Raw genomic sequence first — 57,671 nt, forward strand, 5'->3', positions numbered from 1 at the left:
TAGTTTAGGGGTAGCCCTACGCAAAAATAGCTCGATGCCAGGTTTTATAATTCATAACCAAAAGCCCCACGCCCCACAGCCTGGGGCTTTTGGTTATGGTTGTGTGACAAAAAACTATGCAATTAATTGGCATTACATACTTCCCTCATCTCAGTTGTGGGTTCGCGGAGCGTCTCCCCTTGGGAGAGGATGCCCACCAGATTTAGCTGGTGGAATCAAATGGAATCAAAGGTGCCAAAATTTCCCATTCTAAGTCACTAAGGTCGCTAGAATAAGCTTTTTGAACCATCGCTTTATAAGTAGATACACTGTCTTTAAAGTATCCTACCTTTGCAATTATACTTGGCTATCCATCTTTAGATTTACTTTATAAATAGCCTCTAACTACACAACTGGTGAGGTGAGAGGTGTCGAAACTACATTCCGTCCTTGGAAGAAAGGTGATCCGATTATCGAACCTACTGGTGTATATCGGCTAAGTAATGGGCAGTTGCTATTAAGTCGAGAATGTTCTTAATTTTTGATCAAGTCGAGTTAAAATCATGACGATAAGAAGCCCATAACTCCTAAATATGCGTCTCCATACAAGATGCATACATGGTTCACACAAATGAGAAAAATTATAAGTTTTAACAGTGCCGGTAAACTGACCGCTCTTTTGTTTTTGATAACTCTCTTCCTCACGCCTTGTGTGATTGTAAATGCAGGAGAACGTGGTGTATTAATGAAATTTGGCGAAGTGCAAAACCAGATATTAGGAGAAGGACTTCACTTAATTATTCCTGTAGTTAATACTGTAAAAAAGTTGAGTATTAGAGTCCAAAAGCAGGAAATTTCTGCTGAGGCTTCTTCCAAAGATTTACAAAATGTTTTTGTCGATGTAGCTCTCAATTGGCATATTATTTCCCAGGAAGTAAATGTCATTTTTCAGAAAATTGGAGATGAACAAAATGTAGTTATTCGGATTCTTAACCCAGCAGTTGAAGAAGTGCTAAAAGCAGTAATGGCAAAGTATACTGCTGAAGAAATTATTACTAAACGAGGAGAAGTCAAAAGTGGAGTAGATGATGCCTTGTCAGCACGACTGAGTAGCTATCACGTTGCAGTTGATGATATTTCTCTAGTTCATGTCCATTTTTCAGAACGATTTGGTGAGGCGGTGGAGGCGAAGCAGATTGCTGAACAAGAAGCAAAACGAGCAGAATTTATCGCATTGAAAGCAACAAAAGAGGCTGAAGCAAAAGTGAATTTAGCCAAAGGAGAGGCTGAGACGCACAGATTATTACGTGATGGTTTAACTCCAGAAATTCTGCAAAGGCAAGCAATAGAAAAATGGAATGGTAAGCTGCCATTAATTGTAAGTAAGGAGGCTCCAAAATTGTTGAATTTAAGTGAACTCTTAAAATTTGACGAAAATTGATCTTTTAGTTTGTAATTTTTACATAGATTGCTATATCTGTATCTGTCAAATTATAATATGGGCGCATATATGTGCGCCCAGACTTCATAAAGGTGATAAACTAAATTAACTGTTGGAGAATAGAATGGGAAAATCGAGAATCTTCAACTGGATCAATAGCATAATCAACAGGGTATAAACTGTTGAAGAAATTAGACCTGTGAACAATTCTTTTTTAAGGTTATGCTCTTGAGGTTCTTTTTGAAAAATGTCCTTAGAACCGAATTGCATCAAGAGAATTCCCACAATATTAGAGAGCCAGTATCCGATAATTGAGCAAGGTAGAAGTAATTTTGGGGAAAGTAAACTACATGCATACCCAAAACCATAAGCTATGGGCAAATTGAATAGTAGGTCATTCCACCAACATAGTGGTGACAACAAATATCCCAATACCAGAAAAAATCCACCTCTGAGTTTTTTGAAAATGTCTTTTTTGAATTCTACGGGAGTAGACTGTTGTAACTGATCTATTGCTGTGTCTCCTGTTACATTCAACTCTTGACTAACGTTTTGGACGCTTTCCATAAAAAACCACTATTCCTATCGTCTTAGTGTAGTTTAATATATAAACTAAATTAACGTCTAGTACACGAGTGATAACATTTTGGCTTTTTGATGCTGAAAGTTCACCACAGAATAGTTTCACCAAAATTGAGGTTTAAATCAACTGCAACTTAACAATATCTGATTTCTATCCAGAGACATATCAGTTAGTTGGCTTCTTGCAGAATCTAGGTTTTATTTCGGTATCTGAGCAAAACAGAACAATTTATACACACTTGAGACAATTAATGTTATTTGTCGCTTAATAAGTTTTAAAATCAAAATACCTCTTCCTATATCATAGCACACAATGAGTTCCAACACCGATACTGCAATAGCCAGAGCTTCATTAAGTTAGGGTGGGTGGATGTTGAGTTGCAAAATTTTTATGTTTTTGCATCTAGCAAGGGCAGAAATTTTAACTAATAATAGCTACAATAAAAATCCTGAGGCATATTAATCGAAAAATGACAGATTTAACTTCAAATAGCACCTTTTTAATAGCAGGAATTGTTTTTATAACGATTGCTGTGATCGGGCAATCTAAATTAGCTTTTATTGAAATCAATCCCGGTTGTTTTGGGAGATTTCTAGCTTTACTTATTGGAATTTCGAGCCTATTATATGCTTTGGGATTATTCAATGTTTCTGCCGTAAACCTTGACTTATTAAGAACTTCTCTGACAGAGCAAATAAAACAAAGCATAAGTTCAATTAATGAGCTTTTGCAAGGTTCGTAATTGGCTTCAAAAATAAATTTTTGGCTCCATCTCAATACTTTTTTGTTAAGGGTAAAAGGTAGAATTCACCCCTTAACCTTTGAAAATACTACTAATAATATGCTCCGACAAGACTGTAAGTCAGGCTAGCCATGACTAATAAAGTAACAATCACATAAATAAATTCTCGCTGTAGTAAAAAAGTCAATAGGGAAATAAAAACGCGCACAATGGGAGTGGCGACTAGTAGCAACAGTCCCGCTACCTGATAAAACTGCTTTTACTACACCTACTGGTGAGCGAAATTCTGATGGTTCTCCCCGAAAAATTCATATCCCGCAGCTTGATTACCCTGATGAATTAAGTAGAGTATACCCCCCAGCAAAACCACAGCACTAGCTATCAAAACACCATATTTCATCAGGTTACTGAGCAAATATTCTAATTGCTGCTCATTTGGTGTTTTTGTCACATTCTTGTTAGCATCAATCTCAAGACATCACTCCATCAGGAGTTGGATAACTGCTATTCAGAAGCCAGAAGCCGGGAGGAATTCTAACTCATAACTTCTCACTAAAAAGTTTCATTAAGTTTTCTGAAAGTGCAAAGATTAAATCAATGCTAGATGCTGGTATTGTCATAGGTTCAATTACAGTAAAAGATTGCGCCATTACTTCCGAGAAAGAAAGACAATGTGGTTTTCAACCATAAATATTTTGATGAGATGATTTTTATTTTTTCCTTGAGCAAGTTTTCTGGTATACCTATAGAGATATAGGGGGAGATAAAGTACAGCTTTATAGAGGTTAGGTTAAGCTGTACCTCCTCCTTCCCTTTGCCAAAACTGCCGTAAAATCTCCCTTGGCTTTCTATCCCAGGTGTCGATATGCTCATATATCAAATTATCTTGATTGAGTTTATATGTTGAATAGCCATTAAAAAGCAACCCTGCTTTCCAGGGAACGCGCAACACTCCCCGCACCGTCCACTTTGCTAAAATCGTGTCTTCGGCTGACTGATAAACCTCATGTACATCAAAGTGAATTTGGGTAAAAAATAGTCGAGCGTGAAATCGTAAAGTCCAAAATATAATACGATAGTTAAATTTGTATTTGAATGTATTCACCGGGTCTTTAAAATAGATATCCCGTGTATAAATGTCATAAAAAATATCTTTTTCAAAAAGTGTCGGTAAATCTTTTTTTAAAGTATTAATTACCTTTTCCACTGGCAATTTATATTCCACTCGCCTTTTCCCTTAAAAAATCTTTTTTAACAAATTTTCCACTCCTGACCAAATAGAAGATGTCGTCTTGTGACTCACAACACCTGCACTCAAATCTGACAGAGTGGGAAATGATGCAGACTTAGCATAAGGCCCATTGCGCAAAACTTTAGCAAGGGTATTGTTATTCTCGCGCAAACCTTCGTAAAAAAAGAATACCTCTCCTTGAATGCCAAGTTGACGATTGTATTCAATTGCCTGCACCAGATATTCTGGACTAATACAGTAAGAGCCAAGCTTCATCAGTATTCCTGGTGCTAACTTGGGCAGTGTCGCATCTGTGAACTGCTGGTTTACCAGTTTATCAGCGATCGCCTGATAACTCCTAAAGTCACGGCGATAAATCTGCGGCTGAATCATATCAACTATCCCCCGCTTCAGCCATGCGGGCGAGTCTTGCAGATATTCCTGGAATGCCCAATCATAGATATTGGGTGCGATCGCAACTAACAAATTAGGATTCACTCCTTTCACCTCCCCGTAGAGACGCGCCAAAAACTCAGTGAGAATATCTGCACGCCACTGTAACCATTGTCTATCCTTGGGGTTCTGTGGCGGATTGCGATCGAATTCCTGGCGATAGCGAATAGCGAGTGACAGTTCCCTCATCATAGCCACCTTCACATGGTAATGCTGGCAAGCGATCGTCACCTTGAACACCATCCACATCGTAGTTATTCGCAACTTCCAGCACCAAGTTCAATAAAAATTCTTGCACCTGTAGGTCGAGTCCATTCAACCACTCAAAGCCGTTTTTCTTCAGTAAGTTACCGTTATAATCACGCGCAGCCCATTCCGGTTTTTTCTGTAAAAGTACACCACCACTCAAATTGTATGAACTGGCAAAACCGTATTCAAACCAAGGAATAACTTTTAACCCAACTCGCCGCGCTTCAATCACCACTTCTTCTAAAGGGTCGCGACCTACAAATAGAGGGTCAATTTCGACTCCAAAAGTCTGCTGCATTGTTTGGCTAGGATACAAAGTTACCGCCTTATTCCAAACAACTGGAAACACCACGTTAAATCCCGTCTCGGCCAGGAAATCCATCGCCTCAGCAATGCGTTCCTTTGACCTGAGAACCTTACTATCAGTAGTGGTCAGCCAAATACCACGGGTTTCTATTATTGCCATTTCTATAAATTGAAATTCTCAGCACTGCACCATCTAAACATTGACTAGCCGACGATACCGCGCCTGTATTATTGTGTAAATTCCATAAGCAACCAAACCTAATGCCACAATACCCAAAAGCCATGCTCCATAGGGCTGTTGCGCTAGCGTCTGTAATACTTCATCCAAACCTTCTGCGGTAGCAGCGTTCGATTGCCTTGCAGCTTCGATTAAAAACCAACCGATAATACAAAACACTATACCCCGTGCCGCTAAACCAAATCTGGAAATCCTCATTACCCATTGGGCTTGTGTGTTGCTTAACTCTGTTAAATTGAGTTCTTTACGAAATTTGGCACTAAAAGCTTTATAAAACTGATAGAAGCCTAGAGCGATTACAAATACCCCCACAGTTCCAACTAACCATTGACCAAAGGGTTGAGAAAGCAAACGCGCTGTCCAATCTTCAGTAGAATCACTACTATTTTTACCGCCGCCTGTACCCATAACGATTTGCACAGCACTTAAGGCTAAACTTGCATAAATCAAGCCATTAGCTGCGTAACCAATTCGCACTGCTAAACCTTTGGCATCATTACTTTTATTTTCTGGGTCTTTAATTGCCTGTACAAAACGCCAGATTACGTATCCAATCAAGCCAATTGCAACTAAAGCCAGCAAAAATTTCCCAAATGGCTGGTTGACGATTGTTTGGAGAGCGCCTTGGGTATCAGTTGTTTTACCACCCCTGCCAAAAGCCGCCTGTGCCGCCAGTAGTCCAACTATACCGTAAACTACTCCCTTGGAAACATAGCCGAATCGTCCCAGTCGCTCAACCCACAATGAAGCATGGTTTGTCAACTGTTGTGTCATGGTAGTTGGAAATAATTATTATATCTAATGTCCTACCAAAATTTACCCACGCTTCACATCTATCTTAAGGCAAATTTTATAATTTTTTTGTCATAAATCACTATTGTAAGTACTGTCTTTTAATAGATGTGAGGATGCTCAAAATAACATTACATTTATTAAGTAGAGTATATTATTTAGTATTTTATAATGCTGAATTGGGATTAATTATGTCTCTAATAGAAACTTCTTGGAAACACGAATATATCACTACTAATGGGGTGAAGCTACACTATGTCACCCAAGGTGAAGGCCCGTTAATGTTGATGTTGCATGGTTTCCCTGAGTTTTGGTACTCTTGGCGGCATCAAATACCAGAATTTGCCCAATATTTTAAAGTTGTCGCCATTGACTTGCGTGGCTACAACGATAGTGATAAACCAAGTGAGCAATCAGCTTATGTAATGAATGAGTTTATCAAAGATATTGAGGGAGTAATTAAGGGATTAGGATACCAAAAATGTGTATTAGTTGGACATGATTGGGGAGGTGCGATCGCTTGGAATTTTGCATACACTCACCCCGAAATGTTAAAACAATTAATTATTCTTAACCTGCCTCATCCTGCCAAATTTGCCCAAGGGTTACGCACTCCCCAACAGTTGCTACGTAGCAATTACATATTCCTCTTTCAACTACCGTGGATACCAGAATTACTTTTACAATCTTCCGACTACCAAGCTATTGAAACAGCTTTTAAAGGTACAGCAGTTAACAAGAGTGCTTTCACACAAGCCGATATTGACGCTTATAAAAATGCTGCTGCAAAACGCGGTGCCCTAACAGCAATGTTGAACTATTACCGCAATATTTTTCAACAGAGAATGCTAAATCCAAGTTGGGGCGTTCTGGAAGTACCAACACTGATGATTTGGGGAGAAAATGACACCGCACTCGGCAAGGAACTAACCTACGACACCGCAGCTTATGTCAGAGATTTTCAAATCAAGTATATTCCTAATTGTGGTCATTGGGTGCAGCAAGAACAGCCGGAATTGGTTAATCAGTATATGCGAGAATTTCTAAGGACTTAAGCTAAAACATCAATTAATAAAGTATAAATACTTATCAAATTAGCTATGGCGAGTAGCGCCAGATTTGACTTTTGAAAAGATTTAACAGTGGGCATTTTTGAGGAATTATTGGGTAAAAATTGCTAAAAAATCGGAATTAATGGCATTTTCGACATTAGTTTTATCTGGGTTTCAGATCGTAACTAACCTGTCAGGAGATAGATTGTCACAAGATACATTGACCTCACAAAGTTTAGTGAGATAATAGAGTTGTGAGGGACAGAACGGACGCAACTCGATTATTAAGGGGGAAAATTATGAAACTCCAGCTATTAGCGGCCATGGCCTTAGCAACACCCCTATTTCTCGCTAGCTCAGTTAGAGCCGAGAATCCACAGGATTTACAAAAGCTGCTTTCAACTGGGGAATGTGTTAAGTGCGAACTATCAGGAGCTAACCTTAGTGGCGCTCATTTAATTGGTGCTGACTTGAGAGGCTCGAAGCTTCAAGGAGCTAACCTTGTAGGAGCTAACCTCGAAGGTGCTGACTTAACTGGTGCAAACTTGGCAGGTGCTAACCTAACATCTGCTTATGTAACCAATGTGAATTTAAAGCAAGTTAATCTCAACGGAGTAAATTTTACTCGTGCTACGATTCACGATTCTAATGTGTATCAAGCATCAATGAACGATTTAAATCTTACTGATGCGGAAATATTTAACACTGGAATCGGGATTGGGGGAGAAGACGCTGAAATTCCCGATTGGAAATAGGCCTAACTGAGTACACAGCTTAAAATCAATTCAACATAGGTTTTGGCGGGTTTTAAATCAAATAAACTAGTTTTTTGCCAGAATTATTCTTAAAACCTGCCTCCACAAAAATATTAAAATAAATGAAACCCCTCTGCGTTGTAATCACTTTACTATGGCAAAAGCAGAGGGGGTTTCTTTTTGCGATCGCACTGATATCCACACAAAAAAGTGCAATCAAAATCTAAAAATCTTTACTATTTCCCATTCAAGGACTTTACTGCCCCTAACTGAAAATCAGGGTTTTGGCTATTACTTGCGTAAGTTGTACGTTGCACAAAGAAGGTTTTTTCGCTAGATCAGCCAGATGCAATTGATTTGGCATGATTTTTGCATAAGAGTATTTTGACGCCTCCATAGCTGACAAAATATCATTAAAGACTTATGCAAAAACAGCGAAAACCCAGTGGGAAGAGTTTGCGATCGCTTGATTACTTGAATGTGTTTCTCGCAGATGTGCGCGATGGTGTTGGGCCATATTTGAGCATTTACCTGAAAGCTTCAGCAAATTGGAACCCAGCCCAGATTGGCATGGCGATGTCAGCTTCGGCAATTGCCACAGTTATTGCTCAAACCCCAGCTGGTGCATTGGTTGACAGGCTACGTCAAAAACGGATGTTGATTGTACTGGCGGCTGTGTTTGTTTCTATCGGTTGTATTGCTATGGGCTTGTTCCCCAATTTGCCTGTTGTCATCGGCTCTCAGATTATGATTGGGATTGCTGCTGCAATTTTCCCACCTGCGATTACTGCTATTACTCTGGGACTCGTAGGACATGAGAGATTAGATAGGCGAGTAGGTCGTAATGAAACATTTAACCATACAGGAAATCTGCTAGCTGCTACTCTCGCTGGTTTAGTAGGTTACTTTATTGCACGCAAGGCAATATTTTTCCTGGTTGCAGCTATGGCTGTGGGCAGTATTATTTCGGTGAGGATGATTCGTGAAAGAGAGATTGACCACGAATTAGCGCGTGGAGATGGTGAAGAGGGCGAAGAAGGCCAAGAGGAGGATAATGAAAAACATCAGCAGCCATCTGAAGGCATATTGCAATTATTAAGCGATCGCAAAATCTTATTCTTTACTATTGCAGTAGTTTTGTTTCACTTTGCCAATGCTGCTATGTTACCGCTAGTCGGTCAAGAATTGGCGGAGGGGAAAGGGACAAGTGACACAGTTTATATGTCTGCTTGTATTATTGTGGCTCAGTTAGTCATGATTCCAGTGTCTAACTTGGCTGGGCGTTTCGCACATACAGCCCGAAAACCCATATTTTTGCTTGGCTTTGCCGTCTTACCGATTCGAGGGGTGCTGTATACGCTTTCGGACAATCCCTATTTTCTCGTTTCTGTGCAAATTCTGGATGGTATTGCAGGCGGGATTTTTGGTGTGCTTTCCGTGTTGATGGTAGCTGATTTTACTAAAGGTACGGGACGCTTTAATGTTACCCAAGGGATGCTCAACACTGCCATTGGCGTTGGTGCGGGTTTGAGCAATGTGTTAGCTGGGTTTGTAGTTAAAAGTGCTGGTTACAATGTTGGTTTTTTGATTTTAGCAGCGATCGCAGTTGTGGCTTTGGCAGTTTTTTGGTTCTGTGTACCTGAAACAAAAACAGGAGTTAATAGAAATGCACCACATCAAAAGAATCTAGCGAAATCATGATTGTTTTCAGATACATCATCATTGGACTGACTTATATCGGTTTGGGTTTAGGATATATCCCTGGTTTGCGGATGAACCGAGCCAGTATTGCTTTAGTTGGTGCATCTTTGCTGATGGCATTCGGGGTATTAGACCTCAAAGAAGCATGGCAAGCGATAGACTATAAAACGCTGATTTTCCTGTTTGGCATGATGGTAATCAGCACAAACTTAGCTTACGCTGGTTTTTTCCAACTAACCCTTGATACAGTTACACACTTTACCCGTAGCCCTTTGGGTTTGCTGATTGTTTTAACTTTCGGCAGTGGAATTCTCTCGGCTTTTTTTCTGAATGATACCATCGCTCTAATTTTTACTCCTTTGGTTCTCGGTTTAACCCAAACTTTGAACCTCAATCCGATTCCTTACTTACTTGCCTTAGCGGGAGCAACTAATCTGGGTTCAGTGGCTACCTTAAGTGGTAATCCGCAAAATATTTTGATTGGTTCCTTCTCTGGTATCAGCTATCTCGATTTTGCGAAAGCATTGACTCCCATCGCATTAGTAAGTTTGTTGATCCAAATTGGGTTATTGTGGTGGCTTTATCCTGATGTCCGTTCTACTAAATCTTGTCCGAGTGTAACCCCCGTGCGTTACCGCATATTTAAACCGTTGCTTACTAAAAGCCTATTGATAACAGGAGGACTATTAATTGCATTCTTAATTGGGATACCCCCAGCCCAAGCAACACTTATAGCTGCTGGTTTACTGTTTATTACTAGGCGAATCAAACCGCAACGAGTTTTAAATAAAGTAGATTGGAATTTACTGGTGATGTTTTCTGGACTGTTTGTTGTGACTGCTGGAGTAGAAAAATTAGGAATATTGAATTTATTTAGCGGTTTAGTTTACAATCCCCTGAACATATTAGGAATTACTGCTCTGCTTTCAAATTTAGTTTCTAATGTTCCAGCAGTATTATTACTACAACATTTAATTCCCCATCCAGATACAAAAACCTGGTTACTATTAGCCGCAGGATCTACCTTAGCTGGTAATCTAACTTTGTTAGGTTCAGTTGCTAATTTAATTGTTGCGGAAGCTGTCGCAAAACTTGGTTATCAATTGTCATTCTGGGAACATCTGCGTTTTGGTCTACCGTTAACTGTTTTGACTCTCATCCTGGCTTATTTTTGGATTTAGTCATTGGTCACTGGTCACTTGTACTGAGCGAAGCCGAAGTATTGGTCATTTGTCATTTGTCAACAATCAAACTTAAAATTTCAGGCTCAAAGGTGCAACGTTCAAGCTCAAAGGTGCAACGTTCAGGTTCAAAGGTGCAACTTCCAGGTTCAAAGGTGCAACGTTCAGGTTCAAAGGTGCAACGTTCAAGCTCAAAGGTGCAACTTCGAGGCTAAAAGGTTCAACGTTCAGGTTCAAAGGCTCAACGTTCAGGTTCAAAGGTGCAACGTTCAAGCTCAAAGGTGCAACTTCGAGGCTAAAAGGCTCAACGTTCAGGTTCAAAAGCTCAACTTCCAGGTTAAAAGGCTCAATGTTCAGGCTTAAAGGCTCAACTTTGATATTTCAAGAGACTTCCTTGCTTCCTGCTCTTGCTTCCCATCTTTTTATCAGTCAACTTGCGCTGATGTGATGACTTTATCCCGGAAATTTTACGATATTTTGTAACTGTTCTGCGGGTGATTGGCAGACAAAATCGGATTTTCAAAAGCTGGGCTAATCGCTCATCAGTATAAGGATTGGCGGGTGATTCTTCTGCAATTAACTGTATTAGCATCTGTTGGATTTGTTGAGAAGTACGTCCGCCTACTCCTACAGGAACACATAGTGAATGCAACGGAATTATCCGACTGTGTTGATTGCAAACTAATATATGCCGTCCTCGCACAATCCGGCTGACTGTAGAGTTACTAAGTCCTACCGATTGAGCTACTAATTGCTGAGGGGTAGATACTAAGTCTAATTTATCCCGACTCTGCAAAAAAGCTTGCTGGCGCTCAACTAAAAATTGACCAACTTTGAGCAGATTTTCTTGCCATTGTTGCAAAGCTGTGAGTAAATTTCTAGCTTTTTGTAATAATGCTTCTAGCTGTTGGGTATCTCGCCTTGATTTTGGTGATTCCTGCAAAAGCTTAATGGCTTCGGAATTCAGACAAAAACGTTGTTTGACTTCATAGGCTAAAGAAATTTGCCAACTTCCAGCTATTAGCTTAACTTTTAAATCAGGGGTGACGATGGGAGCATCACTACCACCAAAGTTTCTGGCAGGACGGGGTTCTAATTCTTGAATTTCATGAATAGCATTGGTGATTTTCTCAATATCAACATCAATATTTTGGTGATTTTGGTGCAGCTTTTGTAATAGTACTTGATAATTGTGCTTTGAATTGGAAGAATTACCAATACAATTTGCTATCTCTTCTAAATAATTTTTAATTAGTAGAAAAGCTAAACTTTCAGGCTGGTCTTTGAGTTGTACTAATAGACATTCTTGCAGGGTTCGTGTACCAATTCCAGATGGATCTAAACTTTGGAGGATAGGCACAACAGCTTTTAGTTCTTTTGCACTCCAGATACTACCATCTGCCCAAATTTCTGGAGTTTCTTCTAAGTAACCGGAGTTGGATAACCACTGAGTTAGATGGATTAAGGCTTCACGTTGTTTTGATGGAATTGATAAAGCTGATATTTGTCCAAAAAGATGTTCGCTTAAGCTTAAGTTCTGGGCGATGGGATTGTACCAATTAGGTAGAATATCGTCTAAAAGTGCTTCGTTGCTATGGAAATCAGAATTTTCTATTATAAATGGATTGTGTTTAGATTCTTCTCGAAGATGGTCGAATACTCGTTTACCATCCCACGGCAAAAAGCGAACTAAGTACTGTAGGGTTGGGTAAATAACGGTTTGAGTTTCTAGGTGTGTTTCTAGTGCAGATGTTGAGTTTAAGGAATTCATGATACGAACCGCAGAGGCGCAGAGGACGCAAAGAGGAGGAAAAATGCTTAACCCAAGGATATTGTGCTATAAATTCCATTGTTTCTTTTTTTGCTCAAAGCTTTCGGCAGAAATTCCTAATGCTTTGTGGGGTTCTTGGGGATAAAGTGCTAAAGCATGGCGGATAAAGTTTATTTCTAACTGAGCGATCGCTTGTTCTAAATTTAAATTCATCTGATATTCTTGATTAAAAATGAGATGCTCTGAAAGAATCGTTCTTCCTCCAGAAAAAACTGCTGCTCTCTCTAAAGTATTTTGTAGTTCTCGCACATTTCCGGGCCAAGCGTAACCTTTCAATTTTTCTAGGGCGATTGAGGTAATTGCTAAATTTTTAATTCCATTTCTTAGGGCAATAGAACTTAGAAAATGTTGAGTAAGTTGTTCTAAATCTTCGGGGCGATCGCGCAAAGGTGGCAGTTCAATTCGTACTACATTAAAGCGATAGTAAAGGTCTTCTCGAAACTGATTCAGGCGTACCAATTGTTCTAAATTCCGATTGGTAGCAGCTAAAATGCGGACATCTACAGTTTTGGTTTGGTTACTACCCAAGCGCTCGAAGGATTTATCTTGTAATACTCGCAACAATTTTCCTTGAATTATCTGGCTCAATTCTCCAACTTCATCCAGAAAAATTGTACCGCCATTGGCTTGTTCAAAGCGACCAATTCGCAAGTTATTAGCTCCAGTGAAGGCTCCTTTTTCGTGACCAAATAATTCTGCTTCTAATAAATGTTCTGGAAGGGCTGCACAGTTAACTTTTACCAAAGGGCCGCGACTGCGAGGGCTAGCATTATGCAGGGTGGAGGCGACTAACTCTTTGCCCGTACCTGATTCCCCGACAATCAAAACTGTGGTGTTTCCTTGGGCAAGTCTACCAATGAGTTTAAAAACTTCTGCCATTTTAGGCGATCGCCCCAACAGTTCTTCTGGCTGTCCGAAATTTTGGGTATTTGCTTCACCAATTTGCTCGGCTGATGCTTGAGAATGAGCTAAGGCTTTTTGCGCCAAGTTGACTAAATCTTCTAAATCGAAGGGTTTAGTTAAGTAATCATAGGCTCCCAATTGCATGGCTTCAATTGCTGTACGACTTGTTCCATAAGCTGTCATCACAATTACTGGCAGTTCAAACAGAGTTTTGCTACCTAAAGCTTTTAGAACAGCATTACCCTGAGTTTTGGGCATTTTCAAATCTAGAAATACCAAGTCAGGACGAGATGTGGTATCTTGTTGAATCATCTTCAGTCCTTGTTCTCCGTCTCCCGCCTCTACTACGTCATGGCCTTCATCTTTTAAAATCTGCGCCATCGCTTGACGCAAGGCTTTTTCATCATCAATAATCAAAATCTTAGCCATCGTTGTGATTCTTCGGTAAGTAAACGCTAAAAACGGTGCAACCTGGTTGAGATTTCAAATCAATATGCCCTCCGTGTCGGGTGACAATCTCGTGGCTAATCGCTAAACCTAAACCTGTTCCTTGGGGTTTTGTGGAATAAAAAGGATCGAAAATGCGATCGCGTTCTTCTGGTGCTAAACCTGCGCCAGTGTCTTTTACCCAAGTCACTAAGTAGTCTTGCTCTTGGCTTACACCAACCTCTACTTCGCTTTCTGGTGGACTTGCTTGAATAGCATTTAAGATTAAGTTAACCATTACCTGTCCTAACTCCCGACGGCGTAGTGGTACTTGGGGCAAGGGTTCAGCAGCAGAGCGATAAAAAAGTGTTACTCCCTGTTCTTCGGCTTTGAGACGCAACAGAGAAACTGATTCAAAAGCGATCGCTTCTAGGGAAATAGTTACCATTTCTTCTTGCTGATTTTGGTCAAAATACAATAGCCGTCGCACCAGCATTTCTAAACGGTCTACTTGTTCTAGTAAACTAGCGATCGGTAAAGTCGTAATTCCCTGCTTTTTTAATTGCCGTTCTGTATATTGCAAATTGAGGCGCATACTAGCTAAGGGATTGCGGACTTCATGAGCTACCCCCGCTACCAGTTGTCCCAGAGAAGCCAAGCGTTCAACTCGGTGCAAGCGCTGCTCTAACTCTTGGCGGCGGTATTGCATACTATTAATTGCAGTTCCCAACAGTCCCATTTCTGCGGGTAGGGGAGGAATTAGCGAAGCTTTATCCTCTTCCATTGCTTTAATACTTTGCTGGAGTCGCTGCACTCCCCACTGAAGTTGTAAGGCAATATAAAAAGTCCAAACTCCCACGACTAAAATTCCTAAAACTAGGAAAACACTTAAAACGTTTTGATTGCTATCTTCTAGATGAGGCATACGTTTCATCGTCCACACCGCACCCCACAGGGGTAGGGGATCGGCACGCAGTAGCAAGACATCAAGACCGGGATGCAATACTAATTCTTGGGGTAAGCCTTGGCTTGTGGCTTTCCGAGTCAATTGCAAAATTGTGTCTCGTTCAGCAGGAGGAATATCTTTTTTGGGGACAGGGCCTCCGTGGGTAGGATAGGCATAGCCTAAAAGCTGGTCTTGTTGCAGCAGATAAAATCCCCCTTCTACCCTTGGAAAAGCAGTTAGGGCATCGTTTGAAAGTTCCGCTAACGGTTTGCTTGACTGCTCACTTGGCTTTGGTGCTTGCCCAAGATTTGATTCCCAAAACAGCTTAATTAGTCTGGTGTTGGCAAAAGCTAATTCTCTCTGATTTCTGGCAACAACAGCACCTTCCAGACTTTCAAATAGTTGTACCACTAACCACAAAGCAGCTGCACTTAAACCTAAAAAAAGGATGCTGAGGATTGTTAGCTGTCGCCGCAGTGTCCAACGTTGAGATAACACAATAGGTTGCATGGAATAAGGGTTAGAACTTCTAGAAGTGCAAAAACTATGCCAAATTCCAGTTGCTCATTTTTCATCCTGTCTTACTAACTAACGAGTGTCTTGTATCTATGGCACGAGTTTTGCACTATTAGAGTTCTAGTTAGCAATTAAATTTTAAAGCAGATGAATAACTCTAAAGTTCGCATTCCGAAAGAAATTGCTCCCGATGTTTTCGCTCTAGCGGCTCAGTTGTATGCCCAAGAAAATCAGGATTATTCTTTAGAAGAAATTATGCAGGCTGGAGCAGAAGTACAAATTCCTCCAGAGGTGATTCAACAAGCTATACAACAGATTCAAGCCAAGCAAATCCGAGATCGCGATCGCCAACGCAAGTTAAAGTTAATTTTAACTAGTGGCGGCATTGGAGCAGCGATCGCACTTTTCGGTTTTTGGACATACAATACTGTTGCTAGTAATGCTACACCAAGCGGGCGATCGCTAGAAGCTAATCTCCCAAGCGCCAATTTACCTAATCCTAATCCTCTAGAGATTCCCCCAGCACCCCCACCAGGATTACCCCCCGCAGCCGGAACCACTTTCACCGGAGAGGTAAAACAGTATCTGCTCAACCCTGAAGGTAAGGTGGATGGGCTATTACTCAATAACGGACTACAGGTGAAATTTCCTCCCCAGATGGCGGACAGTTTAGTGGCGATGATTACCCCAAACACCAAAGTGAGCATTTTTGGCAATCCTGGCTTTTCCACTCGCTTCGGACAGGAAGTGAGAGCCAAAAAAATCACCAATTCTCAAACTGGACAGACTTTAGTCGAACAACCTCCCACAACAGCCCCCCAACCCCCCAACTTAAACAACTACAGTACCTTATCTGCACAGGGAACTGCTCAGAATTGGTTGGTGGGACATCGAGGAGAAATTAACGGCGTTATTATCTCTAATGGCACAATTGTCAAATTCCCGCCCCATGTAGGCGAACAGCTAGCCAGTATCGCGAACATCAAAAACACAATTCAAGCCAAAGGATTCGGCACGCGCAATCGTTACGGACAGATTTTAGAAGCTACGGCATTGTCAGTTAATGGGCAATCTGTATCTTTGCAACCAAAAGCCATCACCGGCCCGTAATACCATTGACAAAAATCTTTGCAACAGATGAATCTGCTGTCGGGGCGTTTAGCTTGACAAAGTAGTAGTTTTACTTTTGGATATTCAGGTGGCTAATAAAAAATGAGGGTATTGCTAACTTGTTAAGTTGCCAATACCCTCACGTAGATAAACTAAGTTTTTTTAGTAGCCTATAAGTCTAAGTTACTGCCTGAGCAACTACTGTCGAAAGTGACTCATTCGCTGCTTGCTTCAACAATTCGGCTTTATCGGTCTGTTCCCAAGGCAAGTCTAAATCAGCCCGCCCAAAATGACCGTAAGCCGCGACGTCCTGATAAAAACGTCCGCCTCGTTCACTTGGTAAGTTCCGTAAGTTGAAGGTATGGATAATCCCTGCTGGACGCAGTTCAAAGTGTTTATTGATTAATTCCAGTAAGGTTTCTTCATCCACTTTGCCAGTGCCAAAAGTATCCACTAGAATACTTGTTGGTCTTGCTACGCCAATAGCATAAGATAACTGGATTTCAACTTTTTCTGCCAATCCGGCGGCGACAATATTTTTCGCTACATAGCGAGCCGCATAAGCAGCAGAACGGTCTACTTTCGTGGGGTCTTTGCCAGAAAAAGCGCCGCCACCATGCCGTGAATAGCCACCGTAGGTGTCAACAATTATTTTTCGTCCTGTCAGACCAGAGTCTCCTTGAGGACCACCAACGACAAATTTGCCAGTGGGGTTGACTAAAAAACGTGTTTCCTGATTAGGTTTAACGTCAATGTCGCCAAAAACAGGTTCGACCACTGCTGACCAGAGGTCTTGTTTAATTTTGGCTTGTACCGCCGCCTCATCCGTAATTTCCCCAATGCTGGCTGTATGCTGAGTGGAAATTAGAACCGTATCAATACCTACGGGGCGCCCATCTTCGTAGACTACAGTTACTTGGGTTTTACCGTCAGGACGCAGGTATGACAATTCACCTGTTTTACGGACTGCTGCCAATCGGCGAGCAATGCGGTGGGCGAGACTGATGGGTAAGGGCATCAGTTCTGGTGTTTCGTTGCTGGCAAAGCCAAACATTATACCTTGATCGCCCGCGCCAATTTTGTCGAATAGCTCATCACTATCTTGCTGGCGGGTTTCTTGGGCGGTGTTAACGCCTTGGGCAATATCGGGCGATTGTTCGTCTAAAGCCAGCAGAACGCTGGTGCTGTTAGCAGAAAAGCCATTGTCAGCATTGGTATAACCAATTTCGGCAATTTTTTTCCGGGCAAGATTGACGAAATTTACATTAGCTTTGGTGGTTATTTCACCAGTGATTAGCACCAAACCAGTATTAACTACGACTTCAGCGGCGACACGACTGCTAGGGTCTTGTGTCAATAGGGCATCCAGAATAGTATCAGAAATCTGATCGCAGATTTTATCTGGATGACCTTCGGTGACTGACTCAGAGGTAAATAGATATCGACGAGACAAAGGAAATTCCTCCATCGAGAGTTTTTTCGTTGGCTAAATGTGGATATTTAGTTCAACTACTAATTTATGAAATCATAACAATATTTATACTTCAGTCGTTAGTATCTTCTTGATATTGATAAAAACCACTAACTATAAGGTAAATATCCGTAAGTAAGATAAATGTATGCTAATTATTTCGTAGCTAAAATGTATTTAATAACACAAAAAAAAGGGGGTACCCGGAAGCGCCCCCATAAGCTTTGACACAAACACTGCTGCTTTAAACCTGAATCGCTAACTTTGCTTCCGTAGCTGTCAACCGCTCATAAGCAGCACGCATCTTCAAACCTGTAAGCACTTGGAAGAAACCAGTTCCATTATTGGAACCTGGATACTCGCGGTGCTGGAGTAACAAGTGAGTCAATTCACCTTGATATTTTGTGGATGTATTGCTGAGATGGGTTTCGATATAAATGACTTCTTCCAAGTTGTCAAATTGACCATCCACCTCTAGTACTGAGACATAGCGGCCATAGTAAACATCTGAACCGTAGTACAGTTGCATACCAGGATAAGAACAGGTCAACTTGCGTCCACAGGGAGTCCAATTAATTGTTGATCCTTCATCAAACAAGTAGGTTGGATCGAAGCCTTCCTTGCCTTCCCGCTGGAGCATACGTACCCTTAAGACTCTGCGCTCGGTGTCGTTTTTGATCAAGTTTGTGGGCAACACCTGGAGAACCACATCGGCAAATTCTCTTTGTGGTTCGATAAACTTATCAAAGTCAGGTTTGCGGGAATTGATTTGCGCTAATACATCTTCGTAGCGATGACCGCGTTCAGCCATATCTCGCTGGATTTTCCAGGCAATTTTGACCTCATCGCTAATGTCAAAATAAACACTGAAGTCGATTAGCGATCGCACCCGCTCATCATATAAAGGATGGAGTCCTTCAACAACTATAATGTGATTCGGCTCTACCCGCTCTGGCGGGTCAATCAAGCCGGTTTCGTGGTTGTAAATCGGCTTATCAATAGCTTGACCACTTTTGAGCGCTTTAATTTGCTCATACATCAAGTCAAAATTGTTCGCCCTGGGGTCTAGCGCCGTTATCCCCGTTTCTTTGCGCTGTTTGCGATCCAAGGAGTGATAGTCATCTAAGCAGATGACTGTCATTAAATCTTCACCAAACAAATCTATCAAACGACGCAAAAACGTAGATTTACCGCAACCAGAGTCTCCGGCTACTCCAATCAGTACCACGCGTTCCGGCTTACTTGTCATAAATCTCCTCTAAAATACTAAAGTTGTGTCAATAATTTTTCACACAGCAGATTCTGAAGCCAGGAGTTTACCCCTTTGGTTTATCCTGCGTTCTTGCTACCTAGCACATTTATAAGACACCAAGCGGGTAAGCAACAAAGTAATTAAGTTGCTACTCGTCGGACTAGCCTGAATGTTGGTGCCGGTAAGTATTTAATCCTAGTGATATATTTGATTTTAACAGAAGGGGGTATCCCATACAATATTGCTGTCAAGAAGAATTAGCGTGGTTCCTCAATCATTTTTTTGTTAATTTAGTTGTTAATTTAAAAATGGGGATCAGCACTGCTCATCAGCGTTGCACCTTTATCAGTCTGCTACTTGTGACTCTATAGAATCAATAGTATAAGGTATAATTTATTATTGCCGCAAAATTGCCGCAAATTTTCTAATGTTCCTAAATTGTAATTCGTGCTCGACAATACTTAATATATTCAAAGCAAAAATCTATCCAACGAATGAGGAAATAACTTGCATTACCCAAATTCTTGGCTGTAAATTTATGAATATGCTCATATAGAAGCGTTGACGTTATGGCAAAGTACTGATGCAAGGTTGACAGATTTTTCACATCAAGTGAAACTAGTTACAGTTGCTTAAATTATGATTGTCTATCTCGTGATATTTGTGGCTGGAGTTATCCTAGTTATGTAATTGTCCATAGATAGGTAATGAAGATAGCTAACAACATTCCAGAAGAGTAGTAGATTTGGAGAAGTAAAACCAATCGGAAGAAAACCTTCCTTTCTTGGCATTCTCCGATTTAAACCTCTGGAGTAAGCAAGCACAAGGGAAGCTTTTGGAGGTAAACTGAGCGGTAGCTTCCACCGATCAAAGTAGCCCTCCGAGAATATCTACTATTGTGATATTGTGAGTTGCTCATAGGGTCCTAAGGTAAAAAGCTATCTCCCTGATGGGGGTGCTAGTTAACGAAAAAAAGATTAAATTGATTCATTATTAACATTCTCCACAAGATTTATCCTTTACCTTAGAAGGTGAACAGGTGTGTTTTTTGCTATGCCTGCATGTCTTTGGTGAGTGTACTTAGCAAGGCATTAATTTAATGATGCCGTTTTTCCTTCTTTCTCCAGTTTTGTGAAACGAAAATCCGGTAAACTAAAGCTGGCATGGGATGGGAATAGTTTTTTTTGAAAAACGGTTAAGTAAATTATCGGAGTGGTAGAACGAATGTACAATCAAGGTGCTGTTGAGGGTGCTGCCAACACAGAATTAGGTAGCCGCATCTTCCTTTATGAAGTAGTGGGTTTGCGTCAGAGCGAAGAAACCGATCAAACTAACTACCCAATTCGGAAAAGTGGCAGTGTGTTCATCAGAGTGCCTTACAACCGCATGAATCAAGAAATGCGACGTATCACTCGTCTAGGCGGCACAATTGTTAGCATCCAGCCTGTAACTGCTCTAGAGCCAGTTAATGGTAAAGCCTCACTTGGGAGTGCTACAAGCGAAGTCAGCGAGTTAGCTACATCTGGGGAAGCTGCTAACAGTGAAGGAAATGGTAAAGCCACACCTGTAAATGCTCATAGTGAAACTAAAGGTTTCGCTAAACCACCAGCTGAAGAACAGCTCAAGAACAAGGACAAGAAAGGCAACACCATGACTCAAGCGAAAGCCAAAAAAGACCACGGTGACGTTCCTGTTAACACTTACCGTCCCAATGCTCCGTTCATTGGCAAGGTAGTATCTAATGAACCGCTAGTCAAAGAAGGTGGTATTGGTATTGTTCAACACCTCAAATTTGACATTTCCGCCGGGGATTTGAAGTATATAGAAGGTCAAAGTATTGGGATTATTCCACCAGGATTAGACAAGAACGGTAAGCCAGAAAAACTTAGACTCTATTCCATCGCCTCAACTCGTCATGGCGATGATGTGGATGATAAGACAGTATCACTGTGCGTCCGTCAGTTGGAGTACAAGCACCCAGAAACTAGCGAAACAGTCTACGGTGTTTGCTCTACGCACCTGTGTTTCCTCAAGCCAGGGGAAGAAGTAAAAATTACAGGGCCAGTGGGTAAGGAAATGTTGTTACCCGATGATCCCGAAGCTAACGTCATCATGATGGCAACCGGAACAGGTATTGCGCCGATGCGGGCTTATCTGTGGCGTCAGTTTAAAGATGCAGAAAGAGCAGCTAACCCAGAATACGAATTTAAAGGATTCTCTTGGCTAATATTTGGTGTGCCGACAACTCCAAACCTTTTATATAAGGAAGAACTGGAAGAAATTCAACAAAAATATCCTGAAAACTTCCGCCTCACTCCTGCCATCAGCCGCGAACAAAAAAATCCCCAAGGCGGTAGAATGTACATCCAAGACCGCGTAGCAGAACATGCTGATGAATTGTGGCAGTTGATTAAAAATGAAAAAACCCACACATACATCTGCGGTTTGCGAGGTATGGAAGAAGGTATTGATGCAGCCTTAACTACTGCTGCTGCTAAAGAAGGCGTAACCTGGAGTGATTACCAGAAGCAACTCAAGAAAGCTCATCGCTGGCACGTAGAAACCTATTAAGTTAGTCATTAGTCATTGGTCATTAGTCACTTGTACTGAGCGACTCGTGCCGAGCGGAGCCGAGGTAAGTCGAAGTATTAGTTTTAGACAAAGAACGAAGGACGAAGGACAAATGACAAAGGAAGCAGGATAATCAGTAGGTAGGGCAAACGCTCTACCTACAATTTTTATTGGTGAAATTGGGTGCAAAATGGGTGTGAAACTAGGAATACTGGGATTAGGCACCGTGGGAACGGGAACAGTGCAGTTGTTGCAAGATAGCGCTGGGCGTCACCCATTGTTGCAAGAGATAGAAATTTATCGGGTGGGAGTCCGATCGCTAGATAAACCCCGTACAGTAGAATTGTCTACGGAAGTCTTAACTACAGATTTAGAATCAATTGTCAACGATCCGGCGGTGGATATAGTTGTCGAAGTGATGGGTGGATTGGAGCCGGCGCGATCGCTAATTCTCAAAGCTTTAAGTAATGGTAAGCATGTAGTCACCGCCAATAAAGCAGCGATCGCCCGCTTTGGAGCGGAAATTTTCACAACTGCCAATCAAGCTGGTGTATACGTCATGCTAGAAGCCGCTGTGGGTGGTGGTATTCCAGTGATTCAACCCCTAAAGCAATCTTTAAGTGTTAACCGAATTCACACTGTAACTGGCATCGTTAACGGTACAACAAACTACATCCTGACGCGGATGCAAACAGAAGGCAGCAACTTTAATGATGTCTTAGCTGATGCTCAACGTTTGGGTTATGCTGAGGCTGACCCCACAGCCGATGTGGATGGCTTAGATGCAGCTGATAAAATTGCCATTCTTGCATCATTAGGCTTTGGGGGACGTATCAACCTACAAGATGTTTATACTGAGGGGATTCGGCAAGTGAGCAAAACAGATATTGCCTACGCCGAAAAATTGGGATTTGTGATTAAATTGTTAGCGATCGCTAAACGTGATACTCCCTCATCTCCCCTTTCCGTCAGAGTTCATCCTACCTTAGTGCCCAAAGCCCACCCTTTGGCTAGCATCAACGGCGTTTACAATGCCATTCTTGTGGAAGGAGAACCCATCGGTCAGGTAATGTTTTTTGGCCCCGGTGCTGGTGCTGGTGCAACCGCCAGTGCCGTAACATCAGATATTTTGAATTTAGTTGCTGTCCTCAAGACCAATACAGCAGTTGCCAATCCATTATTAACTTGTGGACACCAAGAATACTGCCAAATTGCACCAATGGCAGAATTGATAACTCGCTTTTACGCCCGTTTCCTCACCAACGATCAACCTGGAGTTATCGGGAAATTGGGGACTTGCTTTGGTAACTATGGCGTTAGCTTAGAGTCAATTGTCCAAACTGGCTTTCAAGGGGAACTTGCAGAGATTGTGGTAGTTACCCATGATGTACGGGAAGGTAATTTTCGGCAAGCTTTGGCAGAAATTCAGAATTTGTCAGCGATCGAAAGCATTCCCAGCTTACTACGTGTACTTTGAGATTAATGTTTTAGCGATCGCGTAACTGCTCAATTGCGTAGACGCAAAGCGGCTTGTCGTTAGACATCGCTCGGTGTTTAACTAGAGTTTTAAGTATTTGGTTTGAGGGTGCGATCGCGCCAATTTGAGATTTGGTTGGGGAAAGTAAACAAGTAATAGACTAGGTACATAGAGGCGCAAAAATTCGCGCCTCTATGATTTTTGGAGATAGTAGGATTGAAGTACGCCAGGTAAACAGCCCCATTTGCTGATGTAGTAGCAATAAACATCAACAATAACTGAATGGGTGTTAATAATAAGGAGTAGCGCTGTGGTCAATTTGAATAATTATAATGCAGAATTAGCTGATGAAGAAATTTTAGATGAAGAAGACAATGATGAAGAACAATATGAAAAAGTAACTTTTCAATACGATCCAGAAAAAATAAATATTGCTACAAGGGAGCCAACTATTGAGCAATTACTCAGAAGAATTGACGAAGAAGCCCTTGATTTAGCACCTGATTTTCAACGACAAGCTAATATATGGACTTTAGAAGCAAAAAGTAAATTAATTGAATCTATTTTGATTAGAATTCCATTACCTGCTTTTTATATTGATGCTACAAATGAAGAGACAGATGAAGATAAATGGGTAGTTGTAGATGGATTACAAAGATTGTCCGCCTTAAAGCAATTTGTAATTGATAAAAGTGATAATAGACTTAAATTAGTTGGGTTAGAATATCTAAAAGACTTAAATAACAAAAATTATGATGAATTAGAACGAAGATATCAACGTCGTATTTTAGAAACTCAAGTTACAGTATATTTAATTGAAAAAGGTACGCCTTTAGAAGTCAAATATAATATATTCAAACGTATTAATACGGGAGGTGTGCCTCTTTCCAATCAAGAATTGCGCCATGCTTTGAATCCTGGGCAAGCTATAAAATTGGTGGCAAAACTAGCTTCTTTCTCAGAGTTCAAACGTGTTGTTAATCTCAGTGACTCAAAGAAAAAGAGAATGGATGATAGAGAGTTTGTACTAGGATTTCTTGCTTTTTATCTAATTTCTTATAAAGAATATCAAGAGGAAACTCGAGATTCTTTCCTCAGTAAAGCTTTATCGAAAATAAATAGTCTTTCCAATGAGGAAATAATCAAGATAGAAGAAAATTTCAAAAAAGCGATGATTGCAGCTTTTGATGTTTTTAATAATAACGCTTTTCGCAAGATTTCTAATAAAAATAAAAGAAAGTTCCCCCTTAATAAATCTTTGTTTGAAGTTTGGTCTGTAAATCTTGGAAGACTAAATATAGAAAATATTCAAATTTTAAAAGATAGAAAACGAAAGCTCATTGATACTTTTATTAGATATGTAGATAACGATGCAGACTTTCTAGTATCAATATCTCAAGTAAAAAATAAAATTGAGCATAGATTTGAAACGGTAGAGAAAATTATCCAAGAAGTATTATTATGATTAATTTCATTAATTCTCTGAAATTGACCAATTACAAAGCCTTTGAAAATCAGTTAATCGAATTTAAGCCACTAACTTTACTTTCTGGTCTAAATAGTACGGGAAAATCTTCTGTCTTACAATCGCTACTTTTGCTGCGTCAATCTTATCAACAAGAATTATTGCCAAATGTCGGTTTAGCATTGAATGGTGAATTAGTACACATTGGTACTGCTCAAGATGCATTTTGTGAAAGAGCCAAAGAGGATTATCTTGGTTTCGAGATTATTTGGAATGATAGAAAAAAAGGGATTTGGCGTTTTAGCTATGACCAAATTAAGACAGGTGCAGATGTTTTAAATAATTTAGATTCTAAATTACCAATTGAGAATGTTTATAAATTAAGTCCTTTCAATAGAAGATTTCACTATTTACAGGCTGAACGTCTCGGGCCACGAACATCTTATGATATGTCAGATTATCAAGCAAGGCGACTAGGACAGTTAGGTAGTAAGGGTGAATATACTGCACATTTTTTAGCAATTAATCAAGATAAAGATGTTCTTCAAACTAAACTAAGACATCCGATGGCAAAATCTAACACTCTTAGCAGCCAGGTTGAAGGATGGATGAGAGAAGTTAGTCCTGGTACAAGGATTAAAATCAACTCTAATTCAGATATAGGTTTGATGAGTTTACAATATTTTTATGGGGATAGTAACCCCTATCGTACTACTAATGTCGGATTTGGGATTAGTTACACATTACCGATTATCGTAGCAGTTTTATCATCTTCTCCGGGTACACTAATTATAATTGAAAATCCAGAGGCACATCTACATCCTAAAGGACAAGTCAAGATGGGTGAATTATTATCGCTTGCAGCTAATTGTGGGATTCAAATACTAATAGAAACCCATAGCGATCATGTTTTAAATGGTATTCGTCTTGCCGTTCATGGAGGAAAAATTAAGCCCTATGATGTTCAGTTACATTATTTTCAGCGACAAGAAAAAGAAGGGCAGACTGTTACAGAAGTAGTATCTCCACATATTGATCGGAATGGCAGAATTGATCGATGGCCTGATGGATTCTTCGATGAGTGGGAAAAAAGCTTGGATATTTTGTTAGAACCTGCTGGAGAGTAGATTGTGGAGATTGACCTAGTTTTAAATGAACTTTCTCTGCAAAATCCTACCTCTGATAAGCAAACAGCGCGACAATGGATGTCGAACTTCATTAACACTATAAAAGCAGTTAAAGCTCAGGGTGTGAAAGTCTATCTTCGCACTAAAGATAACTTTCATACAACTATACTTGCACCTGACTATCCTTTACGTCGTTGGCTTAACGATAGGGAAGTAGATCAAGTTGAACAAGGTTTTATTAGAAATTTAGCAACAGGAAGTCCTTTCTCAACTAATATTGCAAATTCAGATATTCAAGAAATTGAAAATAATGCTGGCTTGTCTGAATTTTGGCATCAGGGAGAAGCCGCAATTGGGCTTGGTATTGCTTATATGCTTGATGCGATCGCAGTCAGCTTGCTTTTTGAGGAATGCTGGGATTTAAGCCACCTAGAACTCGCAGCCAGACGAATTGATGAAGATGGAGAAGTAATTGATTATATTGTAGAGATTATCCATGTTAGTCGTAGCAACCATGTGCAGGAACACGCGCAGTGGATACAAAAACGTATTCGTACCGGAGTTATTGACGGCGAGGATCTTTGGAATCGGAGAGAGGAATTATTTCCCAATCTGGAGTTTTGCGAAAATGTCAGCAAACAGATCCAAAGCCTTTATTGTCTAACGCCAATGCTCAGACAGGTTGTAAACAAGTTATTTGAACTAGAAAACTACTGTAAAACTTGGACAGATGGAGCTTTCGATTTAGACCTAATTCCTAGCAAAGCGACTCCAGAAAGTGACTCTAGACTTCAAAAATTAAAGCCGAAACTAACCTTTAAGTGTCCTGATGATGTACATCGTATCTTCAGTTTGCACCTAAGAATGACTGGTGCAGGGGCTTGGCGGCTTCATTTTTCTGAAGAATTAGGGCCAGATAAAATTATCATTGGGTACATCGGGCAAAAAATCCAATAATCTTAAAGCCTAATTATAAAAAGCGATCGTCTACGGTTGCTAAACTAAAAAACAACCCTTACTCCTGCAAAGGTAGTCTTATGACCTCTGCAACCGATCAAGAGGGTTTTTATTTAAATTAGTCAAAGCCTTATAAGTATTTATCCCCGAAAATAGGGGATTTCGGACATTGGCACAAGATCCATTCAGGGAAGGGCAAAATTTGGAGTCTGAAAAGAGTGGGTGACGAGGGATTTGAACCCGCAACCAATAGATTAAGAGTCTACTGCTCTACCGTTGAGCTAGTCACCCACACGAGTAAGAATCTTAGCATAACTTCTGACAATTTAGCTAGTGCTATGCCCAAAAAAGGAATTAAAAGGGGAATTTGACGGTGAAGGTGGTTTGGCCTGCTGCACTTTCTACATAAATCGAGCCGCCTAAATGTCTGACCATTTTCTGTACTAATGCCAATTCCAGCCCCGTGCCGCTATGTTTCCACGGATCGTGTTTGGAAAGGTGATAGAAAGGTTCAAAAATCCGTGAGAGTTCATTGCTGGTAAGCTCTATTCCCGAATTGGTAATATTAAGCTCGATTGCATCCCCGATCAACTGAGCAGAGACTGCGATCGCTTCCCCGGCTGGGGTGTATTTGCAGGCATGGTTGAGCAGTTCGGTAACAATCCGCTCCAAATCAGTGATATCTGTCTCCAAAGGGGGCAGCGCACGATCGACAGTCAGGTTTAACTGCTGTCGCTGGCAGATGGTGAGGTCTCGAAAAGACTCGATAATGGGGTGAAGCCAGCTTTGAAAGTCAATGGCAATCAAGGTTGGGGGATCGGGTTCGGCTTCGAGATATGTGAGTGTGAGTAAGTCGTTGATTAACTTGCTTTCTCGCCCACACTCGTTATGCAGAATCTGCAAGAGTTGCGGCACTATTTCTATCTCTGATATTTCTGCTGGTGTGAGGACACTTTCGAGAGTTTGGACTGCAAGGCTAATGCTTGTTATTGGTGTCCGCAGTTCTTGGGATAAAGTTCTGAGAAATTGGTTTTTGAGCCGATCGCTTTTTTCTAGTTCTTTTACCTGTGCCTGGTTTTGTTGGTAAAGTTGGGCTTGACGAATGGCGATCGCACATTCATTTGCTACCTGCTGCATTAGCTCAATTTCAAATTCGTCAAAAGCCTCTTGTGATGGTCTTGTCAACCAAATATTTCCCAAAATCCCTTGAGTATCAAAAATTGGACAAGCCATCTGGGACATAACTAGCAACTTTGGTTGCCATCCCGGTACAATTTTCAAAAATTGCAATGGTTGTTTTTGCAACAGCGGCTGATAAACTTCAAGATAGTCTACAATCTGTTTAGTTAATCCTTGACACTGAGGTAAATTAATACTGTATTCGTAAGTAATAGTAACTAGAGTTTGGCAGGTACTGTAGAGTTCAATTTGGCAACGCTCAAGGTTCAGTAACTTTGCTAATTCCTGGGTAAGTGTCTGCAACACCTGAGTTTGATCCAGACTGTCGCGGATTTGTTCTGTCATGCGTCGCACCAAGGCTTCAAAGTTTCGCACCTGCTGCAACTGATTTAGATGTTTCTGTTTTTGCAACTCCATCTTGGCTTTGAGATCCTGGAGTTGCTGATGAAGTTCTGCCTGTTGGACTGCAATGCCGATTTGAGTTGCCAACTGCTTGAGCAAGTCAGTTTCTGTTTGCTGCCATTGACGCGATTCACGGGAATGCTGGGCAATCAACAGCCCCCACATATCTTGCTCTTGAAAAATCGGCACGACGAGATTGGCTCTTATCTGCAAAGATGTCAGGAAATCTATATGGCAAGGATGCAACCCGGCTGCATAAATATCTTCGACAACTTGAATGCAACCTTGTCCGTAGTGTTCTGGATGTTTGCCACCCAAACAGGGATCGGTGATGTTTTTTCCCAACAGTGGATCGCTTGTAGCTACAGTTGATTCGGCAATGATTACTCCACTACCATCAGCCTCGAAACGATAAATCAACACGCGATCGCAATTTAAAAACTGCCGCAGTTCAATTGTAGTCTGATGCAGAATTGTCTCTAATTCTACAGATTGGTGAATCCGTCCAGCGATCGCTTCTAGCAGTTGCTCTCGTTCAACTTGGAGTCCAACTGCTTGCTCTGCTTGCTTCACAGAGGTAATATTACTACTAGTACCAATCAATCGATAAACCTTGGAGTTAGCATCCTTTAGTGGGGTGAGAGTCGTACTCCACCAAGTAGGAACTCCCTGGAATTGCAAACATTGTTCGTAAGAAATAGTTGTGCCAAATTGTACGCAGTCCACATAATGTTGACGCACCTTTGCAGCATCAATAGCAGAGAGGATATCCTCTGGCTTTTTGCCCCGGAGATCGTCTGAGCGAATCCCTATCCACCGTTCATGAGTGGGATTAAGGGCCACATATTGAAAATCTCCATCCTCCAAAACATCAACTACAAATATTGATGCCTGTACAGAATCGTACATGCTGAGTAGAAACTGCTCGCTACTACTTTTTTCATCTACTTCTGTGCCAAAAAGAATTTGAGGTGGTGATAATTTTGTCAACTCCATAGTTGATTCCACTGGATTTATATTCATGCGAGAGTCCCACTCTTGTATTACTGACTCTTCTAGGCGCTCTCTTGTCGTTAAGCTTGTAGTAGATGCACTTTAGCGCCTATAGCAAAGTATTGTCAGCTGTTGCTCATCGAAATTTTGATCTTTCTCTACTTCTTGTCAGAAATCTAGGAAAGCTAATAGGAGTCAGCTTAACAAAATCCTGCTTTTTGAAGGTGAAAATACATTTGCAGGTTAGGGCAAACTTAACTGAGATTTTTTAACAGTTTTTCAATATTGTTGCATATATCTAAGTGCAAACATCAGTATACATCAATTAAATCTATAATTCTTAATAATAAAGTGAGGAGTCGGAACTTACGTAGGCGTAGCCCGCCGCAGGCATCGCAATTTGTGAGCATTGATTCCTGTGAGGATACCAACCAGCAGCCAAGTGATGCCTAATCCGATGACTTCACCTAAAAATAAATGGCTTAAGTCGCGCCAGATCGTTCCTACAGCAGAACCCACGGGGATAGCAACAGCCCAACTTGCCGCAGAGACAAATATCCATCGCCACGCTACAGGCTGGGGAATTGCTAACGATTGTGCCAATCCAATCCCCAAGCCGCCAAGAGCACCATAAACCGCTCCTGACAGGATTCTCAGGGGAAGAATCTGTGTACTAGGTACAATCCAACCCACGGCACCAATACCGATCGCAGTGATAATACTCCAACCCAAAAGACTTGACAAAATCCACCTGATACAAAATATAGGTTGTTTGAGCAGACAACCTTGAGGAAGTGCGATCGCAATTGAGCCAATAGCCGCCTCTACCACTCCAACATCTGGCTTTTCGCCGACTTCAATTAGTAGTAAACTCAATAAAAATCCGCCAAAAGTAGCTAAAGTCCACAGCAATGTAAAGCCAAATCTAGTATTATTAGGCGCGAATGGCATCAAAGTTTCTTTGTTTGTAATAGTCTGACAGTTTTTGCATTAAACATCTCAAAAAAACCTTTGCGTCGCTGTTGTGGTGATTCTGGTACGATGTAACCCCACAGACTCTCCCAGTAGAAAAAGGAGATACCATCAAAATTGCGATCGCGCACTACCTGAACCTGTTCTCTAACTTGTGCCATTTTCACCGGATTACCTACTGTTCCTGTTGATATCCCAATACCTACAGGAATTAGACTTTGAGCCAATTTTATAGATGGTTGTTCCAATTGAGCGATAAAAGACTTTTTGTCATTTCGATACACCTGCAAAATCAACTCATTAACTAAACCTTTTTTTATCCAATTTTCCCAATCTTGCAAATAGTATTTATAAGCAAAAGCTTGATAGTTAGGAGACAAAGATATTCTAACTTTAGGCTTAACTGCCTTCACAGCTTGATAGATTTCTGCCATAAAATCGGTAATTTTGTCTGCCCGCCACCGCATCCACTCTGGGTTAAAAGGGTCATTAGGGGGACTTTTACCTTGATGTTCTTGCTGGTAGAGTTCAATAGTGAAGCGATCGTAGCCGAACTGTACAGGCATTCCAAAATGGTCGTCAAGCTGAATACCATCCACATCGTAATCCCTGACTACTTCTAAAATTAACCCTTGGATAAACTCTTGTACTTGTGGATGTAAGGGATTCAACCAAGCTTGTTTAGTTATTAAAAGATTGTCGATTTCTTCTGGTGGGGCATCTTGAATAGAGTTAATACCTTCTTGGCCAATTGTCAACCAGTCAGGATAACGCCTTGCTAATTGTGAATAATGCGGCGTCATGAACCCGTATTCAAACCAGGGAATTACTCTCAAATCTTTATTTTTGGCAAGTGTCACTATCTTTGCTAAAACATCCTGTCCACCGTGCATGAAGTTGAGCAAAGGTTGAGTTTCTGAACCTGTAGTTATTTTGGCTACAGTACTCTTGTAAAAAGTATGTCCTCGGTTCCAAACCACAGGATAAATCGTATTAAAGTTGAGAGTCGATAATTGATTTATGGCGCGGTTAATACCCCAAGGGACAAATAGTACACCACTAGCAACATTAGTGATCCAAACGCCGCGAATTTCTGTAGTTAAAGGACTTGTTTTTTGGGAATAAACTGGCACTGAAGAGACTGAAGAGGGTAAAAAACCTGTTAAAGCGACTACTAATCCCAAACACAGCAAGTAAGCAACACAACGGCGAGCAACCCGATTCATTTGTAAGCGTGACCTAGTGCGATCGGAATATATATATAACTACAAAATAAAGTTGTAATCCTCCGGATGATGTAAAGAAATGATGATTAAGAATTCAGAATTCAGGAGTCAGAATAGTTGAAATAATACGGAGCTATTTTGGTCATGAATATACTTAACGATACCAAAACCTAATAAATTAGGAATTCAAACCCCTTAACTCCTAACTCAATACGGTTCCGTTAAGTGCTACTTGTACAAAATTGTGGGTTTTTGAGACGCGATAAATCGCCGTCTCTACAAGTGTTTTGGTTTTATCTTAACTGTATTGACTCCTGAATTCTGAATTCTTTCTTATTAAAATCTTTCCACACCTTCAAATTGTTTGACTGCCGATGCATTTGCTGCTTCACCACAAGTCCGTGGTGTGGGGAATATCTTTTCAGGATTTGCTAACCCTTTAGGATTAAAAACTTGCCGTACCCATTGCATAGTTTCTAAATCAACTTGGCTAAACATCTGTGGCATATAGCATCTTTTCTCTGCACCAATACCATGTTCGCCAGAAATACTACCACCGACTTGCACACAAAGTTTAAGAATTTTTCCGCCCATTTCTTCTACTTGCTCTAATGCTCCATGCACAGAATTATCATAAAGAATTAGCGGATGAAGATTGCCATCGCCAGCATGAAACACATTAGCAACACGATAACCATATTGTTTACTTAATGCCTCAATCTCATGTAAAACATAAGGTAACTGAGTCCGGGGAATTACACCATCTTGTACATAATAATCTGGACTTAAGTGCCCTGCCGCAGCAAAAGCCGCTTTACGTCCTTTCCATAATTTCAATCGGGTTTCTGGGTCAGTAGCAGAAGTGACATTCCGCGCACCATTCTTTTTACAAATTTCGGTAACTCGCTGCTTATTTCCTACAACTTCCACTTCTAAACCATCAATTTCTATTAGTAAAATAGCAGTAGCATCGCGGGGATAACAATTCGTTGCGACAACATCTTCAACTGCATTGATGCTGAAGTTGTCCATCATTTCCATACCACCAGGAATAATGCCGACGCTGATGATGTCAGAAACAGTTGCCCCAGCAGCTTCAATGCTAGTAAAATCTGCCAATAGTACACAAATTGATTCTGCACTTTTGAGAATTTTTAAAGTAATTTCTGTGGCAATTCCTAAAGTGCCTTCAGAACCAACAAAAACACCTGTTAAATCATAACCAGGCATTTCTGGGATTTGTCCGCCTAAATCGATAATTTCCCCTTCCGGCGTGACAATTTTTAATCCTAAAACGTGGTTAGTAGTAACACCGTATTTAAGACAATGTACGCCACCAGAATTTTCGGCAATATTGCCCCCAATAGAGCAAATAATTTGACTGGAAGGATCAGGAGCGTAGTAAAATCCAGCACCACTAACAGCTTGTGTTACCCAACTATTAATCACCCCTGGTTGTACAACTGTCCGTTGATTTTCTAAATCAATACTGAGGATTTGCCGCATCAATGAGGTAACAATTAAAATGGAATCTTCTACTGGTAAAGCACCGCCAGATAGACCAGTGCCAGAGCCGCGTGCTATGAAGGGGATAGAGTATTGGTTACATATTTTTACAATTTCTGCAACTTGTTCTGTAGTTCTGGGTAACACCACCACAGCCGGACGTTGGCGATAACCAGTCAAACCATCGCATTCATAGGTAATGAGTTCTTCGCGGCGTTGCACCACACCATTTTTGCCAAGGACAGTCTCGAATGCTTTGAAAATGGGTTTCCAGTTGCGTTGTTTTTTATCTTGGGTAAGCATAGTTTTTTAAAGTTCAAGGTAGATGTATAACTTCTTGCAGGCTTTTTGGGACGCTTTAATTACTATTGTTGCAAGAATAGCAGCTAAGAGTGAGTAAAAGGCGATCGCCTGATTTGATTACGCAAGGTGCAATGTCTCTTAACAAGCGTCTTGAGTTATGGTAAAATTTAATATCCTGTTAATTATTACGTTAAAGTAACATAGGGTCAGACATTTAACAGGAGAGGTTGAAATGACTTACCAAGTTTTAGATTCCACCTCAAAATTAATTGCCAAGCTGCAAATACTAGCACCAGAATAGCAACAAGAGGTGCTAGATTTTGTCGAATTTCTCGCACAAAAATATGCTCAACCACAACAAACACCGCAGAAATGGATACTCGGCTTAAACCAAGGGAAGATTTGGGTAAGTGATGATTTCAATGACCCTTTACCTGATGAATTTTGGTTAGAAAAAAATGAAATATGAAACTTTTTTAAGCATTAAAACTACTTTGGCATTCATCATATTTAGATTCTTTTCTTCTTTTTCTTCTAGTTTCATTTACTGAATTTGAAATTCTATCTTCTTCCTCTGTTGTAAGTTTTGACTTCTCATCTCTTAATTCTTTTTTTAGTGATGTATCTATCTCTATATCTTTTAAAAAATTAGAGTTGGGAAAATTGACCATTTGACCTGTATGGTCAATATATTCATGATTTTTGCCAATTCTGACTCGTGCTTGCCCTTTAAAAAACTTGTCAGCACCATCAAACTGAGGAGAGATTATTATCTGCCCTGATAAGTCAATATAGCCCCATTTATAGGCAATTTTAACTGCTGTCAGGCATTCCGAAAACCTATCTGCGTAATCAAAATTGAATGGTATAATAACTCGCCCTGATAAATCTATGTAGCCGTATTTCTTGCCAATCTTGACTCGTGCTAGACCTTGGGAAAAGCTCTCAGCCCAATCAAATTGACAGTTGATGAATATTTGCCCTAATGAATTGATATAGCCCCACTTGTAGTCAATCTTTACAAGTGCTAGACCTTCTGCAAACTGCCAAGCCTGAGTAAATTTAGGAGGTATGATTATTTGCCCTCTCTTATCTTTATATCCATACTTTTCACCATTCTTGAATCGCTCTAAACCTAATGCAACGTCTTCCACTTCTTCAAACTGAAACGGAATCGTAACAATCTCTCTATCAACACTTTTGTTGCTAACTTCAAATCGCGTTACCTCATGAGACAATCTTTCAGGCTTATCAAACTGTGACTGAAGAATCATCGTCCCCATGTGGTCGATGTAGTCAACTTTATGACCAAGCTTTACTTGTGCTATTCCATTGAAAAATTTTCCAGCCTCATCAAACAGAGGTGGAATAACTACTTGTCCTTTTTGATTTTTGTAGCCCCACTTGTCCCCCTCCTGGAATGGCCTCAAGCCGTTGGTCATTTAGTTTGCCTACCTTTTATTTTCGTACTAACACAAACCTCTTATTGTCAATAATGGCACAATCATCTCCTAAAGCCAAAAATAGTGTGTCCACTATTTTTGGCTAACTTGCATCCTCTCATCCCTAATCAACTAACCTAGAAATAACGCTCTCAAATACTGGATAAAATCATGGTTCAGGAAGTTTTAATCAATGATAATGATTACTAGGTGCCAGATGCCAACCAGTTAGTAACTGAAGATGACACTTTAGATAATTTTGCTACTTCCAAACAGAAACGCCTTTTAATTGGCTCTCTTTACAGTTTTATACAGCAGCAGACTTTTTTAGCAGCCGCTAATGTCGGTATTTACCATACGGACGGTCAAGCTGCAATTGTACCCGACGTTTTTCTCAGTCTGGATGTGCAAGTACCTCAAAATTGGTGGGAAAAACAAAATCGTTGTTATATGGTTTGGCGGTTTGGCAAACCTCCAGAAGTTGTCCTCGAAATTGTCTCTAATAAAGAAGGTGATGAACTTGGCAAAAAGCTGAAAATTTATGAACAAATGCGGGCTAGTTACTACATCGTATATGACCAGAATCAGCAATTAGGAGAAAAACTACTACGCGTTTATGAACTTAGAGGAAGACGCTACTTTGAAACTTCAGAAAATTGGTTAGAACAAGTTGGTTTAGGTGTAACTTTGTGGGAAGGTAAATTTGAAGATAGACAAGATACTTGGTTACGCTGGTGCTACCAAGATGGTAATGTTTTATCGACTGGAGATGAACGCGCCGAACAGGAACGACAACGTGCCGAACAGGAACGACAACGCGCCGAACAAGCAGAACAACGCACCCAATTACTAGCAGATAGGCTACGGGCTATGGGCGTAGATCCCGACACTCTATAGGACATTTACTGTAAAGGCGCAAAGTTTTTTGCGTCTTTGCATGAGTTTATAATTCTCACAAACTTGTGCAACTTATAAACTCATTTATCCGATACCAAACCTTCTCTAATAAATCTGGATCATTAGCATCAAACCATTGAATTTGTGGATATGCTCGAAACCAAGTGCGTTGTCGCTTGGCAAATTGTCGCGTATGCAAAATTGTTAATTCTTTCGCTTCATCTAAGGAAATATCCCCAGCCAAATATTGCTTAATTTCTTGATAACCCAAAGTATTCAATAAAGACAAATGAGCGCCATATTTTTGACAAAGATACTCCACCTCAGCAACCAAACCATTTGTTATCATCTGTTGAGTACGCTGTTGAATCCGAGCATCCAATCTTTCAACATCGCAATCTAAACCAATTTGCAGAATCGGATAATCGGGTGGATTCTCCCCTTGCTGTTCTGAAATTGGATATCCAGTGACGTAAAATACCTCTAATGCTCGTAAAGTCCGCACTAAATCGTTACCATGAATCTTTTGTGCGGCAACTGGATCAACTTGTTGTAAAATTGCGTAGAGTTGTGGTTGACCGAGAGATTCAAGCTGCGATCGCAATTCCGTTTGTGGTGCAACTCTCGGAATTTTCATCCCTCGAACAATAGAACGGATGTATAAACCAGTGCCACCAACTAGAAAAAGTGGTGTAACACCAACAGAAGCAATTAAAGCTTGTGTTTGTTCCTGGTAGTCTGCTACTGTCATCGTGTCTGTTGGATCGCAGATATCTATTAGATAGTGCGGCACAAATTTTTGTTCAGCCACAGTTGGTTTCGCCGTCCCAATATCAAACTCACGGTAAACTTGACGAGAATCAGCACTGAGAATTACAGAACCCAAACGCATCGCCAAAGCCAAAGCCAAACCAGACTTACCCGTTGCCGTCCCCCCACAAATCACAATTAATTTAGTCATTAGTCATTAGTCATTAGTCATTAGTCATTTGTTATGGGGCATTGGGCATAAGGAATAAAATTGTTCAATAATTCTCCCTTGACCCCTCATCTCCCCCTGCTTCCCCTGCTCGCCTGCCCCTCTGCTCCTCTGCCCCCTCTTCCACGGTACTGCAACCCCAGTATAAACTTCTCTTGAAAATGCCCTACAGACGCCAGCAAGGCTTTTGTGTTAAAATTTTGGAGTGTTTTTACTTTTATTTGCCTTTAGGCGATTTCAACCCCACGCATCAGGAGAGTTTACATGACGAGCAGTTACAGTGCCGATCAGATTCAAGTTCTGGAAGGTCTGGAAGCCGTCCGCAAAAGACCAGGAATGTACATTGGTACCACTGGCCCGCGAGGACTCCACCATTTAGTTTACGAGGTGGTGGACAATTCAATCGATGAGGCTTTGGCGGGCCATTGCACTCATATAGAGGTCGATATCAACGCTGATGGTTCCGTGACTGTAACAGATGATGGTCGCGGTATTCCCGTCGATACTCACTCGCGCACCGGAAAATCGGCTTTGGAAACCGTAATGACGGTACTGCACGCTGGTGGTAAGTTTGGCGGCGGTGGTTACAAAGTTTCTGGAGGATTGCACGGGGTTGGTATTTCTGTTGTTAATGCCCTCTCTGAAGTTGTAGAAGTTACAGTTTGGCGAGATAAAAAGGTTCATCTCCAACGCTATGAACGCGGTATCCCAGTTACTGAACTGCAAACCAAGCCTTACAAAGAAGCTAGAACTGGAACTTCTGTCACCTTCAAGCCAGATACCCAAATTTTTACAACTAGCATTGAGTTTGATTACATCACTTTATCAGGTCGCCTACGGGAATTGGCGTATCTGAATGCAGGTGTCAAAATTACCTTTACTGACCACCGTCTTGAACTACTAAAAAGCGATACACCGAAAGTAGAATCCTACAATTACAAGGGTGGTATTAAAGAATACATCGCTTATATGAACCGCGAGAAGCAGCCGTTGCATGAAGAAATTATCTATGTGCAGGGCGAACGTAACAATGTGCAAGTAGAAGTTTCATTGCAATGGTGTACTGATGCTTATACGGATAATGTACTAGGTTTTGCCAACAATATTCGTACAGTTGATGGTGGTACGCACTTAGAAGGCTTGAAGGCGGTTCTGACTCGGACATTAAATGCGATCGCTCGCAAGCGCAATAAAATTAAAGAGAATGAAACTAACCTCAGTGGCGAACACGTCCGCGAAGGTTTGACTGCGGTTATTTCCGTTAAAGTCCCAGATCCAGAATTTGAAGGACAAACCAAGACTAAACTCGGTAATACTGAAGTACGGGGAATTGTGGATTCTTTGGTGGGAGAAGTCCTCACCGAATATCTAGAATTTCATCCTGCCATAGCAGATTCAATCTTAGATAAAGCTATCCAAGCTTTCAAAGCCGCAGAAGCAGCGCGTCATGCACGGGAATTAGTTCGCCGCAAATCTGTACTAGAATCTTCGCCATTGCCTGGTAAATTGGCAGATTGTAGTTCTCGTGACCCTAGCGAATCTGAGATATTCATTGTGGAAGGGGATTCAGCAGGTGGGAGTGCCAAACAAGGACGCGATCGCCGCACTCAAGCTATCTTGCCTCTACGTGGTAAAATTCTTAACATTGAAAAAACCGATGACGCTAAAATTTATAAAAATAACGAAGTTCAATCGTTAATTACAGCACTTGGTTTAGGTGTTAAAGGTGATGAATTTGATTCCACTCAACTGCGCTATCACCGGATAGTCATTATGACGGATGCTGACGTAGATGGAGCGCACATTCGGACTTTGTTGTTAACATTCTTCTATCGATATCAACGGGCACTCATCGAACAAGGCTTTATTTATATTGCTTGTCCCCCACTGTTTAAAGTAGAACGGGGACGTAATCATGAATATTGCTATAGCGATCGCGAAAAAAATCAAGCGATTGCCAAATTCCCGGCTAACGCCAACTACACCATCCAACGCTTCAAAGGTTTGGGTGAAATGATGCCACAACAACTCTGGGACACCACCATGAACCCAGAAACTCGTAAAATGAAGCAAGTCGAAATTGAGGATGCCGCCGAAGCCGATCGCATCTTCACAATTTTAATGGGCGATCGGGTCGCACCCAGACGAGAATTCATCGAAACTTATGGTTCTAAACTCAACTTCACCGATCTAGATATCTAATCTCAGCAGTCCTAAATCATTTGTAAAAAACAAGATCCCCGATTTCTCAAAGAAATTGGGGATCTTTAACTTTGAAATATTACTTGACATTCCTGCAACAGATTTTGCTAAAGAATTTATATCCAAAATTTCTGTAAAAACTACCTCTTTTGGATGATGACAACCTATGTAATTTATAAATTTATTGTATTCAGATTTTTGATACTACAAATTCTGTCGTTAGAGTAAGTGACTATATCGACAAATTCATTAAGTATTATTAATAATTCCTTATTTAACTGGATTCTACACAAAGCTATGAAAGCGAGCAAAGGCATAGTAGGAAAAGTATTGTTCAATATTATTGGCATCGGTAGCTTAGTTACTCTGTCTGCCTGCGCTCAACCTGTTGCAGAAACTCCTACATCAACTGTCCCGCCCGTCACACCAACCGATCGTGCCAGCAACTCAATCACAGTCAACAACGCTAAGGTGACTCAGCCAGATATCCCAGCTAGCAACGGCATTGTTCATGTAGTTGATCGGGCACTTGTGCCACCTAATTTTCCTACAAGTCTAAACACCACCCCAATACCACGGTAGTTCAGCAAAGTTCATAGTATCCAGCTTTCGTTAGGGGTAGTTTTCAAAGCCACCATGACTTTGAACTAGTCGCTAATAATCAATTAAAATGTCACACAAGCACTCGTTTAACACTACAATAACTACAAAAAATTCAAATTGATCGGCTATTAAAAAACCATATAGTTTGCTTATTGTCAATATTTTCCAAACATTCAATGCTCGACTGTTAACATAACTACCAACTTTATTGGAGATTTAGTCCAGATAATACTCTTTGCTCTGACTCGTTGATTAATTTGAACCACCAGCTAGAAACACATTTGTTATGCTTTAAGAAAATAACTGAACATCATCTATCCAACAGCAATTAATAAGTATTTTGAGGATTTCTCATCATAAGATGACAGAAACTTACCGAAATAAAAGTATTGAAATTTACAATTGCTTTACGCAAAAAAGCTTTGTAACTAAATCATCAGGTAATCTGCTGGGTTCTATGTGTTTGAGGTAATAGCTGTTGGAAATACACACCATAAGGCTGAAAACTTGTTAATATCTTCATGTAGTGCCGTGGCGATCGCGATCGTATCGTATGTATCTAATGTACTTTTGCCTAAGATAAGACGATATTGGCAAGTTCACAGGACAAATTATTTTTGAATTGATTAAAATATCCTTGTATACAATAAAAAAAGTTTGTCAAGTTTCATAGGGCTGAAATCGCCACAGTGCGCTAACGTGTGAATAAGACCGAATTAGTAAACCTAAATTGATCTCCGATCGGGTCGATTCTGCCACCGCCTCAACTCCTCAGTTAAGGTAGTTAGTACGCAGAAGGTTAACTGCTTTCAGGCAAGCACCACCACCGTTGTTGTATTTACCCAAAGACAAGACCCGTTTTAGTCTAAGGGATGCTTAATTTATGAAGGAAATGTAAAAATGGGTAGGTTAAGACTAATAGTCTGAGTTAACATAAAATGCACTCTTTCTCAGTAATTAATGTTGTGTAAAATACATGAAATTCGGCAGAAGCAAGCGTACTTACTTCGTAATGTAATAAGAGCGTCACTGCAATTCCGAAAAGTGGAGAAAAAATTTCCGGGTATAAATCCCGTTTTCAATGTCTTTTTGGTGAAAGTAGCTAAAGGTTACTTAATGAATTCATGATTAATACACAAAAAGAGTGCAATTTCTGTGAAACAGGCTACAATCGGAAGAGTCTTTATACGAAAATCTGCCAACAGTCTGAACTCATTTGTATAGAGTGGCAATTTTTTTGATAAAGGCAAGTATTTTTTTTGACCAGTTAGTTGAAAGCAATATGTGATAGCAACACATATAACATTTACTAAAGTGAGCAAGTCACCTTTAGTATTTGCTTAAACTAAAGTAAAAACCCTCCTACCGGAGGTGTAAAACTTCCGAAAATATCTCTGGCAAATCTGCCAAAAAACTTATTTTCGGTTGGCAATTGGCTCGTTTAAAAGAGCCGTAAACACATCTTGAGTAATTGATTCTGCAAGGAGCATGAGGAACGCGGCATGAACCAGGCTAACAACGTACTCGAAAGCATATATCAGCCTGACCTAGAAATAATGAATCAGCCTGAGCTCGAGTTAGAAGAACTCTTAATAGACGATGAAGAGGACTTGCTGATCGTAGATGAAGGTGACGAGGAATTTTTAGAGCCTCAGTCTGATGAGGACGACGCAAAGTCTGGAAAAGCCGCTAAATCGCGTCGTCGGACACAAAGCAAGAAAAAGCACTATACCGAAGATTCAATTCGGCTTTACTTGCAAGAAATTGGTAGAATTCGTCTGTTGCGGGCAGACGAAGAAATTGAATTGGCGCGGAAAATAGCCGATTTGCTGGAATTAGAGAGAGTCCGCGAAAGACTCTGCGAGCAATTAGATCGCGATCCTCGAGATAGTGAATGGGCAGAAGCAGTACAACTGCCACTACCAGCCTTTCGTTATCGCCTCCATGTTGGTCGTCGGGCGAAAGACAAGATGGTGCAATCTAACCTCCGTCTTGTAGTTTCAATTGCTAAGAAATACATGAATCGTGGTTTGTCGTTCCAGGACTTAATTCAGGAAGGCAGTCTCGGTTTGATTCGTGCCGCTGAAAAGTTTGACCACGAAAAAGGTTATAAGTTTTCTACATACGCTACATGGTGGATTCGTCAAGCAATTACCCGTGCGATCGCAGATCAATCCCGCACAATTCGTCTTCCAGTTCACCTTTACGAAACCATTTCTCGGATTAAGAAAACTACCAAGTTACTATCTCAAGAAATGGGTCGCAAACCCACTGAAGAAGAAATCGCTACTCGAATGGAAATGACCATTGAGAAGTTGCGGTTCATTGCGAAATCTGCCCAGTTACCTATCTCATTAGAAACGCCTATTGGTAAAGAAGAAGATTCTCGATTGGGCGATTTTATTGAATCCGATGGTGAGACACCAGAAGACCAAGTTTCCAAAAATCTTCTGCGCGAAGACCTTGAAAAAGTCCTCGACAGTCTCAGTCCACGCGAACGTGATGTTCTTAGACTGCGTTACGGCTTGGATGATGGTCGGATGAAAACCCTTGAGGAAATCGGACAGATTTTCAACGTCACCCGCGAACGGATTCGTCAAATTGAGGCGAAAGCACTCCGCAAATTACGCCATCCAAATCGCAACAGCGTTCTCAAGGAATATATTCGGTAGTCAATTAGTCAATAGTCATTGGTCATTATCCTTAAACAAATGACTAAGGACAAATGACAAATGACAAAAAAATAAAAAACCTGGTAGTGAATTAGCACTCCAGGTTTTTTTATTTATAGGTCATCTTTGATATTAAAACTTATAGGATACCCCAAAAATGTAGGAAGCCTTGACCAGAGAAAACCTCAACCAAAACCGCTGCTGAAAAGCCAATCATTGCCAAGCGACCATTCCAAACTTCTGCTTGTGGGGTAAAGCCCCAGCGCCAAGCGTTGCGATCTTCAATTAAAGGAGTAGTGACTTTTGTTGTGCTTGCATTTGTCATGGTTAGGACTCCAAACTTAATTTTTAAGGTTTATTGCCTTATGTAAACTAATATAACAAATATTTTTAGAAAAGCAACATTTTTTATACTTTTGTTTCTAGACATTGACATAAATAGAAATATCTATTTATACAAATTAAAACATCAGTCTTCAGTGAGATTTACTGAGACAAAAGAAATGTTATCTATATTTTTACTTTATAAACAATATAATCTTATTGAAATTAATTATCAAGTAATTGATTTATATTGCTTGAGTGTAAATATATTTTGGATTTTAAAATAAAAAATTATTGATAATTAAACTCAGTAGTAGACAATTTCCATTTCTTTTGAAGTCGAGACAAAACCAAGCTTCTCATAGATACGTTTACCATTCTCAGTGGTGTGAAGCCAGAGGCGTTTTGCCTCAGTTGCTCTCACAAAGCTGATAATTTCCTTTAACAATGCTGTAGCAATTCCTTGTCCTCGCCACACCGGAATTGTATAAACGTTCATAACGTAGGCTTCTAAGCCGGAGAAATTCCCGTTGTAAGGGGGTCGTTGAAAAAATACCAAGCCGCTAGTGGCAACAATTTGGTTATCCACTTCAGCTACCCAAGCTAAAAACTCACCCGACGGCATTTTTTCGCCAAGATATTTTCGAGTCGCTTCTGCTAGGTTTGTGGTGTCAGAATTACCTTTAATCTCGCCAGCCTCCCGCAGGAGTTCGAGACGCAGTTGGGTTAGCGCCTCTAAATCCTGCAAGTTGGCTTGTCCTAAGTTAAACATCACCTTGATTTACGATCGCACTTCAGCTACAGTAATGATTTTTTCATCGCGGCTGAGTTGGATAATGCTTTCACCTTTCACATCTTTACCTAAGAGCGGCACTGTTTCCACAGGGATTCGCACTACCCGCTCCTTATTCGTTACTAAAGCCACTTCGCCAGATGCGTTGGCGTAGCCCGCCGTTCGCGTAGCGTCTCGTAGAGAAGGCATCGCCATCACCATACCAGCTAAATTGTCAGTTTTGCTAGCAAATTTCAGCGCTTGCGTACCTAAATCGCCGCGATTAGCCGCTCTTAACTGACTCGCAGCCATCCGCTTGGCATATCCTTCTTGAGTAACTAGCAGCAGTTGGTCATCTTTACCGACTGTGACACAGCCAACCATTTGCTGATTTTTCAATAACCGAAATGCTTGTAAACCCATTGCTGCGCGACCCATGACCGGTAATTGTTCATCATTGACTGCAAAGCGCAACATTCGTCCACCGGAACTAGCTAAAATCAGATGCGCCCCTGGAGCGGTGAATTGGGTAAATGACAATTCATCATCATCTTTGAGCTTCAAAATCGTGATGCCGCGCCGAGTCAGGTTAGCAAATTCTTCCAGAGACAGACGCTTAATTCTTCCCTGTTTTGTTAAGAGAATCATCTGCCTAGTTTCGAGATTTTCCGGCAGCAAAAAGCGGCTGACCACACCTTCTTGAGCGCCTTGAGCAGTATTACTGAGCATAGTAATCAAAGGTTTTCCCCGTGGAGAACGTCCAGTAGTTGGGGGAATCTCTCCTACATTCACCGGATAGACTTTGCCGCCACCAGTTAGTATTAGCAAGTCTTTCCCTGTGTCGGTCAACACAGTTTGGATAATAAAGTCATTATCGTGTAGACCATTTTCAGCTTTTGACTTTCTCCCAGATGGCTGAGTGCGGCGGACATAACCCCGTTGGGTAAATTCTAAAATCGCTTCTTCTACTGGTTCCGAAGATTTAAATTCCTCCTCCTCTGCGCCTCTGCTCCTCTGCCCCTCTGCCCCTCTGCCCTTCTGCTCCTCTGCCCTAGACTTCTGCTCCTCTCCAATTTTTGTCCGCCGGGGATCGTTGTACTTGCGCTTGAGCGATCGCAAATCTTTTTTCAGCGCCTTCAATAATTCGCGGCGATCGTTGAGTAATTGCTCCAACAAACTAATTTGTTCGCTGATCTGCTCAAATTCCTGCTGCAAATTTTGCTGTTCTAAACTAGTGAGGCGGCGCAACGGCATCGCTAGAATTGCATCTCCTTGTACCTCACTCAAATCCAGTTGGCTACAAAGATTAATTTTTGCCGTACTGCCATCGGGAGCTTGGCGCAAAATTTGAATTACCTCATCCAAATTAGACAGCGCTTTCAGCAAACCTTCTACCAAATGCACGCGACTTTGAGCCTTACCCAACTCGTAATTGTAGCGACGGTTCAGCGTCTCTTCCCGGAATTTCAAAAACTCCTGCAACAGTTGACGTAAACTTAATTGGCGGGGTTGTCCATCTACGATTGCGAGGAGAATGGCCCCAAAAGTCATTTGTAAAGCAGTTTGGTGATACAAATGCTGGAGAATTTCTTGGGGATTGGTATCGCGTTTGAGTTCAATTACCACCCGCATCCCTTCGCGATCGCTTTCATCCCGAAGATCGGAAATTCCTTGCAAACGACCTTGATTTACTAAGTCCGCTACCTTCTCAATCCAGGCAGCTTTATTCACTTGATAAGGCAATTCTGTAATAATAATTGCCGTCCGTCGCTTGCTTCCCCTCGCGGCTGGAATTTCCTCTAGAGCCGCGACTCCCCGCAGCAGAATTCCACCTTTACCTGTGGTATATGCTTCCCGAATTCCCGCTTCACCAACTATTTCCCCACCAGTGGGAAAATCTGGCCCTGGAATTAGCTCAAATAATTTTTCATCTGGCAACTCTGGATTGTCGATTAAGGCAATTAACCCATCGACAATTTCCCCCAAGTTGTGCGGTGGAACATTTGTCGCCATTCCCACAGCAATACCAGAACAGCCATTGAGTAACAGAAACGGCAACTGAGCAGGTAACACCGTTGGTTCTTGCTGGGAATTATCAAAGTTCCCGACAAATTCCACAGTTTCTTCACCAATTTCTGTCAGCATTCCCTCATGGCTGATCGGTGCGAGGCGCGTTTCTGTGTAGCGCATCGCTGCTGGCGGGTCATTATCGACACTGCCAAAGTTACCGTGTCCTGCTAGCAAAGGATAGCGGCTAGAAAAATCCTGCACCAGCCTGACTAAAGCATCGTAAACTGATTGGTCGCCGTGGGGATGGTATTTACCCAACACATCACCCACTACACGGGCACATTTTCGATAGGGTCTATCTGGTACTAAACCGAGTTCGTGCATTGCATACAAAATTCGCCGATGCACTGGTTTTAAGCCATCACGCACGTCTGGTAGCGCTCGCCCGACAATCACGCTCATGGCATATTCTAGATAAGACCGTTGCATCTCGGTGTGCAGGGCTGTTGGAATTACCTGTCCCGTTGAGAGAAGGTTTAACTGTTTTGCCATGAGTTTTTTCCCTGAAATTTAACTACACAAAAGCCGATGGAACTCAACACTGCGGCAACCACAGCATAACGGATGAAATGAGATTCATAACAAAATTTTGATAGTCACAGAAGAAAAAGCAGTAGTATCATCCTTGATGACGAAGATGCAGACTATTAAAAGGGACTGCGGACTGCGGACTGGGGACTAGGGATTAGGGATTGGGTAATCAGCGGAAAAATTATGGAATTTGTTCTGATCCCTCTCAAATTTTGGAATGTTTTCCTAGTTCCCAGTACCCAGTCCCAGAGCGGCGTTTCTCCCGCCCCTAACATAAAGGTATAGCAGGAGACTCATCGCCGTAACCAGTTAAAAAGGATGCACACGAGTATAATCTACATAAACTTAGTAGCTATGATACTTACCATGATTGCATTTCTTAATTTTGTATTCTGGAATTCTTGAATCTCCTCACCTCTATAACTAAAATTCTCATGAAAACTGTTTTAATTGTTGAAGACGATCTAATTAATGCTCGTGTTTTTTCCAAAATTTTGTCCAAGCGTGGTGGCTTGGGTGTAAAACACACTGAAAATGTCGAAGAAGTCATCAAAATTGCCCAATCAGGAGAAGCCGACCTGATTTTGATGGATGTTTCTCTCTCCAGAAGTGTTTACCAAGGCAAGTCGGTTGATGGAATCAAGATTACACAAATGTTAAAATCCGATCCAAAAACAGCAAACTTACCTGTGATTCTGGTGACAGCACATGCGATGGAAGGCGATCGCGAGAACTTTCTCAAGCAAAGCGGTGCTGATGGCTACATTTCTAAGCCAGTTGTTGACCATCAACAGTTCGTTGACCAAATCATCGCACTTCTACCCACAGACGAACACTGAGAATTAAAGACTTATTTCAGCAATATTCGCCCGCAAATGTTTTTGGGCGATTAGTTCCTGTATTTATCTAGTATAGATGTACTACGAAAAGGTACTATTAGGCAAGTGGTAAGGAGGAGTGCTGAGTAATGAGTGCTGAGTAATGAGTGCTGAGTAATGAGTTTAGAGTTAGAAGTTTGGAATTAACAGTTAAATATTTGAACTCGTAAACTCCTCACTCATTACTCATTACTCATTACTCATTACTCAAAACTACCTATTGAGTAGGCTGTTTTCTAGGCGTAGGCGCTGATGATGAGTTTGCTGGTTGCTGTATAGCTGCTTGAATACGGGGTAATTCTAGGAATTTTTTCGTATCAGACAGTAGACGATCGCCCCAGAGATTTTCTTTGAGGAAATTTAAATTAGCATAGCGCGAATCGATACGGAGTGCAGCTTCTCCCAAGGTTAGTCCTTGTTGACGATCGCCTTTAGTATACAGTGCCACTGCTAAGGCCAATAAAGGTTCTGCGGCTTGTTTATCAAGGGTTACAGCAGATTGCCATCGCTTAATCGCTTCGGGGATATTACCCTGCTCGTAGTTGATTAAGCCAATGTTATTAAGCGCCGGCCAGAATTTTTTATCTTGGGAGACAGCTTTATCGTATTGGGCGATCGCATCTGGTAATCGACCCAGCAAATAGTAAGCATTACCCAAATCAAATAAACCCTCTGGATCGTTGGGTTTTAACTTCAAACCATCTTGATAATTGACAACAGCAGCCTGGTAATTTTTCTGCTGAAAATTCGCTGAACCTAAAGCAAAGAGAATATCACCATTTTTAGGGTTGAGAGATTGCGCTTTTTTTAGACTAGCGATCGCCCCGTCAAACTCTTTCGTTTGCAGTTGCAATCCACCTAACAGCAACCACACTTTATCATTCCCCGGAGCCAGTTGACTAGCCAGCCGCGCTCGTGGCAAAGCTAAGTCAACCTGTTGAAACTGAGCTAGTTGAGCCGCCTCTTGTGCCAAGCTCAACCCCTGCTTTTCTAACTTCGTCGCATCTAGTTGCAGTGTATGGGGTATTAATGCCTGCGCGTTAGCGGCTTTTGGCATACTCCATAAACTACAGACCATTAAAAGAGAAATCAAACGAACATGTTTAGGCACACTACCGCCTTTAAGCCACTAATCAAAGAATCTTTCAGCTAGCTTAAACGATCTGCGCTCTTGACGGTAGCAAAATCTTAGCAATCTTGGGGAAAGGGATGCGGGGAGTAGAGAAGCAGAGGGAGTGAAGAAGGGAATAGGGTAGAGGTTACAGGGTACAGATTATTCCCTATTACCTATCACCTGTCATCAAAAACTTGGGTCTGTTCGCGAAGCGTCTCCAAGAGTTGCCCCGTCCTTTGAGGACGGCTTTTTATCATCGGTGAACCAAATTTGCAGGAGTAATGAGTAATGAGTGGATCAGAAATAGGTCATTTACTCATTACTCATTACTCATTACTTATTACTTATTACCCCAGAATCCCTACCCTTCAAAGCTGGGGAGTATGTTGTCACCTATCACCTGTCACCTGTCACCTCTACTTTAATCCCAATGTCCAATGCATAATGCTCATAAAAAAAATTGATGACTTTGGTCATACATCAGTCTGGAATTACTAATGACTTTGGTCATACATCAGTCTGGACGTTTTGAACGATAATTATTATGTATGAATTTATACGATGAGGTAAATATTAAACATCTTAATGCCAAAACAAAAACAACTGTCTAAAGATTGCTGAATTCAAACTTCAGCAATCTAGAACTTTAATACAAATAAGGAGTCAATTTCATGTTGAAACCAAACCGTATATCGATAGTCTTAGCTGCTGCTGCCCTGATAATTGTTCCTACACTCTTGACTGCACCTGCAAGTGCCCAGACGAAAGTCTACGTTGGTGGCGATCGCGATCAAAATTGGAACCGCGACGGCAGATCCAATTCTAGAGAAGTCAGAAATAGAGACAGGGATAATAATTGGAACCGCGACGGCAGATCCAATTCTAGAGAAGTCAGAAATAGAGACAGGGATAATAATTGGAACCGTGATGGCAGACCCAATTCTGTAGAAGTCAGAAACCCCAGAGATCGGGATAATTGGAACCGTGACAACCAATTTAATGGCAGAGTAGTCAGACTTGGTAATGGTGATATCAGATATCCCAATGGGCAAATTATACCCTCTAGATCCATAGTCAGACTGCGCGATCAAGGTTATTTCAGACTTCCTAACGGGGATATTCTGCTTCCCAATCAGGAAATTGTTCCTGCTGGGAGATTAGTCAGAGTGCGTGATGATTACTTCAGACTTCCTAGTGGATTGGTACTGCAAATAAACCTTTAAAACCCTAAAAGCTCAAATCATTGTCAGTATTAGGCTACTAGGCTATAGTTTTAGCCGTGAATAAATAGCTCAGTAGCCGTTCCTTATAGACAAAATGGATATGAAAATTGATACACCAAATACCGTAGATTCATCATCATCAGTTTTAGTTCCAGAGGTAAAGAAAAAAAAGGGCAGACGTAATTGGCTCTCTTGGCTAATTGCTCTTTGCTTTTTAGGTGGAATTGGCTATGCCGTTTATTACCAAGTAACGGTTGCTCCCCGTCAACAAGCCAGCCGCCGGGTGCTGACAAGACCTGTACAAAGGCAGAGTTTAACAATTACAGTTTCAGCGAACGGAACGGTGAAGCCTGAGCGGTCAATCAACCTCAGCCCGAAAAATTCCGGCATCTTGAAAAGGCTGCTAGCGAAAGAAGGAGATATCGTCAAACAAGGACAGATTGTCGCTTACATGGATGATTCCAACCTTCGGGGGCAACTTACCTCTGCTCAAGGACAATTGGCACAAGCCGAGGCGAATTTGCAAAAAGCGATCGCAGGTAATCGTCCTCAAGATATTGCCCAATCACAGGGAGCATTAGACGAAGCCGAGGCGAATTTGCAAAAGGTACAAACAGGGAATCGCTCTCAAGATATTGGCCAAGCACAGGCACGTTTGCAAAGCGCTCAAGCTGCCCTTCGCCAAGCAGAAGATGATTTTGTTCGCAATCAGCAACTTTACAATGCAGGCGGTATTTCCCTTCAGACTCTTAACCAAAACCGTTCCAATCGTGACAGCGCCCAAGCTAATGTCAATGAAGCACAGCAAGCACTGGCGTTGCAAAAAGCCGGGTCACGTCCAGAAGATGTTGAGCAAGCACGAGCTGTGGTGAAGCAGAGACAGCAAGCTTTGGCACTCCTGAAAGCTGGAACGCGCCAAGAAGATATTAACGCAGCCCGCGCCCAGGTAACATCGGCTCGTGGTTCGCTGCAAAACATCCAAGCCGAAATCAATGACACGATTATTCGTGCACCCTTTGATGGTGTGGTGACAAAGAAGTTTGCCGATCCAGGCGCTTTCGTGACACCCACAACTGCTAGTAGTGAAGTAGCTTCTTCTTCTTCTTCTTCAATCTTGTCTCTAGCTTCAACAAATGAAGTTGTCGCCAATTTAGCGGAAACAAATATTTCCAAAATCAGCCTTGGTCAAAAAGTCTCGATTAAAGCAGATGCCTACCCAGGAAAAACCTTTGAAGGTAAAGTCAGCCAAATTGCTGCCCAAGCAATAGTGGAGCAAAACGTCACCAGTTTTGAAGTGAGAGTATCACTCTCAGATCCTCAAAGACTGCTGCGGTCTGGGATGAATGCGGAAGTAGATTTTCAAGTCGGTCAAGTTCAAAATGTTCTAGTAGTGCCAACAGCCTCAGTGGTACGCCAAGAAAATGCCACAGGCGTGTTTGTGGCAGGAAAGAATAATAAACCTGTGTTCACTCGCATTGAGACTGGCGTTAGTGCAAATAACTTTACCGAAGTTAAGTCTGGATTGACAGGAGACGAAAGGGTATTGCTCAGTTTCCCACCAGGATCGCGTCCGCAATCAACACCAAGAGGAGGAGTTTTCCCAGGTCTAGGTGGAGGCGGAGGAGCCGGCGGAGGAGGCGGAAGAGGAGCAGGTGGCGGCGGAGGTCGTTCAGGCGGCAGTTCTGGCGGTGGTGGTCGTTCTCAAGGCGGTGGTTCCCCTTAAAGTTAGTTTTAAATAGAAACATTATGTTTAAGATATTTAAGGGCTTTTACAAAGCTAAGAATACCCGCACAGTGCCATTGCTGGAAATTTTGACAATGGCGGCAGAGACTCTGTGGAGTAACAAATTACGCACAGGTCTAACTATGTTGGGCGTGATTATTGGGATTTCTTCAGTTATTGCCATTACTTCTGTTGGTCAGGGAGTACAAAAGGGAGTTGAGCAACAGATACAAGCATTGGGTACAGATGTGATCCAAATCTTAGCTGGTGCGGCAAGAAGCGGGAATGTTCGTCAAGGAGTAGGTTCTAGCAGTACCTTGACTTGGGAAGATGCAAAGGCGATCGCTACACAAGCGCCATCAGCACAGATGGTTTCTGCTTATCTCCAACGGACTGCTCAAGTTGTCTATGCAGGACAGAACACCTCAACAACCATTTATGGCACTGATTTGAACTACCCAGAAGTCAGAAATACTCACCCCCAACAAGGGAGATATTTTACTCAGGAAGAACTAGATACTGCCGCACAGTTTGCCATTCTTGGCCCCACAGTCCAAAAAACACTCTTTGCACAGGGTGCTAATGTCATCGGCGAGAAAATTCGTGTTCAGGGAGAGGCTTATGAAGTAATTGGGGTGATGGAACCTAAAGGCGCTCAAGGGCCGATGGATCGAGATGACCAGATTTTTATTCCTCTAACTACTATGTCAAAGAGACTGGTTGGTAACAATGCCCTGGTAGGCGTTTCTGTAAATGGAATTTTGGTCAAAGGCGCTAATCAGGAGGAATTAGAAGCTGCTCAGTTTCAAGTTACCAATCTCTTACGTCTGCGTCATAACATTTATCCGCCACAAGCTGATGATTTTCGGTTGACTAATCAAGCTGATATTGTTAGTACCTTTACTAGTATTGTGGGTTTATTTACAGTAATGGTGGTAGCGATCGCTGGAATTTCTCTGGTCGTTGGTGGCATTGGTATTGCTAACATTATGCTAGTTTCCGTGGTTGAGCGGACACGAGAAATCGGAATTCGCAAAGCCGTAGGAGCAACTAATTCGGCAATCCTCAATCAATTTTTAGCCGAAGCGATCGTGATTTCCATTGTTGGCGGATGTATTGGCATGGCGACTGGCATTTTATTAGCCTTTATCGCTGCAAACAGTTTCAAATTTCCCTTTGTAATTTCTTTCTGGTCGATCGTTGCTGGCTTTGCACTCTCGTTAACTGTTGGCTTAATCGCTGGGGTAATTCCAGCACGGAATGCATCTAAATTAGATCCAATCAATGCTTTAAGAAGCGACTAAGCTTAAGAGTGCTGAGTAATGAGTAATGAGTAATGAGTAATGAGTAATGAGTAAAAACCCAGTTTTTTCAAGCCTTTGAGCAATTAACACTGTCCTAACCGATAGGACTCATATTTGATTTTTGAACAAAACTCAGTACACCTTTATTCCTTCTTCCCAGTCGCCAGTCGCCAGTCCCTTACCTCTACGAGTGATTCAGAAATCAAATCGGATTGCTATATGTGACTACGGCTATAAATGAACTCTCACTACTCATTACTCATTACCCATTACTCATTACTCATTACTCATTACCCATTACTCAATTTATGCCAACAATGATTTGGATGGAATCCATTACTAAAACTTACTACTTGGGAGAAGTTAGTGTTCCCATACTCAAGGGAATTGAACTCTCTATTGAGGAAGGGGAATACGTCTCAATTATGGGTGCGTCAGGTTCGGGTAAATCTACGCTGATGAATATTTTGGGATGTCTGGATCGTCCCACAACTGGAGACTATATTTTTGAAGGCAGAAACCTGACGACTTTTGATGATGATGAATTAGCCTATATCCGCAACCAAAGGATAGGTTTTGTGTTCCAACAATTTAACCTATTAGCGCGGGCGACAGCGTTGGAAAACGTCATGTTGCCAATGGTTTACGCTAACTTACCCAAGCCAAAGCGCCGGGAAAGGGCATTAGAAGCTTTAGAAAAGGTAGGACTAGGGGGGCGTATAGCTAACCGTCCTAGTCAACTCTCTGGCGGACAACAACAACGGGTAGCGATCGCTCGTGCTTTGGTCAACCGACCTGCATTAGTTTTGGCAGATGAGCCAACAGGAGCTTTAGATACTGAAACTTCCCATGAGGTAATGAATTTACTGACTGAACTTAATAACCAAGGGATCACGATTGTGATTGTCACTCATGAACCTGATATTGCTGCTCAAACCCAAAGGATTATCCGAGTTCAGGATGGTTTGATTGTCGGCTAATTTGTTAATTTGTTAAGATCAACCCTTGGAGGAAGAATTTAAGATTTAAATCTCTGTAGGTCAATCAGGATGAAAACTTTTGATTATATCCTCAAAAGAACCTAATTAATTACTATATCTAGATTATGAATTTCAGCTTATTATTCGTGCATTTTACCTGGGTTACTGTCGCATTCGCGATTCTTCTTCCAAATGCAGCAAATGCAGCAACTCCGCCAAAAGCACAGAATTCTTCAAGCTCTGTACAAGTTCCCAATCGCCTCAACCCCAATCCCAATCCTCTGCAATTTCCGACTAAACCGGAGGAAGTAAGGATTCAGGGAACTGTGCCAATCAGTTTGGCACAAGCTTTAGAACTCGCAAAACGCAACAATCGAGACTTACAAGTAGCTATATTACAGCTAGAACGCAGTCGCTCGGCGCTACGCGAGTCTCAAGCTGCCTTATTTCCTACTCTTGGTATTAACACTAGTGTGACTAATAGTGGTAATGGTTTTAGTAACAGTTCATCTCAAAGCAGCACCTCTTTCAATGGTTCAGCACAACTGAATTATAATCTCTATACTTCTGGGAACACACTAGCGACTATCCGAGCCGCAGAAGAACAGCTACGAATAGATCAATTGAATGTTGAAAGTCAGTCTTTGACAATAAGCTTGAATGCCACTACTCAATACTACGATTTGCAACAAGCAGATGAACAAGTCAGAATTAATCGGTCTGCTGTGCAAAATGCCCAGGCTAGTTTGCGGGATACTCAAGCTAGAGAACAGGCTGGAGTGGGTACGCGGTTCGATGTGCTGCAAGCTCAGGTGAATTTAGCAAATGCCCAACAACTACTTACTAATGCGATCTCACAGCAGCAAATTGCCCGTCGTCAGCTTGCCACGTTGTTAAGTTTGTCGCAGTCAGTTGATATCAGTGCCTCTGATCCCGTACAATTAGCGGGTCTTTGGCAGCAGACGGTAGAACAAAGTATTGTCCAAGCGTTTCAAAATCGTCCAGAGTTGCAACAGTATTTGGGACAACGTAATATTTACGAGCAACAGCGACGGCAGGCACTTTCGCAGCTAGGGCCACAAGTTAGTTTGGCAGGAAACTACAATCTGCTAGATCGGTATAACGATGGCGCGAGCATTACTGATGGCTATTCAGTGGGACTTCAAGGAAATCTAACGGTGTTTGATGGGGGAGTAGCAAGAGCAAGGGCGGCTCAGTCGAGAGCTAATATTGCGATCGCAGAGACTCAATTTGCTAACCAGCGCGACCTAATTCGCTTTGATGTAGAACAGTACTATGCTCAATTGCAATCCAATTTAAATAATGTGCAGACTTCTAGTGTGGCCTTAAATCAAGCAAGAGAAGCTCTGAATTTAGCAAGATTGAGGTTCCAAGCTGGTGTGGGCACTCAAACAGAGGTAATTGATGCTGAAAATGACCTGACAAGAGCAGAAGGTAATCGCGTCGCAGCTATTTTGGATTACAATCGCGCTCTAGCTAATTTACAAAGATCGGTAACATCCAGAGCTTCGCGCTAAGACCAAATCATTAGATATCTGGTGAAATTAAATATGCGTTATCCAGAACCCTAGTAGAGACGTAGCACTGCTATGTCTCTACATTCTTTTTTACTGCAATCTCTATCAAATTAATCTATAGTTGATTGCTCAAAGCTTTGAAGCAACTGGGTTTATACTCACTACTCACTACTCTTATGGCACAGTAATTACTGCTACTGGACAATGGGCTTTGCTCAGAATTGCATCGACTCTATGACCGAAGAAAACGCGACCCGTAACCATGCGGATATTACTCCCTAGAATAATTAGGTCAACTTCCTGGGTTTTGGCAAACTTGAGGATTTCCCTTTCTGGGCTGGTTCCTTGAAGAATATAGGTTTTGACATCAGCACCCAGATTACGGCTAATTGCTGCTTGCTGTTCGAGCATATCGTGGGCAATTTCCTTGACCGGAGCTAGCGATCGCTGTTCGTAAAGAATATACTCAACCTGTGGCAAATTAATCACGTTAACGATCATCACTAATGCCCCGGTTTGAGCTGCGATCGTACTTGCCATTTCTACAGCATTTTTACTATATTCTGTCCCTACCGTTGGCACCAAAATCTTTTTCAGCTGTTGTTGAGGGATTTTGCATATCTCGTCTTTCGATTGGGGTAGATGCGACTTCACCACCATCGTTGCACAAGGCGCTTCTTGGACAACCCGATCGACAAGCAAATTAAACAATGCTTTCTGGGGGCGGATCTGTTCCGAAGCTCCCAGTACAATCAAGTCATAGTTTTTGTTTGCTTCATTCAAAATTACCTCCGCTTTATTACGCCCCGACTCCGTTTTTGTTTGCAAGGTGGTATCAGCAGGTAGCTGCATTTCCTCAGTGACAGCAGCCAGAGCTTGCTCGGCAGCGCTATCTTTAACCTGGATTGCTTCCATCCGGCGGGCTTTGCTTCGAGGTTGCTTATCACTCAGGGCATATAGAGATGTAACTTCTATGGAGTTTTGGTGAGCCATGTAACCGACTAGTTGCGCCGCGAGTTGGATGTTTGGACCACCGCTAGTAGGTATTAAGATACGGTGAATCTGCTTGATAAAACTGCGGCTATCCTGTTCTTCTTGTTCCAAACGTCGAGCTTCCTCTTCACCCATAACCACTTTTGATAAAGTCCATCGCAGTAGGGGTGGAGCCATTAGAGAAGTGACGATCGCTACCATGACAATAATCGAATACATCTGGGGATTCAGCACTCCCAAAGATAAACCAATGGTGGCAACGACAATTTCCATCGCCCCGCGAGCATTCATCCCGGAACCCATCGCCAAACCTTCCCAATGACTCAAGCCGCCCGCACGAGAACCAAGGTAAGCACCTGTAAATTTGCCAACACAAGCGACAGCGAGAACAATCAAGCCAAATATCAATGTTTGAGGGACTAACAGAGCTAGTAAATTAACTTTCAAGCCGGCTGAAGCAAAGAAAATTGGCGCTAGAAAGGCTGCTGTGAAGACTTCTAACATGTGTCCAGCTTCATTGCTAAAGCGGCGGGATTGACCTGCTAGAATCCCCATTACAAAAGCACCTAATGCCGCTTCTAGACCTAATCCGTGGGTAAGTGCTGCTGCGGAAAGCGCAAGAATCAGCACAACCGACATACTAGCGGCGATGCCGCCAACGTAGTCATCAACCCAGCGCAAAATCTGGTCTACAATGGTACGCCCAATTGTAAAAGCGATCGCTAAAAATAATATGGCCGCGCTCACAGAATGGAAAATTGTCCCCAGGTCAAATTTGCCGCTACTAGCTAAACCTGAAACCACAGAAAGTAAAATCCAGCCGATGGTGTCGTCAGTCATCCCAGCGGCTAAGGTAACTTGACCAATGTCACGGCGAATCAGGTTTAAGTCCATCAGCACCTTTGCAATCACTGGTACTGCTGAAATACTCATTGCTGTGGCGATAAATAGACTAAATACCAATCGCTTTTCTGGATCGGCTAAAAAACTATCTGGCAATAGCCACCCCAATCCAAATCCAGTGATAAACGGGATAATAATTCCGCCCAGTGAAATCAACAGAGCCGTTTTACCCTTACGCAGAATCAGCTTGAGATCCGTCTCCAACCCAGTCACAATCAGCAAAAATAACACGCCTAACCAAGAAATCACCGAAAGTAAATTAGACTGTTCTTGACTTTTGGGAAAGATGTGCGCCTGTAAGTCGGGAAGGAGCAAACCAAATAGAGAAGGGCCAAGCAGCACACCCGCCAGTAATTCTCCAACAACAGGCGGTAGGTTAATCCGGCGCATTAACTCACCTAATCCCCGTGCTACCAGCAGCAACAGTGACAGTTGTACTAGTACCAACAGCAGTTCATGATGACCGAGAGGTTTAATTACACCGTCACCTGCTACTTTCTGTGCAGCGAGTACAGGTACTAATATTAGGGACAGGTTTTGCATATAAGCGTCCAAAGGTTGGATTACAAATTTTTAAAGGGGCTGTTCAAGTAAATCCCGAAAATGTTTACTTGCACATCGGTCTAGGAGATTAAAATGTCATTGTCATTATTAACCGCAAGATTATCATCTGCGATCGCCCGAAGCTGTCAGTTCAGGAACAAAGCTTTGCTCATCAACTTATTTTCGAGCGCGAACAAACAACTTTGTAGTATCTTCCCAAATACCTCGATCGGTTCCTAGTTTCTCAATTTCAGCTTGGTACTCAACTTGCAACTGATTTAATTGTTCTGGTGATAATGTTGACAACAGATAATTATCGAGATCAGTCATAACCAAATGTCAAAATTTATCCACTTTATAGTACCTCTTGTTGCGATCTTGAGTTGTTCGTTGCTGAACCCAACCCTGACAGCACAAGCCGCGTCTTCATCTAGCACTGTTTACGAACAACGGATAATCCACAGTCCAGATGGTATCGGCAAATATTACATGGGGCGCGAAATTGCCCAAGTTATGGGATACACTGGCGCTGGCTGGCTAGAACGTCCCAGCCGAGAGCGAGAAGAACAGCCAAGTAAAGTAGTCAGCCTCCTCAACCTGAAACCTAATGATGTGGTGGCGGATATTGGCGCTGGTACAGGTTA

The 57,671-nt window shown here is 41.6% G+C and carries 46 protein-coding genes, 1 tRNA gene and 2 pseudogenes (1 of these 49 running past the window's edge); 25 read left to right on the forward strand and 24 right to left on the reverse strand.

Annotation, left to right across the window (positions count from 1 at the left end; translation table 11 throughout):
* A partial coding sequence (locus V7K44_RS02960) for a hypothetical protein (protein ID WP_334928747.1) occupies positions 1-253 on the forward strand: 253 nt, incomplete at its 5' end.
* A gap of 357 nt (positions 254-610) precedes the next feature.
* Positions 611-1,420, forward strand: a complete 810-nt coding sequence (locus tag V7K44_RS02965; protein WP_334928497.1) for a prohibitin family protein — start codon at positions 611-613, stop codon at positions 1,418-1,420.
* 105 nt (positions 1,421-1,525) lie between these two features.
* On the opposite strand, the gene V7K44_RS02970 is transcribed toward V7K44_RS02965, so the two are convergent.
* Entirely contained in the window at positions 1,526-1,987 is a 462-nt protein-coding gene (locus V7K44_RS02970; protein WP_334928499.1) for a hypothetical protein, read from the reverse strand.
* A gap of 485 nt (positions 1,988-2,472) precedes the next feature.
* Between V7K44_RS02970 and V7K44_RS02975 the strand changes: the two genes are divergently transcribed.
* Complete coding sequence (locus V7K44_RS02975; protein WP_334928501.1) at positions 2,473-2,745, forward strand: hypothetical protein; 273 nt, start codon at positions 2,473-2,475, stop codon at positions 2,743-2,745.
* A gap of 91 nt (positions 2,746-2,836) precedes the next feature.
* Here the strand turns inward: V7K44_RS02975 and V7K44_RS02980 are convergent.
* The 4 genes and pseudogenes from V7K44_RS02980 to V7K44_RS02995 all read right to left on the reverse strand — a co-directional run bounded on the left by V7K44_RS02980 (position 2,837) and on the right by V7K44_RS02995 (position 5,996).
* A pseudogene (locus tag V7K44_RS02980) lies at positions 2,837-3,145 on the reverse strand (DUF1634 domain-containing protein).
* 390 nt (positions 3,146-3,535) lie between these two features.
* A complete protein-coding gene (locus V7K44_RS02985; RefSeq protein WP_334928503.1) occupies positions 3,536-3,970 on the reverse strand; it encodes a DUF2358 domain-containing protein in 435 nt (144 codons plus the stop codon).
* A 12-nt stretch (positions 3,971-3,982) separates the two neighbouring features.
* A pseudogene (locus V7K44_RS02990) lies at positions 3,983-5,144 on the reverse strand (glycoside hydrolase family 10 protein).
* A gap of 33 nt (positions 5,145-5,177) precedes the next feature.
* A complete protein-coding gene (locus V7K44_RS02995; protein ID WP_334928505.1) occupies positions 5,178-5,996 on the reverse strand; it encodes a DUF1206 domain-containing protein in 819 nt (272 codons plus the stop codon).
* Positions 5,997-6,205: 209 nt separating this feature from the next.
* On the opposite strand from V7K44_RS02995, the gene V7K44_RS03000 reads away from it, so the two are divergent.
* From V7K44_RS03000 to V7K44_RS03015, 4 genes are all read left to right on the forward strand, one after another.
* The gene (locus V7K44_RS03000) at positions 6,206-7,069 is read left to right on the forward strand and encodes an alpha/beta fold hydrolase (protein WP_334928507.1); all 864 of its coding nucleotides are present in this window, start codon (positions 6,206-6,208) and stop codon (positions 7,067-7,069) included.
* Positions 7,070-7,365: 296 nt separating this feature from the next.
* Positions 7,366-7,821 carry a pentapeptide repeat-containing protein gene (locus V7K44_RS03005; protein WP_334928509.1) on the forward strand — a complete coding sequence of 152 codons (456 nt, stop codon included), beginning with the start codon at positions 7,366-7,368 and terminating at the stop codon, positions 7,819-7,821.
* 423 nt (positions 7,822-8,244) lie between these two features.
* Positions 8,245-9,522 (forward strand): MFS transporter, encoded by a 1,278-nt coding sequence (locus tag V7K44_RS03010; RefSeq protein WP_334928511.1) that lies wholly within the window; start codon positions 8,245-8,247, stop codon positions 9,520-9,522.
* A complete protein-coding gene (locus tag V7K44_RS03015; protein ID WP_334928513.1) occupies positions 9,519-10,703 on the forward strand; it encodes an anion transporter in 1,185 nt (394 codons plus the stop codon). Before V7K44_RS03010 ends, V7K44_RS03015 begins: the two co-directional genes overlap by 4 nt.
* Positions 10,704-10,775: 72 nt before the next feature.
* On the opposite strand, the gene V7K44_RS03020 is transcribed toward V7K44_RS03015, so the two are convergent.
* The 4 genes from V7K44_RS03020 to V7K44_RS03035 form a co-directional block, all read right to left on the reverse strand.
* On the reverse strand, positions 10,776-11,024 hold the full coding sequence (locus tag V7K44_RS03020) for a hypothetical protein (RefSeq protein WP_334928516.1): 249 nt from the start codon (positions 11,022-11,024) through the stop codon (positions 10,776-10,778).
* 46 nt (positions 11,025-11,070) lie between these two features.
* The gene (locus V7K44_RS03025) at positions 11,071-12,474 is read right to left on the reverse strand and encodes an RNA polymerase factor sigma-54 (protein WP_334928518.1); all 1,404 of its coding nucleotides are present in this window, start codon (positions 12,472-12,474) and stop codon (positions 11,071-11,073) included.
* Positions 12,475-12,540: 66 nt separating this feature from the next.
* Complete coding sequence (locus tag V7K44_RS03030; protein ID WP_334928520.1) at positions 12,541-13,866, reverse strand: sigma-54-dependent transcriptional regulator; 1,326 nt, start codon at positions 13,864-13,866, stop codon at positions 12,541-12,543.
* Complete coding sequence (locus tag V7K44_RS03035) at positions 13,859-15,319, reverse strand: sensor histidine kinase (RefSeq protein WP_334928522.1); 1,461 nt, start codon at positions 15,317-15,319, stop codon at positions 13,859-13,861. The genes V7K44_RS03030 and V7K44_RS03035 overlap by 8 nt, the downstream gene beginning before the upstream one ends.
* A gap of 153 nt (positions 15,320-15,472) precedes the next feature.
* Between V7K44_RS03035 and V7K44_RS03040 the strand changes: the two genes are divergently transcribed.
* Positions 15,473-16,435 (forward strand): hypothetical protein, encoded by a 963-nt coding sequence (locus V7K44_RS03040; protein ID WP_334928524.1) that lies wholly within the window; start codon positions 15,473-15,475, stop codon positions 16,433-16,435.
* 178 nt (positions 16,436-16,613) lie between these two features.
* Here V7K44_RS03040 and metK read toward each other — a convergent pair whose 3' ends face one another.
* Positions 16,614-17,888: a methionine adenosyltransferase gene (gene metK, locus V7K44_RS03045; RefSeq protein ID WP_334928527.1), complete on the reverse strand. Its 1,275-nt coding sequence runs from the start codon at positions 17,886-17,888 to the stop codon at positions 16,614-16,616.
* 262 nt (positions 17,889-18,150) lie between these two features.
* The gene (locus V7K44_RS03050) at positions 18,151-19,155 is read right to left on the reverse strand and encodes a phosphoribulokinase (protein ID WP_099101474.1); all 1,005 of its coding nucleotides are present in this window, start codon (positions 19,153-19,155) and stop codon (positions 18,151-18,153) included.
* A gap of 1,227 nt (positions 19,156-20,382) precedes the next feature.
* Between V7K44_RS03050 and petH the strand changes: the two genes are divergently transcribed.
* From petH to V7K44_RS03075, 5 genes are all read left to right on the forward strand, one after another.
* Complete coding sequence (gene petH, locus V7K44_RS03055; protein WP_334928732.1) at positions 20,383-21,729, forward strand: ferredoxin--NADP reductase; 1,347 nt, start codon at positions 20,383-20,385, stop codon at positions 21,727-21,729.
* A gap of 190 nt (positions 21,730-21,919) precedes the next feature.
* A complete protein-coding gene (locus V7K44_RS03060; protein WP_334928531.1) occupies positions 21,920-23,206 on the forward strand; it encodes a homoserine dehydrogenase in 1,287 nt (428 codons plus the stop codon).
* Between the two features lie 310 nt (positions 23,207-23,516).
* On the forward strand, positions 23,517-24,671 hold the full coding sequence (locus V7K44_RS03065) for a DUF262 domain-containing protein (protein ID WP_334928533.1): 1,155 nt from the start codon (positions 23,517-23,519) through the stop codon (positions 24,669-24,671).
* Positions 24,668-25,798 carry an AAA family ATPase gene (locus V7K44_RS03070; RefSeq protein ID WP_334928535.1) on the forward strand — a complete coding sequence of 377 codons (1,131 nt, stop codon included), beginning with the start codon at positions 24,668-24,670 and terminating at the stop codon, positions 25,796-25,798. Before V7K44_RS03065 ends, V7K44_RS03070 begins: the two co-directional genes overlap by 4 nt.
* Positions 25,799-25,801: 3 nt before the next feature.
* Positions 25,802-26,755, forward strand: a complete 954-nt coding sequence (locus tag V7K44_RS03075) for a hypothetical protein (protein WP_334928537.1) — start codon at positions 25,802-25,804, stop codon at positions 26,753-26,755.
* 219 nt (positions 26,756-26,974) lie between these two features.
* On the opposite strand, the gene V7K44_RS03080 is transcribed toward V7K44_RS03075, so the two are convergent.
* The 5 genes from V7K44_RS03080 to glcD all read right to left on the reverse strand — a co-directional run bounded on the left by V7K44_RS03080 (position 26,975) and on the right by glcD (position 33,336).
* Positions 26,975-27,046 (reverse strand) — tRNA-Lys (locus V7K44_RS03080).
* A 63-nt stretch (positions 27,047-27,109) separates the two neighbouring features.
* Positions 27,110-29,359 carry a PAS domain-containing sensor histidine kinase gene (locus V7K44_RS03085; RefSeq protein WP_334928540.1) on the reverse strand — a complete coding sequence of 750 codons (2,250 nt, stop codon included), beginning with the start codon at positions 29,357-29,359 and terminating at the stop codon, positions 27,110-27,112.
* 336 nt (positions 29,360-29,695) lie between these two features.
* Complete coding sequence (locus V7K44_RS03090; protein WP_334928542.1) at positions 29,696-30,280, reverse strand: hypothetical protein; 585 nt, start codon at positions 30,278-30,280, stop codon at positions 29,696-29,698.
* Positions 30,280-31,527, reverse strand: a complete 1,248-nt coding sequence (locus tag V7K44_RS03095; RefSeq protein ID WP_334928544.1) for a glycoside hydrolase family 10 protein — start codon at positions 31,525-31,527, stop codon at positions 30,280-30,282. Before V7K44_RS03095 ends, V7K44_RS03090 begins: the two co-directional genes overlap by 1 nt.
* Positions 31,528-31,863: 336 nt before the next feature.
* A complete protein-coding gene (glcD, locus tag V7K44_RS03100; protein ID WP_334928546.1) occupies positions 31,864-33,336 on the reverse strand; it encodes a glycolate oxidase subunit GlcD in 1,473 nt (490 codons plus the stop codon).
* A 310-nt stretch (positions 33,337-33,646) separates the two neighbouring features.
* On the opposite strand from glcD, the gene V7K44_RS03105 reads away from it, so the two are divergent.
* On the forward strand, positions 33,647-33,805 hold the full coding sequence (locus V7K44_RS03105) for a DUF2281 domain-containing protein (protein ID WP_334928548.1): 159 nt from the start codon (positions 33,647-33,649) through the stop codon (positions 33,803-33,805).
* 7 nt (positions 33,806-33,812) lie between these two features.
* Here the strand turns inward: V7K44_RS03105 and V7K44_RS03110 are convergent, their stop codons facing one another.
* Positions 33,813-34,778, reverse strand: coding sequence for a WG repeat-containing protein (locus tag V7K44_RS03110; RefSeq protein WP_334928550.1), 966 nt, complete (start codon positions 34,776-34,778; stop codon positions 33,813-33,815).
* Between the two features lie 210 nt (positions 34,779-34,988).
* Between V7K44_RS03110 and V7K44_RS03115 the strand changes: the two genes are divergently transcribed.
* Positions 34,989-35,675 (forward strand): Uma2 family endonuclease, encoded by a 687-nt coding sequence (locus V7K44_RS03115; RefSeq protein ID WP_334928552.1) that lies wholly within the window; start codon positions 34,989-34,991, stop codon positions 35,673-35,675.
* Between the two features lie 55 nt (positions 35,676-35,730).
* On the opposite strand, the gene miaA is transcribed toward V7K44_RS03115, so the two are convergent.
* Positions 35,731-36,636 (reverse strand): tRNA (adenosine(37)-N6)-dimethylallyltransferase MiaA, encoded by a 906-nt coding sequence (miaA, locus tag V7K44_RS03120; protein WP_334928554.1) that lies wholly within the window; start codon positions 36,634-36,636, stop codon positions 35,731-35,733.
* Positions 36,637-36,918: 282 nt separating this feature from the next.
* Here miaA and gyrB point away from each other — a divergent pair, with 282 nt between their 5' ends.
* From gyrB to rpoD, 3 genes are all read left to right on the forward strand, one after another.
* The gene (gyrB, locus tag V7K44_RS03125) at positions 36,919-38,856 is read left to right on the forward strand and encodes a DNA topoisomerase (ATP-hydrolyzing) subunit B (protein ID WP_334928556.1); all 1,938 of its coding nucleotides are present in this window, start codon (positions 36,919-36,921) and stop codon (positions 38,854-38,856) included.
* Positions 38,857-39,153: 297 nt separating this feature from the next.
* On the forward strand, positions 39,154-39,438 hold the full coding sequence (locus V7K44_RS03130; protein ID WP_334928558.1) for a fasciclin domain-containing protein: 285 nt from the start codon (positions 39,154-39,156) through the stop codon (positions 39,436-39,438).
* Between the two features lie 1,523 nt (positions 39,439-40,961).
* The gene (rpoD, locus tag V7K44_RS03135; RefSeq protein ID WP_104904896.1) at positions 40,962-42,131 is read left to right on the forward strand and encodes an RNA polymerase sigma factor RpoD; all 1,170 of its coding nucleotides are present in this window, start codon (positions 40,962-40,964) and stop codon (positions 42,129-42,131) included.
* Positions 42,132-42,270: 139 nt separating this feature from the next.
* Here the strand turns inward: rpoD and V7K44_RS03140 are convergent, their stop codons facing one another.
* The 3 genes from V7K44_RS03140 to gyrA all read right to left on the reverse strand — a co-directional run bounded on the left by V7K44_RS03140 (position 42,271) and on the right by gyrA (position 45,789).
* Complete coding sequence (locus V7K44_RS03140; RefSeq protein WP_334928560.1) at positions 42,271-42,456, reverse strand: chlorophyll a/b-binding protein; 186 nt, start codon at positions 42,454-42,456, stop codon at positions 42,271-42,273.
* A 306-nt stretch (positions 42,457-42,762) separates the two neighbouring features.
* A complete protein-coding gene (locus V7K44_RS03145) occupies positions 42,763-43,227 on the reverse strand; it encodes a GNAT family N-acetyltransferase (RefSeq protein ID WP_334928734.1) in 465 nt (154 codons plus the stop codon).
* A 9-nt stretch (positions 43,228-43,236) separates the two neighbouring features.
* A complete protein-coding gene (gene gyrA / locus V7K44_RS03150) occupies positions 43,237-45,789 on the reverse strand; it encodes a DNA gyrase subunit A (protein WP_334928562.1) in 2,553 nt (850 codons plus the stop codon).
* A gap of 473 nt (positions 45,790-46,262) precedes the next feature.
* Here gyrA and V7K44_RS03155 point away from each other — a divergent pair, with 473 nt between their 5' ends.
* A complete protein-coding gene (locus V7K44_RS03155; RefSeq protein WP_094353192.1) occupies positions 46,263-46,667 on the forward strand; it encodes a response regulator in 405 nt (134 codons plus the stop codon).
* 256 nt (positions 46,668-46,923) lie between these two features.
* Here the strand turns inward: V7K44_RS03155 and V7K44_RS03160 are convergent, their stop codons facing one another.
* A complete protein-coding gene (locus V7K44_RS03160; RefSeq protein WP_334928564.1) occupies positions 46,924-47,817 on the reverse strand; it encodes a tetratricopeptide repeat protein in 894 nt (297 codons plus the stop codon).
* Positions 47,818-48,491: 674 nt separating this feature from the next.
* Between V7K44_RS03160 and V7K44_RS03165 the strand changes: the two genes are divergently transcribed.
* From V7K44_RS03165 to V7K44_RS03185, 5 genes are all read left to right on the forward strand, one after another.
* Positions 48,492-49,043, forward strand: coding sequence for a hypothetical protein (locus V7K44_RS03165; protein WP_334928566.1), 552 nt, complete (start codon positions 48,492-48,494; stop codon positions 49,041-49,043).
* Between the two features lie 100 nt (positions 49,044-49,143).
* On the forward strand, positions 49,144-50,766 hold the full coding sequence (locus V7K44_RS03170) for an efflux RND transporter periplasmic adaptor subunit (protein WP_334928568.1): 1,623 nt from the start codon (positions 49,144-49,146) through the stop codon (positions 50,764-50,766).
* 23 nt (positions 50,767-50,789) lie between these two features.
* Positions 50,790-52,070: an ABC transporter permease gene (locus V7K44_RS03175; protein ID WP_442940655.1), complete on the forward strand. Its 1,281-nt coding sequence runs from the start codon at positions 50,790-50,792 to the stop codon at positions 52,068-52,070.
* A 308-nt stretch (positions 52,071-52,378) separates the two neighbouring features.
* On the forward strand, positions 52,379-53,050 hold the full coding sequence (locus V7K44_RS03180) for an ABC transporter ATP-binding protein (RefSeq protein WP_334928738.1): 672 nt from the start codon (positions 52,379-52,381) through the stop codon (positions 53,048-53,050).
* A 125-nt stretch (positions 53,051-53,175) separates the two neighbouring features.
* Entirely contained in the window at positions 53,176-54,588 is a 1,413-nt protein-coding gene (locus V7K44_RS03185) for a TolC family protein (protein WP_334928570.1), read from the forward strand.
* Between the two features lie 174 nt (positions 54,589-54,762).
* Here the strand turns inward: V7K44_RS03185 and V7K44_RS03190 are convergent, their stop codons facing one another.
* The gene (locus tag V7K44_RS03190; protein WP_334928571.1) at positions 54,763-57,027 is read right to left on the reverse strand and encodes a cation:proton antiporter domain-containing protein; all 2,265 of its coding nucleotides are present in this window, start codon (positions 57,025-57,027) and stop codon (positions 54,763-54,765) included.
* A 177-nt stretch (positions 57,028-57,204) separates the two neighbouring features.
* Entirely contained in the window at positions 57,205-57,357 is a 153-nt protein-coding gene (locus V7K44_RS03195) for a hypothetical protein (RefSeq protein ID WP_334928572.1), read from the reverse strand.
* 6 nt (positions 57,358-57,363) lie between these two features.
* Here V7K44_RS03195 and V7K44_RS03200 point away from each other — a divergent pair, with 6 nt between their 5' ends.
* A protein-coding gene (locus V7K44_RS03200; protein ID WP_334928573.1) for a class I SAM-dependent methyltransferase crosses the window boundary here: on the forward strand, positions 57,364-57,671 show its beginning. It continues 439 nt past the right edge of the window; 308 of the gene's 747 nt are visible here — the first part of the coding sequence; its start codon is at positions 57,364-57,366; its stop codon lies off the right edge, out of view.

Source organism: Nostoc sp., from assembly GCF_036917235.1.
Classification (GTDB): domain Bacteria; phylum Cyanobacteriota; class Cyanobacteriia; order Cyanobacteriales; family Nostocaceae; genus Nostoc.

Bases quoted from the DNA above. Each gene is read 5' to 3' on its own strand.
- V7K44_RS03155 (WP_094353192.1), top strand. From the start codon at position 46,263: ATGAAAACTGTTTTAATTGTTGAAGACGATCTAATTAATGCTCGTGTT.
- V7K44_RS03145 (WP_334928734.1), bottom strand. From the start codon at position 43,227: ATGTTTAACTTAGGACAAGCCAACTTGCAGGATTTAGAGGCGCTAACC.
- V7K44_RS03070 (WP_334928535.1), top strand. From the start codon at position 24,668: ATGATTAATTTCATTAATTCTCTGAAATTGACCAATTACAAAGCCTTT.
- rpoD (WP_104904896.1), top strand. From the start codon at position 40,962: ATGAACCAGGCTAACAACGTACTCGAAAGCATATATCAGCCTGACCTA.
- V7K44_RS03095 (WP_334928544.1), bottom strand. From the start codon at position 31,527: ATGAATCGGGTTGCTCGCCGTTGTGTTGCTTACTTGCTGTGTTTGGGA.
- gyrB (WP_334928556.1), top strand. From the start codon at position 36,919: ATGACGAGCAGTTACAGTGCCGATCAGATTCAAGTTCTGGAAGGTCTG.
- V7K44_RS03165 (WP_334928566.1), top strand. From the start codon at position 48,492: ATGTTGAAACCAAACCGTATATCGATAGTCTTAGCTGCTGCTGCCCTG.
- V7K44_RS02995 (WP_334928505.1), bottom strand. From the start codon at position 5,996: ATGACACAACAGTTGACAAACCATGCTTCATTGTGGGTTGAGCGACTG.
- V7K44_RS03035 (WP_334928522.1), bottom strand. From the start codon at position 15,319: ATGCAACCTATTGTGTTATCTCAACGTTGGACACTGCGGCGACAGCTA.
- petH (WP_334928732.1), top strand. From the start codon at position 20,383: ATGTACAATCAAGGTGCTGTTGAGGGTGCTGCCAACACAGAATTAGGT.
- V7K44_RS03195 (WP_334928572.1), bottom strand. From the start codon at position 57,357: ATGACTGATCTCGATAATTATCTGTTGTCAACATTATCACCAGAACAA.
- V7K44_RS02965 (WP_334928497.1), top strand. From the start codon at position 611: ATGAGAAAAATTATAAGTTTTAACAGTGCCGGTAAACTGACCGCTCTT.
- V7K44_RS03170 (WP_334928568.1), top strand. From the start codon at position 49,144: ATGAAAATTGATACACCAAATACCGTAGATTCATCATCATCAGTTTTA.
- V7K44_RS03030 (WP_334928520.1), bottom strand. From the start codon at position 13,866: ATGGCTAAGATTTTGATTATTGATGATGAAAAAGCCTTGCGTCAAGCG.
- V7K44_RS03130 (WP_334928558.1), top strand. From the start codon at position 39,154: ATGAAAGCGAGCAAAGGCATAGTAGGAAAAGTATTGTTCAATATTATT.
- V7K44_RS03085 (WP_334928540.1), bottom strand. From the start codon at position 29,359: ATGAATATAAATCCAGTGGAATCAACTATGGAGTTGACAAAATTATCA.
- glcD (WP_334928546.1), bottom strand. From the start codon at position 33,336: ATGCTTACCCAAGATAAAAAACAACGCAACTGGAAACCCATTTTCAAA.
- V7K44_RS03180 (WP_334928738.1), top strand. From the start codon at position 52,379: ATGCCAACAATGATTTGGATGGAATCCATTACTAAAACTTACTACTTG.
- V7K44_RS03190 (WP_334928571.1), bottom strand. From the start codon at position 57,027: ATGCAAAACCTGTCCCTAATATTAGTACCTGTACTCGCTGCACAGAAA.
- V7K44_RS03040 (WP_334928524.1), top strand. From the start codon at position 15,473: ATGAATAACTCTAAAGTTCGCATTCCGAAAGAAATTGCTCCCGATGTT.
- V7K44_RS03005 (WP_334928509.1), top strand. From the start codon at position 7,366: ATGAAACTCCAGCTATTAGCGGCCATGGCCTTAGCAACACCCCTATTT.
- V7K44_RS03010 (WP_334928511.1), top strand. From the start codon at position 8,245: ATGCAAAAACAGCGAAAACCCAGTGGGAAGAGTTTGCGATCGCTTGAT.
- V7K44_RS03185 (WP_334928570.1), top strand. From the start codon at position 53,176: ATGAATTTCAGCTTATTATTCGTGCATTTTACCTGGGTTACTGTCGCA.
- V7K44_RS02970 (WP_334928499.1), bottom strand. From the start codon at position 1,987: ATGGAAAGCGTCCAAAACGTTAGTCAAGAGTTGAATGTAACAGGAGAC.
- V7K44_RS03000 (WP_334928507.1), top strand. From the start codon at position 6,206: ATGTCTCTAATAGAAACTTCTTGGAAACACGAATATATCACTACTAAT.
- V7K44_RS03025 (WP_334928518.1), bottom strand. From the start codon at position 12,474: ATGAATTCCTTAAACTCAACATCTGCACTAGAAACACACCTAGAAACT.
- gyrA (WP_334928562.1), bottom strand. From the start codon at position 45,789: ATGGCAAAACAGTTAAACCTTCTCTCAACGGGACAGGTAATTCCAACA.
- V7K44_RS03015 (WP_334928513.1), top strand. From the start codon at position 9,519: ATGATTGTTTTCAGATACATCATCATTGGACTGACTTATATCGGTTTG.
- V7K44_RS03175 (WP_442940655.1), top strand. From the start codon at position 50,790: ATGTTTAAGATATTTAAGGGCTTTTACAAAGCTAAGAATACCCGCACA.
- V7K44_RS03110 (WP_334928550.1), bottom strand. From the start codon at position 34,778: ATGACCAACGGCTTGAGGCCATTCCAGGAGGGGGACAAGTGGGGCTAC.
- V7K44_RS02975 (WP_334928501.1), top strand. From the start codon at position 2,473: ATGACAGATTTAACTTCAAATAGCACCTTTTTAATAGCAGGAATTGTT.
- miaA (WP_334928554.1), bottom strand. From the start codon at position 36,636: ATGACTAAATTAATTGTGATTTGTGGGGGGACGGCAACGGGTAAGTCT.
- V7K44_RS03060 (WP_334928531.1), top strand. From the start codon at position 21,920: ATGGGTGTGAAACTAGGAATACTGGGATTAGGCACCGTGGGAACGGGA.
- V7K44_RS03140 (WP_334928560.1), bottom strand. From the start codon at position 42,456: ATGACAAATGCAAGCACAACAAAAGTCACTACTCCTTTAATTGAAGAT.
- V7K44_RS03050 (WP_099101474.1), bottom strand. From the start codon at position 19,155: ATGACAAGTAAGCCGGAACGCGTGGTACTGATTGGAGTAGCCGGAGAC.
- V7K44_RS03090 (WP_334928542.1), bottom strand. From the start codon at position 30,280: ATGCCATTCGCGCCTAATAATACTAGATTTGGCTTTACATTGCTGTGG.